Source organism: Actinocorallia aurantiaca (genome assembly GCF_039533685.1).
Lineage (GTDB): Bacteria > Actinomycetota > Actinomycetes > Streptosporangiales > Streptosporangiaceae > Actinocorallia > Actinocorallia aurantiaca.
Genome location: NZ_BAAATZ010000006.1, coordinates 684,017 through 740,802, shown reverse-complemented (window position 1 = coordinate 740,802; position 56,786 = coordinate 684,017). Strand labels below are relative to the sequence as shown.

General features: G+C 68.6%; 50 protein-coding genes, 2 pseudogenes and 1 riboswitch (1 of these 53 cut by a window edge). Of the genes and pseudogenes, 25 read left to right on the top strand and 27 right to left on the bottom strand.

Translation table 11 applies throughout. The features are described 5' to 3' along the window. A protein-coding gene (locus ABD327_RS10395; protein ID WP_344450054.1) for a type I restriction endonuclease subunit R crosses the window boundary here: on the bottom strand, positions 1-1,947 show its 5' portion. 1,173 nt of this gene lie to the left of the window's left edge; only the first 1,947 of its 3,120 coding nucleotides appear in the window; the start codon lies at positions 1,945-1,947; its stop codon lies off the left edge, out of view. Positions 1,948-2,051: 104 nt separating this feature from the next. Further along, positions 2,052-2,729, bottom strand: coding sequence for a hypothetical protein (locus ABD327_RS10390; protein WP_344450053.1), 678 nt, complete (start codon positions 2,727-2,729; stop codon positions 2,052-2,054). Positions 2,730-3,214: 485 nt separating this feature from the next. On the opposite strand from ABD327_RS10390, the gene ABD327_RS10385 reads away from it, so the two are divergent. The 4 genes from ABD327_RS10385 to ABD327_RS10370 all read left to right on the top strand — a co-directional run bounded on the left by ABD327_RS10385 (position 3,215) and on the right by ABD327_RS10370 (position 5,758). Then, on the top strand, positions 3,215-3,469 hold the full coding sequence (locus tag ABD327_RS10385) for a hypothetical protein (RefSeq protein WP_344450052.1): 255 nt from the start codon (positions 3,215-3,217) through the stop codon (positions 3,467-3,469). Beyond that, positions 3,469-3,789: a hypothetical protein gene (locus ABD327_RS10380; RefSeq protein WP_344450051.1), complete on the top strand. Its 321-nt coding sequence runs from the start codon at positions 3,469-3,471 to the stop codon at positions 3,787-3,789. Before ABD327_RS10385 ends, ABD327_RS10380 begins: the two co-directional genes overlap by 1 nt. An 81-nt stretch (positions 3,790-3,870) precedes the next feature. Then, the gene (locus tag ABD327_RS10375) at positions 3,871-5,142 is read left to right on the top strand and encodes an AAA family ATPase (RefSeq protein WP_344450050.1); all 1,272 of its coding nucleotides are present in this window, start codon (positions 3,871-3,873) and stop codon (positions 5,140-5,142) included. Between the two features lie 4 nt (positions 5,143-5,146). After that, the gene (locus ABD327_RS10370; RefSeq protein WP_344450049.1) at positions 5,147-5,758 is read left to right on the top strand and encodes an RloB family protein; all 612 of its coding nucleotides are present in this window, start codon (positions 5,147-5,149) and stop codon (positions 5,756-5,758) included. A 557-nt stretch (positions 5,759-6,315) separates the two neighbouring features. Here the strand turns inward: ABD327_RS10370 and ABD327_RS10365 are convergent. The 3 genes from ABD327_RS10365 to ABD327_RS10355 all read right to left on the bottom strand — a co-directional run bounded on the left by ABD327_RS10365 (position 6,316) and on the right by ABD327_RS10355 (position 11,456). Continuing rightward, positions 6,316-6,855, bottom strand: a complete 540-nt coding sequence (locus ABD327_RS10365) for a hypothetical protein (protein ID WP_344450048.1) — start codon at positions 6,853-6,855, stop codon at positions 6,316-6,318. 46 nt (positions 6,856-6,901) lie between these two features. Continuing rightward, on the bottom strand, positions 6,902-7,570 hold the full coding sequence (locus ABD327_RS10360) for a hypothetical protein (protein WP_344450047.1): 669 nt from the start codon (positions 7,568-7,570) through the stop codon (positions 6,902-6,904). A gap of 487 nt (positions 7,571-8,057) precedes the next feature. Then, complete coding sequence (locus ABD327_RS10355) at positions 8,058-11,456, bottom strand: NACHT domain-containing protein (protein ID WP_344450046.1); 3,399 nt, start codon at positions 11,454-11,456, stop codon at positions 8,058-8,060. A gap of 371 nt (positions 11,457-11,827) precedes the next feature. On the opposite strand from ABD327_RS10355, the gene ABD327_RS10350 reads away from it, so the two are divergent. Next, positions 11,828-12,367: a DUF4352 domain-containing protein gene (locus ABD327_RS10350; RefSeq protein ID WP_344450045.1), complete on the top strand. Its 540-nt coding sequence runs from the start codon at positions 11,828-11,830 to the stop codon at positions 12,365-12,367. Positions 12,368-12,741: 374 nt separating this feature from the next. Here ABD327_RS10350 and ABD327_RS10345 read toward each other — a convergent pair whose 3' ends face one another. The 3 genes and pseudogenes from ABD327_RS10345 to ABD327_RS10335 all read right to left on the bottom strand — a co-directional run. Continuing rightward, entirely contained in the window at positions 12,742-13,938 is a 1,197-nt protein-coding gene (locus tag ABD327_RS10345) for a hypothetical protein (protein WP_344450044.1), read from the bottom strand. 146 nt (positions 13,939-14,084) lie between these two features. After that, positions 14,085-14,345, bottom strand: a complete 261-nt coding sequence (locus ABD327_RS10340) for a hypothetical protein (RefSeq protein ID WP_344450043.1) — start codon at positions 14,343-14,345, stop codon at positions 14,085-14,087. Between the two features lie 126 nt (positions 14,346-14,471). Then, positions 14,472-14,633 (bottom strand): annotated as a pseudogene (locus ABD327_RS10335) (DUF397 domain-containing protein); the annotation flags it as partial. Positions 14,634-15,132: 499 nt separating this feature from the next. On the opposite strand from ABD327_RS10335, the gene ABD327_RS10330 reads away from it, so the two are divergent. After that, positions 15,133-18,672, top strand: a complete 3,540-nt coding sequence (locus ABD327_RS10330; RefSeq protein ID WP_344450042.1) for an nSTAND1 domain-containing NTPase — start codon at positions 15,133-15,135, stop codon at positions 18,670-18,672. Here ABD327_RS10330 and ABD327_RS10325 read toward each other — a convergent pair. Both ABD327_RS10325 and ABD327_RS10320 read right to left on the bottom strand, forming a co-directional pair. Then, positions 18,666-18,965, bottom strand: a complete 300-nt coding sequence (locus ABD327_RS10325; RefSeq protein ID WP_344450041.1) for an NIPSNAP family protein — start codon at positions 18,963-18,965, stop codon at positions 18,666-18,668. The two genes, ABD327_RS10330 and ABD327_RS10325, sit on opposite strands and share 7 nt — an antisense overlap. A 131-nt stretch (positions 18,966-19,096) precedes the next feature. Continuing rightward, entirely contained in the window at positions 19,097-19,942 is an 846-nt protein-coding gene (locus ABD327_RS10320; RefSeq protein WP_344450040.1) for a hypothetical protein, read from the bottom strand. Positions 19,943-20,290: 348 nt separating this feature from the next. Between ABD327_RS10320 and ABD327_RS10315 the strand changes: the two genes are divergently transcribed. Continuing rightward, entirely contained in the window at positions 20,291-21,154 is an 864-nt protein-coding gene (locus tag ABD327_RS10315) for a GW dipeptide domain-containing protein (RefSeq protein WP_344450039.1), read from the top strand. A 142-nt stretch (positions 21,155-21,296) separates the two neighbouring features. Here ABD327_RS10315 and ABD327_RS10310 read toward each other — a convergent pair whose 3' ends face one another. From ABD327_RS10310 to ABD327_RS10290, 5 genes are all read right to left on the bottom strand, one after another. Then, positions 21,297-24,968, bottom strand: coding sequence for a hypothetical protein (locus ABD327_RS10310; protein ID WP_344450038.1), 3,672 nt, complete (start codon positions 24,966-24,968; stop codon positions 21,297-21,299). Between the two features lie 594 nt (positions 24,969-25,562). Then, positions 25,563-25,823, bottom strand: a complete 261-nt coding sequence (locus ABD327_RS10305) for a hypothetical protein (RefSeq protein ID WP_344450037.1) — start codon at positions 25,821-25,823, stop codon at positions 25,563-25,565. Positions 25,824-25,949: 126 nt separating this feature from the next. Further along, positions 25,950-26,156 (bottom strand): DUF397 domain-containing protein, encoded by a 207-nt coding sequence (locus ABD327_RS10300; RefSeq protein ID WP_344450036.1) that lies wholly within the window; start codon positions 26,154-26,156, stop codon positions 25,950-25,952. Positions 26,157-26,267: 111 nt separating this feature from the next. Next, complete coding sequence (locus ABD327_RS10295) at positions 26,268-26,474, bottom strand: DUF397 domain-containing protein (RefSeq protein WP_344450035.1); 207 nt, start codon at positions 26,472-26,474, stop codon at positions 26,268-26,270. Continuing rightward, entirely contained in the window at positions 26,471-27,283 is an 813-nt protein-coding gene (locus ABD327_RS10290) for a helix-turn-helix domain-containing protein (protein WP_344450034.1), read from the bottom strand. The genes ABD327_RS10295 and ABD327_RS10290 overlap by 4 nt, the downstream gene beginning before the upstream one ends. A gap of 153 nt (positions 27,284-27,436) precedes the next feature. On the opposite strand from ABD327_RS10290, the gene ABD327_RS10285 reads away from it, so the two are divergent. After that, positions 27,437-27,655 (top strand): hypothetical protein, encoded by a 219-nt coding sequence (locus tag ABD327_RS10285; protein WP_344450033.1) that lies wholly within the window; start codon positions 27,437-27,439, stop codon positions 27,653-27,655. Between the two features lie 106 nt (positions 27,656-27,761). Here the strand turns inward: ABD327_RS10285 and ABD327_RS10280 are convergent, their stop codons facing one another. From ABD327_RS10280 to ABD327_RS10270, 4 genes and pseudogenes are all read right to left on the bottom strand, one after another. Continuing rightward, positions 27,762-28,265 (bottom strand): restriction endonuclease subunit S domain-containing protein, encoded by a 504-nt coding sequence (locus ABD327_RS10280; RefSeq protein ID WP_344450032.1) that lies wholly within the window; start codon positions 28,263-28,265, stop codon positions 27,762-27,764. Positions 28,266-28,526: 261 nt separating this feature from the next. Next, a pseudogene (locus tag ABD327_RS37455) lies at positions 28,527-28,802 on the bottom strand (restriction endonuclease subunit S); the annotation flags it as partial. A 218-nt stretch (positions 28,803-29,020) separates the two neighbouring features. Further along, positions 29,021-31,051, bottom strand: coding sequence for a type I restriction-modification system subunit M (locus ABD327_RS10275; RefSeq protein ID WP_344450031.1), 2,031 nt, complete (start codon positions 31,049-31,051; stop codon positions 29,021-29,023). A gap of 934 nt (positions 31,052-31,985) precedes the next feature. Further along, positions 31,986-35,039, bottom strand: a complete 3,054-nt coding sequence (locus ABD327_RS10270; RefSeq protein WP_344450030.1) for an NACHT domain-containing protein — start codon at positions 35,037-35,039, stop codon at positions 31,986-31,988. A 230-nt stretch (positions 35,040-35,269) separates the two neighbouring features. On the opposite strand from ABD327_RS10270, the gene ABD327_RS10265 reads away from it, so the two are divergent. After that, positions 35,270-35,695 (top strand): glutaredoxin domain-containing protein, encoded by a 426-nt coding sequence (locus ABD327_RS10265; RefSeq protein ID WP_344450120.1) that lies wholly within the window; start codon positions 35,270-35,272, stop codon positions 35,693-35,695. Between the two features lie 100 nt (positions 35,696-35,795). Here the strand turns inward: ABD327_RS10265 and ABD327_RS10260 are convergent, their stop codons facing one another. Continuing rightward, on the bottom strand, positions 35,796-36,593 hold the full coding sequence (locus tag ABD327_RS10260; RefSeq protein ID WP_344450029.1) for an SAM-dependent methyltransferase: 798 nt from the start codon (positions 36,591-36,593) through the stop codon (positions 35,796-35,798). Between the two features lie 201 nt (positions 36,594-36,794). Between ABD327_RS10260 and ABD327_RS10255 the strand changes: the two genes are divergently transcribed. The 4 genes from ABD327_RS10255 to sigJ all read left to right on the top strand — a co-directional run bounded on the left by ABD327_RS10255 (position 36,795) and on the right by sigJ (position 42,678). Next, on the top strand, positions 36,795-37,376 hold the full coding sequence (locus ABD327_RS10255) for a suppressor of fused domain protein (protein WP_344450028.1): 582 nt from the start codon (positions 36,795-36,797) through the stop codon (positions 37,374-37,376). Positions 37,377-37,510: 134 nt separating this feature from the next. Continuing rightward, a riboswitch (S-adenosyl-L-homocysteine riboswitch) is annotated at positions 37,511-37,587 on the top strand. 18 nt (positions 37,588-37,605) lie between these two features. Then, positions 37,606-41,241 carry a methionine synthase gene (gene metH, locus ABD327_RS10250; protein ID WP_344450027.1) on the top strand — a complete coding sequence of 1,212 codons (3,636 nt, stop codon included), beginning with the start codon at positions 37,606-37,608 and terminating at the stop codon, positions 41,239-41,241. Between the two features lie 163 nt (positions 41,242-41,404). Next, positions 41,405-41,752, top strand: coding sequence for a DoxX family protein (locus ABD327_RS10245; RefSeq protein WP_344450026.1), 348 nt, complete (start codon positions 41,405-41,407; stop codon positions 41,750-41,752). Positions 41,753-41,793: 41 nt separating this feature from the next. Continuing rightward, positions 41,794-42,678 (top strand): RNA polymerase sigma factor SigJ, encoded by an 885-nt coding sequence (sigJ, locus tag ABD327_RS10240; protein ID WP_344450025.1) that lies wholly within the window; start codon positions 41,794-41,796, stop codon positions 42,676-42,678. Between the two features lie 21 nt (positions 42,679-42,699). Here sigJ and ABD327_RS10235 read toward each other — a convergent pair whose 3' ends face one another. Beyond that, entirely contained in the window at positions 42,700-43,551 is an 852-nt protein-coding gene (locus tag ABD327_RS10235; RefSeq protein WP_344450024.1) for a class I SAM-dependent methyltransferase, read from the bottom strand. Between the two features lie 46 nt (positions 43,552-43,597). On the opposite strand from ABD327_RS10235, the gene ABD327_RS10230 reads away from it, so the two are divergent. Next, positions 43,598-44,173 (top strand): helix-turn-helix domain-containing protein, encoded by a 576-nt coding sequence (locus tag ABD327_RS10230; RefSeq protein WP_344450023.1) that lies wholly within the window; start codon positions 43,598-43,600, stop codon positions 44,171-44,173. A gap of 27 nt (positions 44,174-44,200) precedes the next feature. Here the strand turns inward: ABD327_RS10230 and ABD327_RS10225 are convergent, their stop codons facing one another. The 5 genes from ABD327_RS10225 to ABD327_RS10205 all read right to left on the bottom strand — a co-directional run bounded on the left by ABD327_RS10225 (position 44,201) and on the right by ABD327_RS10205 (position 47,988). Next, positions 44,201-45,424 carry a hypothetical protein gene (locus ABD327_RS10225; protein WP_344450022.1) on the bottom strand — a complete coding sequence of 408 codons (1,224 nt, stop codon included), beginning with the start codon at positions 45,422-45,424 and terminating at the stop codon, positions 44,201-44,203. Positions 45,425-45,493: 69 nt separating this feature from the next. Next, complete coding sequence (gene pspAB, locus ABD327_RS10220; protein ID WP_344450021.1) at positions 45,494-46,066, bottom strand: PspA-associated protein PspAB; 573 nt, start codon at positions 46,064-46,066, stop codon at positions 45,494-45,496. Positions 46,067-46,080: 14 nt separating this feature from the next. Beyond that, a complete protein-coding gene (htpX, locus tag ABD327_RS10215; protein WP_344450020.1) occupies positions 46,081-46,983 on the bottom strand; it encodes a zinc metalloprotease HtpX in 903 nt (300 codons plus the stop codon). A gap of 1 nt (position 46,984) precedes the next feature. Further along, positions 46,985-47,263 (bottom strand): PspA-associated protein PspAA, encoded by a 279-nt coding sequence (gene pspAA / locus ABD327_RS10210; RefSeq protein ID WP_344450019.1) that lies wholly within the window; start codon positions 47,261-47,263, stop codon positions 46,985-46,987. Further along, positions 47,260-47,988 (bottom strand): PspA/IM30 family protein, encoded by a 729-nt coding sequence (locus ABD327_RS10205; RefSeq protein ID WP_344450018.1) that lies wholly within the window; start codon positions 47,986-47,988, stop codon positions 47,260-47,262. Before ABD327_RS10205 ends, pspAA begins: the two co-directional genes overlap by 4 nt. Positions 47,989-48,432: 444 nt before the next feature. On the opposite strand from ABD327_RS10205, the gene ABD327_RS10200 reads away from it, so the two are divergent. The 6 genes from ABD327_RS10200 to ABD327_RS10175 all read left to right on the top strand — a co-directional run bounded on the left by ABD327_RS10200 (position 48,433) and on the right by ABD327_RS10175 (position 52,464). Further along, the gene (locus tag ABD327_RS10200) at positions 48,433-48,582 is read left to right on the top strand and encodes a GPGG-motif small membrane protein (RefSeq protein WP_344450017.1); all 150 of its coding nucleotides are present in this window, start codon (positions 48,433-48,435) and stop codon (positions 48,580-48,582) included. Between the two features lie 59 nt (positions 48,583-48,641). Beyond that, a complete protein-coding gene (locus ABD327_RS10195; protein WP_344450016.1) occupies positions 48,642-49,379 on the top strand; it encodes an SRPBCC family protein in 738 nt (245 codons plus the stop codon). A gap of 48 nt (positions 49,380-49,427) precedes the next feature. Next, positions 49,428-49,631, top strand: a complete 204-nt coding sequence (locus ABD327_RS10190; RefSeq protein ID WP_344450015.1) for a hypothetical protein — start codon at positions 49,428-49,430, stop codon at positions 49,629-49,631. A 158-nt stretch (positions 49,632-49,789) separates the two neighbouring features. Beyond that, on the top strand, positions 49,790-50,317 hold the full coding sequence (locus ABD327_RS10185) for a hypothetical protein (protein WP_344450014.1): 528 nt from the start codon (positions 49,790-49,792) through the stop codon (positions 50,315-50,317). A gap of 69 nt (positions 50,318-50,386) precedes the next feature. After that, a complete protein-coding gene (locus tag ABD327_RS10180; protein WP_344450013.1) occupies positions 50,387-51,064 on the top strand; it encodes a response regulator transcription factor in 678 nt (225 codons plus the stop codon). Further along, entirely contained in the window at positions 51,061-52,464 is a 1,404-nt protein-coding gene (locus tag ABD327_RS10175; RefSeq protein ID WP_344450012.1) for a sensor histidine kinase, read from the top strand. Before ABD327_RS10180 ends, ABD327_RS10175 begins: the two co-directional genes overlap by 4 nt. Before the next feature lie 50 nt (positions 52,465-52,514). Here ABD327_RS10175 and ABD327_RS10170 read toward each other — a convergent pair whose 3' ends face one another. After that, positions 52,515-53,462 carry a sporulation protein gene (locus ABD327_RS10170; RefSeq protein ID WP_344450011.1) on the bottom strand — a complete coding sequence of 316 codons (948 nt, stop codon included), beginning with the start codon at positions 53,460-53,462 and terminating at the stop codon, positions 52,515-52,517. 164 nt (positions 53,463-53,626) lie between these two features. Between ABD327_RS10170 and ABD327_RS10165 the strand changes: the two genes are divergently transcribed. From ABD327_RS10165 to ABD327_RS10145, 5 genes are all read left to right on the top strand, one after another. Further along, a complete protein-coding gene (locus ABD327_RS10165) occupies positions 53,627-53,986 on the top strand; it encodes a BlaI/MecI/CopY family transcriptional regulator (protein ID WP_344450010.1) in 360 nt (119 codons plus the stop codon). Continuing rightward, the gene (locus tag ABD327_RS10160) at positions 53,983-54,855 is read left to right on the top strand and encodes a M56 family metallopeptidase (protein WP_344450009.1); all 873 of its coding nucleotides are present in this window, start codon (positions 53,983-53,985) and stop codon (positions 54,853-54,855) included. Before ABD327_RS10165 ends, ABD327_RS10160 begins: the two co-directional genes overlap by 4 nt. Positions 54,856-54,937: 82 nt before the next feature. Next, positions 54,938-55,753 (top strand): ion transporter, encoded by an 816-nt coding sequence (locus ABD327_RS10155; RefSeq protein ID WP_344450008.1) that lies wholly within the window; start codon positions 54,938-54,940, stop codon positions 55,751-55,753. Positions 55,754-55,870: 117 nt separating this feature from the next. Beyond that, on the top strand, positions 55,871-56,236 hold the full coding sequence (locus ABD327_RS10150; protein WP_344450007.1) for an ArsR/SmtB family transcription factor: 366 nt from the start codon (positions 55,871-55,873) through the stop codon (positions 56,234-56,236). Beyond that, positions 56,233-56,718 (top strand): SRPBCC family protein, encoded by a 486-nt coding sequence (locus tag ABD327_RS10145; protein WP_344450006.1) that lies wholly within the window; start codon positions 56,233-56,235, stop codon positions 56,716-56,718. Before ABD327_RS10150 ends, ABD327_RS10145 begins: the two co-directional genes overlap by 4 nt. Positions 56,719-56,786: the final 68 nt, after the last annotated feature.

Below are 56,786 nucleotides of genomic sequence, written 5' to 3'. Positions count from 1 at the left end.
CCGCGTGTAGGCGAACCGGGAGGGAAGCTCCCGCTCGGAGAATCCGTTGAGTTTGCTTTCGGTGTACTCGGGGCCGTCGTCCTCCAGCTTCAGCGCGCCGGAGAACGCCACGAGCGCGCCGCAGTCGGTGAAGCCGCGCTCTTCGACGTAGGTGCGGATCGCCTGGTAGAGCCGCACGGCGTCGGCCCGCAGTGGCGTGACGACCATCGCCTTGGCCCGCCCTCCGAGCCGCGGCGAGGTGTGCGAACGGAAGTGGTCGACGATGATCTTCGCGCGGAGCGCGGTGGACGCTTCCGACCACAGCGCGGCCCGCACCAGCTGCGCTTTGGCCTTGCGCGGGTCGAGCGTCTTCTCGGCCTCGTCGGCGGCGGCGTTGGAGAGCTTGAAGTACGTCGCGTAGGTGATGTAGTTGCGCAGGACGTCGAGGATGAACCCCTCGTCGATGGCCTGCCGCATCGAATAGGTGTGGAACGGCTCTTTCTTGCCGGTCTGAGGGTTGAGGGTGCCGAACAGCTCCAGCGTCTTGCCCTTGGGTGTCGCGGTGAATGCGAACACCGACAGGTTGGGCTGCCTGCCCCGTGCCAGCGCCGCCGAGGTCAGCGGGTCGCCCGACTCGTCCTCCGTGCGGGAGCCGAGGGCGCGCTTGAGGGCGGCGTTGTCCTCGCCGCCCTGGGAGGAGTGCGCCTCATCGATGATGATCGCGTACTTCTTCTCACCGAGCCCCTGCACCTTGTCGAGCACGTAGGGGAACTTCTGCTGCGTGGTGATGACGATCCGCGCCTGCGCGCCCGTCAGCGCTTCGGCGAGCTGCTTGGAGTCCGACTCGATGCGCTCGACGACCCCGCTGACCTGCTCGAACTGGTAGATGGTGTCCTGGAGCTGCTTGTCCAGGACGAGCCGGTCGGTGAGGACGACGACCTTGTCGAAGACCGCCTGGTTGGCGTCGTCGTGCAGGGACGACAGCCGGTGGGCGAGCCACGCGATGGTGTTGGACTTGCCGGACCCGGCGGAGTGCTGGATGAGGTAGTTCTCGCCCGCTCCTCGCTTGCGGGCGTCGGCCAGGAGGGTCTTCACCGCGTGCCACTGGTGAAACCGGGGGAAGATCAGCGGCTGGGTGTGCGCGGCGTACGGCCGGTAGGAGGGGGCCTTGCCGACTTTGGCGTCCGGGTCCTCCACGTGCAGGTACTGCTGGAGGAGCTCGAGGAAGTTGTCCCGCTGGAGTACCTCATCCCACAGGTAGGACGTGCGGTAGCCGTCCTCCCCGACCAGAGGATTCCCTGACCCGCCCGACACACCAGGCCCCGCCGAGCCCTGGTTGAAGGGAAGGAACCGGGTCTTGGTGCCCGCCGGCCGGGTGGTGAGGAAGACGAGGTCGGGGTCGACGGCGAAGTGCACGAGGGTGCGCCGCGCGAAGAACGGCTCCTTGGGGTCGCGCTCGCGGTACTGGCGCCGTGCGTCGGCCACGGTCTGCCCGGTGAAGGGATTCTTGAGCTCCGCCGAGGCGACGGGGATGCCGTTGACGAAGAACGCAAGGTCGACGGACTTGCCGGGCTCCTTGGCCGAGTAGTGCAGCTGCCGCGTGACGGCGAGCCGGTTGGCGTCGTACTCGTCGAGCGCCCCGACGGCCAGGGTGTGCGCGGGCCGGAAGTAGGCGAGCCGGAACCGGATCCCCTTGTCCTTGACGCCTTGCCGGAGGACGTCCAGGGCTCCCCGCGAGTCGATCTCCCTGGCGACGAGCCGCGCGAACGGCCCGGCGGGGTCCTCGCCGTAGGCGGTCCGCAGGCGCTCCCACTGCTTGGGCTGGGTCGCGGCGAGGAAGACTCGCAAATCGGCTGTGTCGAGGCCTAGTTCGGGGTCATAGTTGACGGGTTCGCCCACAGCCCATCCGTGCCGGAGAAGAGCGGCCTCGACCGCGTTCTCGAACATGCCTTCCCCGTGCACCTTCATGAGCCCACCCCGCCAGAAGTTCTGGTTTGCCAGGGACCACAGTACAGAACAGTGAATGTTGGCACAATAAATTCTTTATGTTTACTGAATTAACGCCTCGCCCTTCATGTGGGCCAGTGCTTTCGGCTCCCCTCCAGCCTGGCGGCCTGGTAGAACCGCCGGGCGAGGTGTGTCGCACCCCCATGCATGTAGCGGGAGGCGAGTGCGAACGCGGCCGTTCGGGCGTCCTCCTTCATGGCGCGGCTGGTGATCAGAACACGGGCCTGCTGGTGCTGGGCCAGCGCCGCGATGGTCAGCCACCGTTTGCCCTGCTCTTGGTCCTCCTCGCACAGGGCCAGGACCGCGAGCGCATAGGCGGCTTCGGCGTGATCGGGGTCCTCCTCGTTCTGCGCCAGGACCGTCAGGTCGGTGAGCTCTCCCTCGAGGGCCGTGAGCGGAAGCCACCGCCCCTGGCCGTGGAAGCGGACCTCCCGAGGCGGTGGTTCCGGCGGGGCGGGCGGGGGCTCGAAGAGGTGTTGCTCGTCGAATTCGAGTGCCGAAGGTTCGGGAGCCGGGTCGTTGCCGGCCGCGGCCAGTTGCTGCTTCCAGTGGGCCAGGGTCCCCACGTCGTCGGGGTCCAGTTCGGTCTGGGCCGCGGCGGCGCGCAGAGCGCGGATGACCGCCGAGAGCACCTCCCACCGGGGCAAGGTGAGGTTCTTCCCGGTCATCATGCTCTGCAGCGCGCTCTTGCCCAGCGCCCGGCGATTACTGTCCTCGGCTTGGAGTTCCCTCATGATGGCCACGAGGCGTGGATAGGTCGGAGGGCCCGCCGCTATGAACGCCGCCCGCAGGTTCGCGAAGAACGCCACGACGGCGGGACTTGCACCCGGTCCGCGTTCTCTGCCCATGTCCACCGGTCCCTCGTCATCAGGATGCCCGCTGATCGCCGATCACGTGTCGGCGTGGAGGTCATCGTCCCATCCGGGACCACAAGGGTCTGGGTGAAAACTCACACCTCACTACTCACCGGGGCTCTTCGTTATTAACGTGCATTTCACCCAACGTTGTCGATCTTTCGTCTGGAGACCGGACGGTAAACGATCGCGACCGGACGAGAAACATCCGCCACCGTCCGCGGACGGCTCCCACCGGACGCCGCCGGATGACAAGGCTCCTGAAGGCCGGTCAATGTCCGGTCCCGTCCGGTTTCGGACGGTAAGGGGTGGAAGACGGACGGTTCGGTCCGAAACGCAGAAGCACCTCCTTGCGGCCCGGCAGCCTCTGTCCCGTGATGATGCTCTCTGAACGTCCGCAAGCGGTCGGAATCTGGCGTAGCGAGCCGGTCCAGCCCAATCCCGATGCCTACACCGAAGAGGGGCACCTGCTGCTCCTGCTGGTCGCGCTCTGGGAGCTGCAGACCGGCCGGACGCGCCCCTGCCGGCCTCTGGCAGGTGCAGGAGAGGACGAACTGTTCGCTTTCTGGGCCGACCCCCTCATGGAAGAGCGGGAAGGCGAATCCGTCTACGACAGGAGTGGGTTCTAATGCATGTCGAGTTCTCGACCCGGGGATCTCTGGGCCCCCGGTTCCTGCCGAGGCTGTTCATCCTGGGCTCGGAGGCCGGGACGTCCGCGGCCTCGTGGTTCATCAGCGACGATGCCGGCATGGGCCCGGCGGGCTCCGTCCCGCTCGCCCTGCTGCCCGTCTACGGCCACATGGTGGCCTACCTCGTCAGCACCTTGGCCGACAGGACGGCCCCGCGGCCCGGTGGGGCCTCCGCCGACGCCCTGCCGCTGCCCACTCGCCTGGCGGCCCTGGAGGCGGAGCTCGCCGAGCTGAGATCGCTGTCTGATCCTGCGTCCTGACTGCAAGCAGGGGTTGATTTTCGTTTCCCTATGGCGATATTGGCCCTGTGGCAGCAGTCTGGTGACGGATAGGGTGACCTTGTGTTGATCAGATTTGAGGTCGCGAACTACCGTTCCGTCCGGGAAACAGCGGAACTGTCGATGGTGGCGATCGACCGGGACAGGGAGGAGGCGCGCCACGCGCCGCTTCTCGGCGAGAGCCTCGTGCCGGTGGCCGCGGTGTTCGGGCCCAACGCGTCCGGGAAGTCGAACGTCCTGGCGGCGTTCTCGTGGTTGCGTGACGCGGTGCTGCATTCGCTGCGCTTCTGGGAGGACGAGATCCCGGTCGAGCCGTTCGCCTTCGGATCGGGTCCCGCGAGCCCGAGCGAGTTCGTCCTCGAGCTGACCATCGGGGACGTGAGGTTCGAGTACGTCCTCGAACTCGGCCGGGAGAAGGTCGTCTACGAAGGCCTTTTTCACTATCCGGAGAAGAAACGGCGGCGTATTTTCGAGAGAGAGGAGTCCGAGCTGAAGATCCAGAGGGGGCTCGGTGTCCTCTCCGGGACGCGCGAACTCCTGACCCCGAGGACTCTGGCGATCTCCGTCGCCCACCGGTTCGACGAACCTCTTGTCTCAGATTTTGTTCGTGAAATTCGGCGTATCCAGATCCTCGGCAATGTTTCCGGGTTCTTCGGACGGGGCGGTGCCAGGCGCATGGCGCGTGCGCCGTTCACGCTGACTCCTACGCTCCGTTGGTTCGAGGAGGACGGAGACCAGCTGTCGTTCTTCCCCGACGAAGGGCGTGAGCAGGCACTGGCGCTTCTCCGGCTCGCGGACCTCGGTATCGAGGACGTGATGGTCGACGTCCAGGAGGTCGCCTCTCTCGACTCCTCGGAGGTCCACCGACGGCGCAGGGTGCGTCTGGTGCACAAGACCGACCAGGAGAGCGCGGCGTTCGACTTCAACTCCGAGTCGGAGGGGACGCGCACCTGGTTCCAGCTGATCGGGCCGGTCCTGACCGCGCTCCGGCAAGGTTCGCTCGTGCTCTTCGACGAGTTGGACGCCAGCCTGCATCCGACTCTGTCGGCGGAACTGCTGCGTCTCTTCCACAGCCCCGTCATCAATCCGCGAGGAGCGCAGCTCGTCTTCACCTCGCATGACACCAGCCTGTTGAACCACCTGAACAGAGATGAGGTCTGGCTGACCGAGAAGCGGCCCGACGGCTCCACACGCCTCGGCGCCCTGGCCGACTTCGCCGGCGAGCGGGTGAGGAAGTCGCAGAATCTCGAGAACGCGTACCTGCACGGGAGGTTCGGGGCTCTTCCCCAGGTGGATCAGACGGAGTTCCTGCGTGCCCTCGGATTGATCGGCTGACGGGATGGGACAGCGACCACGAGGGGGAAAACCCCTCAAGAGGACGGCCGCGAAACGGCATGAGCTCAGGACGATCGTCGTCTTCTGCGAGGGCGTGAACTCCGAGCCGGACTATGTGAACGGGCTGAAGCGGCTTCCGCATGTCGCCGAGAACACCGCGCTGAACGTGCGGATCCACCCGCAGCAGGGTGTTCCGCTCACCTTGGTGCAGAAGGCGGTGGAGTGTAAGAGAGACCCCGAGGTCGACGAGTGCTGGTGCCTCTTCGACGTCGAGTGGCCGAGGAACCATCCGAACCTGGCCCAGGCGATCGATCTGGCGAGGGCCCATGGCATCCGGCTCGCCATCTCGAATCCCTGCTTCGAACTCTGGCTGGTCCTGCACCACCGGGATCACGGTTCGTTCGCCGACACGGAGACCATTGAACGCCTCAGCCGTTCGTTGGACAAGCGTTCGGGGAAGAGTATCGATCCCGCTGTCTACATGCCTCTACGAGAGAAGGCCGCACGCCTGGCCGAACGCCTCGCCGCCCGCCACGAGAGAAACGGCACGCGCTTCCCGCACGACAATCCCTCTTCTGGGATGTACGAGTTCCTGAAGGAGATCGAGGGCGAATAATCGGTCGTCAGAGCACGTCGATCACAACGCAGGCGCCTCCGCGTTCCGGGACGAGCAGCTCGGTGCTGCGGAGGAGGGAGCCTCCCGCCCGGTGGGGATCGGAGTTTTCCGTCAGGGTTCGGTGGATCACGTCGGGCGGGAGTGCGCGGCCGATCTCCGGGCCGCACAGCAGGTACCGGTCCAGTGGCCTCGGCTCCCGCTTGTAGAGGTCCGGTGCCGGACCTGCCGAGTTCGTGAATGTGCGGGACGGCCAGGGAAGGGCCTCGGGTATCCGGTCAGATCCTCTCCGAGGGTGCAGAACACGTGGTCGTGGGTGATCTGGAAGAGCGTCCCGTCGCGCAGCAGGTAGGCGCGGGTCAGGCCACCATGGATCACCATGCTCCGGGCGGGGGAGCAGAGGATCGCGGTCAGGCTGGTTCCGGGGCCGGCGGGATCGGGACGGTGGTCTCCGGTGGCCGGGCCCGCTGAAGAGCGAAGCGCGGAGACGAGTTCGCGGGCATGGTCGTGGAGGGGGGCGGGCGATTCCGAAAGGTCGGTGGGGGGAAGGGACGTCCGGCTCAGCAGGCGTTGTTCAGGCAGCCCGGTTGGATCGCATGGGGAACGCTCCAGTCGGCGTTGATCTCGTTGATGTCGTGAGTGTCCAGACTCAACGGCCAGATCTCGTTGCGCATGCAGGAGTTGTCGTCCGAGTCGGTGGACGCGTACCGGTGGTCGAGGTTGCCGCCGTGGCCGAGCTCATGGCAGCCGAGGCTGCGCCAGTTGTTGACGCTCCTGGAATCCATGAGCAGGTTGTTGAAGACGGTGTCGAACTTGTCGCACGCGTTGTAGGTGGTCATGTCGGTGCACTCGGTCCAGCCGAAGTCGTTCTGGTGCACTTGAGAGGCCCAGTCGCGGACGAGAACGTCACCGCTTCCCGAATAGACGTTGAGAGCGCTTCGGGCCAGCTCGCTGCGGCCCCAGTTGTAGGCGGTGACGCCGTTGGCGGTCAGGTAGGCGGAGGCGAAGTACTGGTCGATGCCGTCGGGGGTGACGCCGCCGCCCCCGTGGTCGGCGAAGGCGGGGGAGGGGAGGCCGGTGGCGCCCGTCAGGAGAGCCACGCCGATGAGAGCTGTCAGACGCTGCCACACTCGGGTTCGTTCCTCTCTAGAGGGGTTTCTGGGGTTTGATCTTGCCGTCCTTGGCGGCTTTCGCGGCTTTGGCGATGGCTTCGTCGAGCTCGGGTTCGGTCATCTGCTCGATCCGCTTGTGCAGGGGGTCGCGGTCATCGGCGCTGGACGCGGGTCCGGCGGAGTCGAGCAGGACCCGGCCTTGCGAGCTCACCAGAAGGTAGATGCCGGTATGGGCGTTCAGGGTGAGGAAATAGATGCCGGTGGCACCCTTTTTCGTCCAGGTCACATTGCCGTACTGGATGCCGGCGCCGTCACGGTTGAAGTGGCCCTCGTAGAGCCGTACCGTTGCCGGCGCCTCACCGCCGGACCGGTAGACCCCGGTCACTTCGAGGGTGACGACACGAGCGGTCAGGACCGGTTTTCCGCTCGGATCCCCGGGGTCGTACTCGGGTTCTCCGAGCGCCACATCGGTGACGCGGCCCCGGACGACCAGATCCGCGGTCGCGGTCATCGACGGCACGTCCTCGAAGTAGTGCAGTTGTTTGCCCGAGGCCCGGCCCCGCGGAGTGAAGAGGTCGAACGCGCCGGGCGCGGCCTCGGTCTCCGAGGCCGACGGAGATTCCGCGGTGGGTGAGGACCGTATCGGCCCCGCCTCCTGGGAGGGACCTGCGCACGCGCCGACCGCGACGGCGAGCGCCCCCACGGCGGCGGCCAGCCTGGACGCGAAGCGAGCCGTCATGATCAGCCTCTTCTCCGAGATCACTGCGAAGTGGCCAGAAAGTAGCACGCGGATAAATGAATGCGAAAGTGGGCCCTACATCAAGAAGGCGGAGTGCTGCATTGGAAGCTGGTTAAGATTGGAGTATCTATCGGGAAATAGATTTCCCGTCCACAAGCGGACATAGATTGCCGTTCGCCGACTGATCGGGGCCGGGTGGCGGCCTCAGTGGGGAGCAGCCGGGTTTTCGGCTGAAATCTCGGCCCGGGAGCCTTCCGGCAGCGTCATGGCGGTCTGGAAATGGGCGGCGTCAAAAGTCCGGGGCCGAGGCGGCGGAGGGGGTACGGGTCACCGCAGTGACGAGCCGGCCGGTGACGTGGGCGACGAGGTCGAGGTGGGGGCGGGACAGCCAGGCCGGACGACTGGAAGCGGACGGCGGATGTGGCGGGGAGATTCCGGCTCTTGCGGCGTTTCACTTTCGTACCAGGAATACCAGGCCGTCTGGAGCAGCCTCGTCTCGCTCGCGGGTGTCGGGGGTGAGCGCGATGAGGGCGGCCAGCGCTCCGCACAGAAGCTTGGACAGTTCGGGATCCAAGACTGTCGCGTCGTCGCCGGTCAGGAGGGCCAGCAGGGACGTGACCGCCAGCACCGCGTCGCTTTGCCGGACCGGACGGCTGTGGTCCCACAAGGGCGCCGCCAGCCCCCGTGCCCTCTCGATCGACTCTACGACTGCATGTGCTCCACGCTGGTCCGCCAGATGGGCGGCCTGCCGCAAAGCCGCGTGCGGATCCTCGGCGGGAGGCCGCCCGGAGAACGCTTCCACAGCCAGGGCGAGGAACCGGAGCAACGACGGGCTCTCTCCTCGCTCCGGCGTCTGCTCACTCCGGGACAGGCGGTCCCATACCCGCGGGGTCCAGGCCGCCCGGGCCAAGGCCAGGCAGTCCCTGCCCAAGCCCTCAACGACAACCGTTTCCTGAAAACGCCCTAGATCCTGGGACGCCATTGCCCGAGCGAAAGCCAGGTCGCGGTTGAGGTCAAAACCAAAGGGGTGGGTGCGGTCGAAAGCGTAGGCGAGGGCGAGGTCGAGATCAGGGGCGAGTCCGTGGTTGAGGGTGGGGTCGAGGTTGCGGGCGGGGACGAGGCCGAGGTCGGGGTCGGGGTCGAGGCCGAGGTCGGGGTCGGGGTCGAGGCTGCGGGCGAGGGCGAGGTTGAGGTCAGAGGCGAGGTTGCGGGCGAGGTCGGGGTCGCGGGCGGGGTCGAGGTTGCGGACGAGGGCGAGGGCGCGGGCGAGGGCGAGGTCGAGATCGAGGTCGCGGGCGAGGTCGCGAGCGAGGGCGAGGACGAGGTCGTGGGCGCGTGCGAGGTCGCGGGCGAAGTCGAAGTCGCAGTCGAAGTCGAAATCGAGGAAGCGGGCGAGGTCACGGGCGAGGTCGAGGGCTAGGTCGAGGTTGCGGTCGAGGTCAGGGGCGAGATCGCGGTCGAGGTCGTTGTCGAGATCGCGGTTGAGGGTGAGGGCGAGGTTGCGGTTGAGGTCGAGGACGAGGTCGTGGTCGAAGCGATGGGCGAGGTCGCGGGCAGTTTGGATGGCGTAGATGAGGTCGAGGATGTGCAGGAGCCGTTGGCGGAGGTTGGTGAGATCTCTAGGGCGGCTGTAGGTGAGGAGTTGGGCGAAGGTCAGTTGCGAGCGGGGGAAGAGGAGGCGGAAGAGGAGGTGGGTGTGGTCGAGGATCAGGTCGGGGTAGGCGCTGATCTGCTGGGGGGTGGGGTGATGGAGGCGGGTTTCGGAGGGGATGAGGGTGGCTCGGTCGTCGTCGAAGGCCCACAGGCTGCTGGTCGCGGGACGCAGATCGAGGGCTTGGCGGGCTTCGCGGGGGGTGAGTAGGCGGTAGGTGGTGTCGTCGGGGAACAGGCTGTTGAGCCAGGTGAGGAAGTGGCGGGCGTCGGCGGGCCACAGGCCGGTGGCCGGTTCGGGGGAGGGCGGAGGGGCGTGCAGGCCGGCGCGGGCGGCGTAGCGGTGCCACAGGTCCCAGGTCAGGGGTTGTGCGCACAGGCGGTCGCCGGTGTCCAGGGGGTGGGTGTCGTGCAGGGCGCGGGCTGCGGCCACGCCGTTCAGGAGGCGGGCTTCCTCGGGGCTGGTCGGGGTGGTGGTCAGGAACCGGTCGAGCTGTTCGCGCAGGGTGTGGTCGAGTTCGCCGGGGGGTTCGGCGCAGGCGTAGGCGAGGCTGAGGGCCGGGACGGTGCGGGCGGCCAGGCAGGCTTCGACGACGGGGGTGGCGTCGGCGTTTGCGGTCCACAACAGGGTGGTCTCGCGCCACCAGGGGTCGCTGACTTTGTCGATGAGTTGCTGGCGGCGGGCATGGCGGCCGGGGGCCAGGGCGGAGACGGCGGCGAGGTGTTCTTGCAGGGTGAGGTGCACGAAGCCGTAGTGGCCGTAACGGTGTTCGGTGAGCAGGCCGCTGCGGCGCACGTAGTCCAGGAACATCTCGGGAGTCAGGGTCAGGGCCGGGGTGGTGCGGTGCAGGGCGGTGCGGATGGCGCGGGCGGCGTCGGCGACGGGGATGTCGCGGAGTTTGTGGCGCATCATGTGCCAGGCCAGTTCCTGGACTACGCGTTCCTTCTGGGCTCCGGCCAGGATGTCGTCGATGGGATCGGTGACGCCTTTGACCTCCTGGCGGCGGTGCAGGAGGACCTGGCACATCTCGGTGTACAGGGCGGCGCGGCCGGCAGGGAGCTGGCCTCGGTACCGGTGCACGTTGGCGATCATGGTCAGCAGCAGCGGGTTGGCGGCCAGGTCGTAAAGGGCGGGAAGGGCGTTGATCCGGGTGAACAGGTCCTCGGCGGCCCTTGAGGCGGTCCGGTCGGTCTCGGCCCGGTCGCCTTGGCGGGCACGCCGTTCGATGGCCTGGTACCAGGTGTGCAGGAACGCATGGATCTGGTCGGCGGCGAACCGCTGGACCTGCAGGACGTCGGCGCAGGGCAGCCGGTTGTTGTCATAGCCGTGGGGGCGGGAGGTGACGACGAAGGAGTTGCGGGGGTAGCGGGCGATCTGGGTGTCGACCCAGCGGACCACGCGCCTGCGGTCGCCGCCGTCGGCGACCTCGTCCAGGCCGTCCAGGAGCACCACGCACCGGCCCTTGTCCAGATGGCCCTTCAGCCACGGGGCGGTGATGACGCCCTCCAGCCACGGGGCGGTGACCGCGGCCTGCGCCAGGTCGATCCTGAGTCCGTCCTCGCCGGGTTCGGCGAGGATGTCCTTGGCGTGGTCGCGCAGGTAGAGCAGGATCGGCAGCGGTCGGCGGCGCCAGAACCGCCTCTGCCACGGTCGCCCTTGTCGCTCGGCGAGGTCCAGGGCGGTGTAGCGGGCCAGCGTGGTCTTGCCCGACCCGGCCGCCCCCAGCACCGCCAGCACCTGCCCCCTGCCCAGGAAGGACGCCAGTGGAGCCCGTTCCCCCGCTGGTCGGGTCGCGCCGGGCCGAACAGGGCCGATACCGGTATCGCCGACGGTGGTGGTGACGGTCTGGGGCCGGAGCGCGACGTCGACGTAGACCTGGCGGGTACGCAGCACGTACTCGGCCTGGGTGACCAGGCCGAGGGTCTCCATCTGCTCCACCGAGGCGCGCACTCGCCGCCGGTAGCGGTGCTGCGACATCCTCTCTCGCCCGCCGGTTCCGCTGTCGGGGTTCGGTGCGTGATCCAGGGCCGTAGTCAGCAGCAGTCCCAGCAAGGTGAAGGCGAACGCCGGGTACGCCCAGTTCCAGGTGAACTCGCCGTCGTCGAGGATCTGATTGGCCGCCACGGCCGCGGTCACCATGGCGGACGCCACCGCCGATACCAGGAAGACATGCCGGGCCACTTTCGCCGCATGCCGCACGTTGCCTCCTCCGCGTTATCTGACGAACACCACCCAACCCGTCGTTCTTGGACGAATCAGTGAATGTCGCCGATCCGATACCGACCCCGCCTCTTTGACCAGGAGGGGCGCTCCAGCGTCGGCGCCGTCCAAGCCGCCGGAGGACGGTGCCTGCTCCGCTGAGAGCGCTGCAGTGGCCGGGCCGTCGAGGCTGTGGAATCGCATGAACACCAGCATCCGAGATGGGGTTGTAAACTTAGATCACAAAAACTTATGCTGTGTGGCTATGGCTCTTGCTAAAAAGGCAATATTTCAATCACAGCTGTTCTGTTAGTGGCGCCCGCCCCGCCCCTAGGTTGTCCAAGAGTGGCGGCCACCCTTAAGGAGACCCCGTGCACATCCCCCTCCGCACCCTGCCCATTGCCTTGGCCTGCCTGCTGGCCAGCGCGTGCGCACCGGTCGACACCACCTTGGCGTCCCCCGCCGACGGCGAGAAGAGCGCTTCGGTCCGCGAGGAGAAGAAGACCGCGTCCAAGGTCGCGAGGATCGGGATCCCGGTGAAGGACGGGAAGTTCACTTTCAAGGTCACCCAGGCCAAGAACGGGCCCGCCAAGATCGGCGACTCCTTCTTCAGCCACACCCCGCAGGGCCGCTTCTACCTCGTGCACGTCACGGTGAAGAATCACGGGAACGAGCCTCAGTACTTCTTGGGAGACGCCCAGAAGCTACTCGCCGGCAAGAAGGAGTTCTCCACCGACGGGGAAGCCTCCATCTACCTCAAGGACAGCAAGTCCCTCTTCGAGGAGATCAACCCGGGTAACACCGTCAAGGGCGTCATCGTCTACGACATCCCCAAGAACGTGAGGCCCACCACGATTGAGCTGCACGATTCGTTGTTCTCGGGTGGGGTGCGGGTCTCCCTGACCGAGTAGGCGGACGGGAACGATGACGGCGCACCGAGTCGGTACGCGCCGTCCATCGTCTCGGGTTCGGCCCTCGCTGTGGCGACCCTCCGGGCCCGGCCGCTCTGAACACCCCCTGCGTCAGGCGGTGCCTGCGGAAATCCAACGGAACCGTCCGGCGGCTGACGTCAGTGATGGTGAGGGTCGCAAGGTCCTGGCCGGTGGTCGGCCAAGGCGGGTCGAAGTCGTTGCGCGCGTGGTCGCGGAGGAGAGGGACATGCGGAGCCCAGGGGAGAAGCGAGCCCTGTGCCTGCTTCTCCGGACATCGGACTGCCACGGTCCGATGACGGAATGCTTGCCTCTGGCGTTGGCCATCGTTGAAGGCGACTGCCTTTCGCGGAGTGTCAGGCCCGGGGACTCAGGGCGCGGGCCAGTTCTGAGAGGGGCGGGGGCGCGGAGGAGGGGGTGCGGGTCACCGCGGCGACGAGCCTGCCGGTGATCTGGGTATCGAGGTCGCGACGAGGGTCGCGGGGGCCGCGGGGGCGGGACAGGCGGGCGGCGTCGTCCTCGGTGAAGCCCTCGTCGAGGACGCCGAGGAAGAAGTGGCGGCCGGTCGGGCCGAAGAGGTCCAGCGGGGCCCAGGCGCCGCGTACCTGACGGTCGAGAAGGCGGTCCTGAGTGCTCGGGAGGAGCGGGGACGTGTCGAAGAGCTGGTCTTCGGCGTCGAGGAGCACTTCGCGTGCCCGCTGCCCCAGGCGTCCGCGCCGCGCGGCGGCGGCCCGAGGGCGTCCTGGGCGGCGCGGAGACGGGTCGGTCGGCCGGACGTCAGCGGCGGACGTGTCAGGAGGTTCGGCGTCCAGGAGGCGTCGAAGGGCGTCGGGGAGGTGTTCGTCCGGGGCCTGGGACGGTGGGAAGCCGGGGGGTGTGGGAACCGGGTCGGAAGGGTCGGGGCGGGGGCCTTCGTCGAGCCGGTGGTCGAAGAAGTCGACGACGGTCCCGGTGGGGGAGAGAGACGTCCAGCTCATGAAGAACGGGTGGTCGCGGAGTTCGGCGGACCAGGTCAGCAGCTGGTTCAGCCGCCTGCGCTGGGCCGTTGACGGTTTGCCGGGCGCGGGGGAGGACCGGCCGCGCGCCTCACCGGCGATGTAGGCGTCGTCCAGGAAGTAGAGAAGGTCGGGCCGCACGCCAGTGGTCTTGTAGGCGGCCACAAGGTGGTGGGGGATCACGTCGAGGTTGGCGGCGATGCTCCGCCCGGGCTGCCATTCGTACAGGTGGGAGGCGGTGCCGGTGAGCATGCCCATGCCCACGGTCTCCGAGACGAGCCTGCGGATGTGCCCGGCGCTCGCCTGGAACTCGTCGCCCTTCAGGCGCAGGTGCTCTTCGCGGTCCTCGACCAGGCACAGGAGCAGCCGCAGTTCGTGGTGCCGCGCCCAGAATCCCGTCCTGCCCGGCTTCGACGTCACCCGCGCGTTGGCGACGACCAGTTCGGAGAAATCGACCTCGATCTCTCGCTCGCCGCCCTTCTGGAGATCACCGACCTCGGGTGTTCCGTCGTGGGTGACGGCAGAGAACCGGTAGGGGCGAACCCGAACAAGAGGCATGTAGGCACGATAAGCACACGCGTGTGGTCATGAGCGGTCTTTTCCGTCATCGCCGGGTGCGGACGCGGCTGGGCCGTCCCGTCCGTACGCGCCTCTCGTCGGGCGTCGGACGATCCTGTGGGCGGGACGGCTCCGGCCGGGGCGGATCAGGCGGTCGGCCGGTGGGTGAGGCGGGCGGAGGCGACGTGCGCGAAGTTGACGACGCCGGGTGAGGGTGTGCCCTGGGGGTAGCCGGTGCCGCTGAGGTTGGGGGCGCTCACCTGGTTGAAGGCTTTTACGGTGCCGTCGCGCATCCAGTCCACGAGGATCTCCTGCGTGACCGCGGTCTCCTCGGAGGGGACGATCACGATCACCTCGGCTCCGCCGACGAGTGTCAGGGCGAGCATCTGTTCCTGCGACGGGCTCATGACGGACTCCCTCCGGCCGGTGGCCGCTTCTGTTCTTTGGGAGAGGAGGAGAGCGTTTCCCCGGGAACGGGACGGGCCCGTCCGGGTCCGGCCGCGCGGGCTGGAGGCCGCTGGGCGGGCGGGACGTCAGAGGTCATGACGGCCGGTCCGGAGGCGACGGGCGAAGGAGGCGAAGACGGGACGGGCGAAGGCGAGGCGGGGGCCCTCGGGGTGCTTGGAATCCCGGACGGCGATCGTGCCGGGGAGAGCGGCGACTTCGATGCAGTTGTCGCTGGAGGAGCCGCTGTGGGTGCTCTGGCGTCAGGGGACGGTGGCCGGGCGGGCGTGTTCATGTTTCCTCCGAGGGGGCGGGGCGGGTGTTCTGCCGGTGAGGGTTCCCCGGAAGGACGGCCGGTGAACGGCCTCCGGCCGGGTGGTTCGGAGGCCGTCCGCCGGACGGGACGTCAGGAATCGTGACGGCCGGTGCGGAGGTGGTGGGTGAAGGTGGTGAAAGCGGAGCGGGAGAAGGCCGGGCCCTCGTTCTCCAGAGGATGTCTTGACCGCATCGCGCCGATCGAGGGGATGATCACGGTAGTGGTCAGAGCGGTGAGCATGACGATGTCATCGGGCCGGCGGTTTGAATTCCGGGATCCGTCTTCTCGTGGAGGTGGCCGAGAGCGGTCATATGCGCGGACCTCGCTTCTCGTTCCGCGTGTCGGCACGGCGCATCGGCGATCATCGGACCGATGGTCCGGAGGCGTGGTCGAGGAGGCGGGATGGGGCGCGCACGCCTCGGGTGGTGTGTGCGATGAGGCGTCAGCGTTTGAACGTGGCGCTCAACGTCCTTCTCGTCGTGGTGGTGGCGCTGCTCGGCATCGTCACGAACTATGCGACCGGGGAAGGGGAGACGCCGTTCTTGCTGCAGCTCCTGCAGCGGGTGGCGGTTCCGGCCGTCGGGGTACTGCTCCTCGTCCTGATCGTCCTCACGGTGGCCGCGGCCCGTTTGGACGGTTCTCCGCCTCCCGCGCGTATCTGGGATCCGGACCGGACGCCTTATCCCGGTCTTGAGGCGTTCGCCGAGGACGAGGCCGCGGTGTTCTTCGGTCGAGACGACCAGGTCAACGATCTGGTGCGTGAGCTTCACGAGGAAGCGCGGAGCAGGTTCGTCGTAGTCGCGGGTGCGTCCGGCAGCGGTAAGTCCTCGCTCGTCCAGGCCGGACTGATCCCGCGGCTCAAGGGACGCCGTTGGCTGGTTCCACCGGTGTTCACACCGGGCGGTGATCCGCTCGCCTCACTCGCGCGGGCTCTCGGGGAATCTGGAGATCCGCGGCGGTTTCATGGCGACGCGGTCGACCTCACCTCGATGATCTACGACTTCCGTCATCGGCTGGGACGGCGGACGAGCCGCGTCCTGCTCGCCGTGGACCAGTTCGAGGAACTGCTCACCTTGTCCGGCCCGGAGCAACGGGAGATGTTCCTCGGCGCGCTGAACGAGGCTCTGCGTGCGGACAGCCGGTTGTGGGTGGTCGCGACGGCGAGGATCGAATTCCTCCGAGACTTCCTCGACGGCGACAGGGCCGCACTGTTCAGTCGACCCGTTGCGATCGGCGCGCTGACCCGCGCCGATCTGGCCACGGTCGTCGAAGCGCCCGGAGTGCTCGCGGGGTTGAGGTTCGCGCCTGGACTGGTCACCCGGATCGTCGAGGACACAGGGACGTCCGACGCCCTGCCGCTGCTGGCCTACCTCCTTCAAGAGCTGTACTTCGCCGCCGGTGCTGGGAAAGTGGCCACTTTCGAGGACTATGCCCGTCTCGGCGGTGTCGAGGGGGCGCTGGCCAGGCAGGCGGACCGGGTCGTGTCCTCGCTGCGCGCTGAAGAGGGCATCGAACCGATTCTCGCGGTCCTCTTCCGGTTCGTCACCACGGAGGGAACCGAAGCCACACGCCGTCGCGTCCCGCTCGCCGGACTTTCGGAGAACGAACGTGCCATCGTCGATGCCTTCGTGGACGCACGGCTTCTGGTGACCGGTGTGTCGGGTGGGCAGGCCATCGCGCAGGTCGCGCACGAGGCTCTCTTCCGGCAGTGGGCGCCGCTCCGCCAGGAGGTGGAGGCGCGCGCGGAGCAACTGCGGCAACGTGCCGAACTGGAGCGCTGGGCGGCCGATTGGGAGCAGGCCGGGGAGAAGAACGACTACCTCCTGACCGGGGAGCGGCTTCAGCTCGCCCTGCAGTGGCTCGAGAGCCTCGAGTCCGCAGGGCACGCCACCGAGTCCATCCGGACTTTCGTGGAGGCGTCGAAGCGGCGTGACCTGGTGTTCCTCCGGCGCGTGTCGGAAGGGATCGGCGGTTATGTCCTCAACAACGTCGAACGTTATCCCGAGCTCGCGGTGCTGCTGTCGCTGGCGGCCCTGTCGGAGTGCCCGCCGACGCCGTCGGCCGCCAGAGCGCTGATGACCGCGCTCGCGCACAGCCACCTTTCCCAGGTTTTCCATGAGCACGAAGACGCCGTGCGCAATCTTGCGTGGTCGCCGGACGGACGGTTCATAGCCACCGCGTCCAGAGACGGCACATGCCGTATCTGGGATGTCGAGAGCGGCTCTTGCACGACGGTTCTTTCCGGACATGACGGCATGGTGGAGATGGTCGCCTGGTCACCTGACTCGACACGTGTGGCGACCGCTTCTCGCGACCGGACCGTCCGGGTGTGGGAGGCCGGTTCGGGGAGGAGCTTGGCGGAACTTCGTGGAGCCGCTGACGTCGTCCGCGCTGTCGCCTGGTCCCCTGACGGGACGCGGATCGCCGCCGGTTCCCGCGACCTGGTCGTTCGGCTCTGGGACGCCGCTTCTCACGAGCCGGTCCTGGAACTCCACGGCCACATGGACAACATCCTCGGCATCGCCTTCTCCCCGGACGGCCGCTCTCTGGCCACCGGTTCGCATGATCGGACCGTCCGGATCTGGGACATCGCGCAAGGCTCGGCCGTGGTTCTCGAAGGGCATCGGGATTTCGTCGAAGGAGTCTCCTGGTCGCCTGACGGCACCCGTGTGGCCTCGGCCGGCGGAGACGGGACGGCGCGGATCTGGGACGTCGTCTCGGGGAGGCAGGCCCAGCTCATCCGCTGCCATGAGAACAGGGTCTGGAACGTGGCCTGGTCACCTGACGGAAAGTACCTGGCCACCTGCGGCGGGGACTACACCGCCAGGGTCTGGGACCCCTCGAACGTCGAGGAAGTCTTGGCTCTTCGCGGTCACACCAGTGACGTCTGGGGCGTCGTCTGGGCCCCGGACGGGTCCCGCCTGGCCACCGGCTCGGCCGACATGGCGACACACGTCTGGGAAGTGTCGCCTGCGGGCGCCGAGCAGGTGCTGTTCATCGGACATGAAGGGCCGATACGGGATGTGATGCTCGGCCAAGGAGGTTCCGTGGTCGTCTCCTGCGGTGATGATGCCACCGTCCGGATCTGGCAGGCCGCCACGGGGGAGCAGACGGAACTCCTTCACGGAGCCGAGGACGCGCTCCTGTCCCTCGCTTCGATCTCGGACGAGGGAGGAGAAGGAGTGGTCGCCTGCTCCGCGGACAAGACGCTTCGCCGCTGGACCCGTACGGACGCCCGGTCCGGCTGGAACGTCGAAGCCCGGAGATTCGACGAGATCCCCGAGGCCGTGGCCCGGTATCCCGACCCGTCGGTTCCTCTTCTGGCGATCGGCGGCCACGATCGTTCGATTCGCATAGGAGACTTCTCCTCGGATTCCATGTCCGCTTTCACAGCCCATCTGGATTGGGTGACGGGACTCAGCTGGTCACCCAGCGGCAGATCGCTGGCGTCCACGTCTGACGACCGCACCGCGCGGATCTGGGACACGAACATCTCGGGAGCCAGAGAGGGGACAGTTCTGATCGGGCATCAGAACTGGGTCGACGACGTCTCCTGGTCTCCTGACGAGAGGAAGGTGGTGACCGGATCGGCGGACGGCACCGCGCGGGTCTGGAATGCCGAGACGGGTGAGCAGCTTGCCGTCCTCGACGGGCATGGGGGCCGGGTCTCGTCGGTGGCGTGGTCCCCGGACGGGACGCTCATCGCCACGGCCTCCTACGACCGGACGGTACGCGTCTGGAACGCCCGCACCCACGCCGAGATCGGCGTCGTGGGCGTCCACCGGGACCGGCTCACCCGTGTGGTCTGGACGCCGGACTCCTCACGCCTGGTCACCGGATCGTTCGACGGCACCATCCGAGTCTGGCAGGCCGACATGGACCTCGAAGAACTCAAGGACAGGGCTCGGAACAGGGTGTTCAGGGCGCTCTCCGAGCAGGAGCGGCTCGCGCACCTGCTCCCCGCCGGTCAGTAGACGTTCTCGACCACCCGCACATCCCGATCGACCAGGTAGGCGAAGGGGTCGAGGCCCATCGCTTCACGTTCCGGAGAGGCCCAGTAGCGCTCGTTGGCCTCTTCGAAGGAGTCCTCGCCCTCATAGGAGATCACCCAGATGAACCGGCTGCGCTCGTGGTCCAGCCACGCGCCAGGCAGCTCGAAGCCGAGCTTCAGCCGGAGAGGAACGATCAACTCGCGCCACTTCTCCGCCCACTCCTCCAGCAGCCCCTCACGGATGGTGTAGGTCCTCAGCTGCGTGGTTTTCGGCATGGCCCCTCACTCATGTCATCGGCGGGATCTCCGATGGCCTTTCCGATCACGAGAATACGTCCGGCCACGCGTTTTAGGACGTCCTCGCCGCAGAGGGGTTCGGGGCGCGGGTAGGACGGTATTCACCGCGCTCAGCAGTGGGGACGCCAGTAACGGCTGTCGGAGAGGATCCAGCCCTGCTTGTCGTCGGCGACTATGTACCACAGACGAGTGCGGCCGTTCGGAGTGCCGCGGCGCTTCACAATGGCGATTTCGCCCTGCTGGAGGAACTCCTTGGTGCGGACGTTGTCTTGTGTCCGCAGACTCATGTCGTCGGCGGTGACCAGGTAGCGGTCACAGGGTTCAGAGGCGGGTGCCGAGCTCGGTTCGGGGGGAGTCGCGGCGAGGCTGAGCGGGGGCGGGGAGGGCGTGCCGTCAGGCCGTGTGAAGTGGAAAGCCGCGGCAGCAGCCATCGCGAGGGGGATGCCGATCGCCGACCATTGGAGAGTCGTACGGCTTCGTGGTGCTGAAGGCGTATTGGGGGGCGTTGACGAAGAGTTCGCCGCTGTTGCCGCATCGGGAGCAGGGACGAGGAGCTTCACCGCCCCTTCCTCTCTATCCGGGTCCTGCTCGGCAAGCTGAGGGGGAAGGGGGATGGGCGTGGGTTGTTCTTGACGGGTGGCCGAGTCTGGCGGGCCGGGTGGCTCGGGCAGCGTGAAAGACGGATGATCGCTGGCGGCTTTCCAGGCCTGCCAGTACGGCTTCTTTTCGTCAGGAGTGAGTTGGGCCTTCTGGAGAATTTCCCCAAATTTCTTCTCTTTGGGAAGGGCTCCGTTGAGCCAACGGCTCCATGAGCTGCTTGGAACTCCTAGAGCCGCACCTTGCTCGTTTTGGGTGTTTTTGCCCGTTCGCTGACCAAGTGTCGTGAGTAGTGCGATCAGATGGTGCTGATGAGAGGACAAGAGTTGTTTCGGATTTTCTTTCCGCTGTCCCGTCACGCCTGTCCCGTCCCGTCTCGTTTATATGAACCCGCAGCTCAGGGCTCCCTGTATCCCGCCGGGACTCCTTGTCCCGAAGGGGCTTGGCCCGTGTGGCCGACAGGGGTTCAATCCTTCCTGATCGACGGCCTCTCCGGAGGCTGAAGCCCGAATCGGAAAAAGGGATGTCGAATGTCGTTTTTGGAAAAATTGGGTCTCAGTGGGCTCGTATCTGCCGTGTCGGTGGCCGTGCTATCAGCTTCGCTGGTGAGCGGCGCAGTTGCTGACCCGCTTCCTGCAGATGCCAGTCCGGCCGCGACCGAGCAGAATGCTGACCGCCGGGCCGTCGGCAAGCCGGAGACCCGCAGGGTGCTGCAGCTGCGATACAAGATCACCAAGCCTTGCTTGATCTACTACAACCACCCGGGCCGTACCGTCGGAAGCAACCCGTCCTGGACGTTCCGGCCCGGCAAGGGGAAGAAGCCCACGACGATCAAGTGGCGTTACAACGCCGACACCCGGTGGGCAGTGGTCTCTGTGGGAGGCAAGGGCTACCCCCACTGGGGTTACACCGACCGCAGGCCCGGCCACACCTGCCTGGGGGCCTCGATCCGCCAGCCCGCGACGGTCACCAGGAATGCCGCGACCGGCAAGTGGACCGTCCCGTTCACCTACTATCCGGCCGGCAGGCCGGTTCTCAAGCGGATCGGGGAGGGACGCTCCAACCGCGCGTCCTCAGGTTGGCTTCGGGTCGATCAACGTCCCGCCTCGACGAGGATCGCTCGCCGGGGCGTGGTGACCGATGAGAACGCCACCCTGCGTGACCGCGTCAACTTCGTCATCGGCAATGTGCCGGCTGGCACCGCGGTCGATGTCAGCAGCGAGAAGCGCAGCGGCGGCCACTGGACGAAGGTGCGCTTCCCCGCGATCAAGGGGTGGGGCTACATCGAGACCCGGGCGCTTCCCGCGAAGGCGTCGTCGGCCGCTGTCGTTGTTCCTCCCGTGGCGCCCGCTCCCGTCCAGGCCTGCCATTGGAAGGTGGTCTGGCCCACCGCGGGTGTCTACCCCGCGCCCGCTCGCACGACTCCGGTCAAGACGAAGCACAGCGGTGACGTCGTCGGACAGTCCTGCGCCACCAGTCACAACGCCGCTGAGAGCGAGGTCTACGTCCAGGTGCACCTCGCGGAGGGCGGCACCGGTTGGATGCGGCGCAAAGCCCTGCGTCCCGTCTGACGGTCACCACCTGCAGGCCGCTCCGTCATCGGGCGGCCTGTTCTGGTTCTCCGCCGTCTGGATCGGAGCCTGCAGACGGTCAGGCGGGGAGCGGGTTACCGGGTTGGGGAGACCGTGGTGCGGGGACCTCGGCTTCTTGACATCAAGGAAGGAGGGTGGTCAGTGCTGCGATGATCTCGGCGGAGGGGACAGCGATCCCGGCAGCCCGGGACAGGATCTCCTGCAGCCTTCCCAGATGGTTCCGTCCCGTCTTCCGGGCCGCGGGCTCGGAGGACTCGAGGTCGCGGACGAGCGCGTGGACCTCGTTCACGGCGGCCTGCCGGTCCTGCTCGGTGAGGTCGGGACTCTGCTGGATCAGGTCGAGCAGCTGGTCGAGCTTCTCCCGACCCGCGGTGCCGATGTTGGTGATCTTGTCGGCGTGCTGGTTCTGGGAGTCCCGAATGACGGTGCCGGTCGACTGGCTGACGAGGACCGCAGGCCCGTGGAAGGTGAAGTTCGCGTTCAAAGAGTCTCCTGGGGAGAAAGACAGGGGCACCGGCGGCGGTGCTGTTCCCGAGTGAGACGTGTGGTGTCCAGGGGCGGTTCCCGGGGGCGGGACGAGGTCGTCCCACTGCCAAGGGGGTGAGGGGCGGCCGTCGGGTTCCCGGCCGAAGCGGAAGTCCGTCGCGGTGGAGGACTCTTCGAGGAAGAGGGGGAACATGGCCAGCGCGGGCAGTTGCGGGACCAGCCGGTCCGCCTGTTCGTGGGCGCCCGCCTTCCTCAGGCCGTCGAGGAGGTCCGCGAGGGAATTGGGCTCTTCCAGGGAGAAGTGCTCGACGGCGCGCTCGGCGAGGATGTCGATCGCGGTGTGGGCTCCTGCTTCTTGGAGGGCCTCCAGGAGCAGGACGAGGTCCCGCTGGTCGGGGGAGACATGCCGGGCGGCGCGTTCGGCGAGGTGACCGGCCTGGGTGTCCTCGCCCGAGTCCCGGAGAGCTCTCAGCAGCAAGGCTATGGCGGCGGGGTCGTCGAGTGAGACGTGGGAGGCGGGGTCGCGTCCGAGGAGCAGCGCCTCCTCTTCGGGGTCGGCTGCCTCGCGGAAGAGTTCCAGAAGCCAGGCCACGGCTTCCGGGTAGTGGAGTGAGACGTGTGCGGCCGGAGTGCGTTCGAGGAGCAGGCCGAGTTCGTCGCGGGCGCCTGCGTCCAGCAGGGCGCGCATCAGGTGGGCCACGGCCAGCGCGTCTTCGAGAGGAAGACGCCGGACCGCCCGTCGGGCGATCGTGAAGACCCGAGGCCGGGCCGCCATACCGACGGGGCTGCCGCCGAGGCTCTGGAGGAGCTGTGCGAGGACCGCGGGGTCGTTCGGGAAGGCGTCGGTGGCGGCGCGTTCGGCCAGCTTGACGGCCTTGGCCGACGCGTCGGTTCTTCGCAGGCCGTCCAGAAGCACGGTCAGGGACTTCGGATCATCGAGGGGGAAGGACGACGCCGTGCGTTCGGCCAGCGCGGTGATCTGGGAGCCGTCGCCTATTTTCTGGAAGTTGTCCAGCAGCCTGGCCACGGCATGCGGGCTGTCGAGCGCGACGCTCGCGGCGGGGCGGCGTTTCAGGAGCGCGTCGATCTGGCCCACGGCTCCGGCCTCTTCGAAGACGTCCAGCAGCCTGGCGACGGCCTGCGGGTCTTCAAGGGAGACGTGCGCGGCGGGTTCGCGTTCCAGAAGCTCGGCGACCAGTTGGGCGAGGAACTGGCTCCTGGGGTTGGTCTTCCGCATTTCCGTGAAGGCGTCCAGGAGTCTGGCCACCTGGTTCGGGTCTTCGAGGTGCATCTGCGTCACGGCGAGTCCGGCGAATGATCTGAACCTGGACGCGGGGCCTGTCGCCTTCAGGGTGGTCAGCAGCGCGGTGACGGTGACGGAGTCGTCGAAGGACGCGTGGTCGGCGGCGCGTCGAGCGAGGGCGGCGATCTGGGAGGAGGCCCCCGTCTCCTTGAAGGCCTCCAAAACCAGCGCCGCGGCCTTGAGGTCGCCGAGGGGCATGCGTGCGGCGCGTTCGGCGAGGGCGATCGTCTGGGGGCCGGCTTCGGCGTTCTTGAGGGCGTGCAGGAGCCGCGGGAGGGCTTTCGGGTCGTCCAGGGAGACTTCGGCGCTGATGCGCTCGGCCAGGATGCCGCTCTGGAGGCGGGCGCCGGTCTCGTGCAGGGCGTCCAGCAGCTTCGCCGCCGCGGCGTACGGGGGTTTCAGGGGGATGTCGTGGACGGCGCGTTCGGCCAGCGTGGCGATCTGGGAGTGAGCGTCTGTGTCCCGGAAGCAGCGAAGGAGCCGTGCGAGGGCCTCGGGGTCTCGCAGGGGCGTATGGTGTGCGGCGCGTTCGGCGAACGCGAGGGCCTGGGAGTGGGCTCCTGCTTCCCGGAGGGCGTGGAGGAGGGCGGCCGTGGCGTCCGGGTCTTCGAGGGAGGCGTGGTCGGAGGCCCAGTCCGCGGGGCGCGGGTCGTCGGGGTGGAGGGGGCTGAGGAGGGCGACGAGTTCGCGTGCCGCCTGCGTGTTGCCGTGGGCGGCGGCGTTCTTCCAGAGCCGGGCGGCGGTGCGGAGGAGTCCCCGCTGCTGGGCGGCCCGGGCGAGGGAGGGCAGCGCGTCGGGTACGGCGTGGTCGGCGACCGCGGTCCAGAAGTCCTCGGGAGGGATCTCTCCGTACCGTTTGCGGAGGCCCATCTGGTCGAGGTAGTCGGCGAGCCGGTAGGACTGGCCGCCGGGAGGGACGGTGGTCCCGCCACCGGGCCGGGGGCGGACGGGGGAGAAGGCGCTTGCGGTGCCGTCGCGGCATTCGGTGAGGAAGGCGAGGGCGGTTTCCAGCCAGTCATCGGAGAGCTCGTCCCATTCGTGGTCGGTGAGGTATCCGGGGGCGGCCCGGCCCAGGAGGGCGAAAGGAAGGTGGGGGCCGTACCCCAGGCGGCGGGCGTCCATCGCCGCGTGGATCAGGGCCCGTTCTGCGGGCGGTGCCGTCTGGTAGCGGGCGAGCAGGGATGGCGCTCCAGACAGGTACTGGGTGATCTGCCTGCCCCGGGCGAGTTTCACGGCCTCGGCCAGCCGCGGGTCCCGGGAGGCTGCTTCTCTGAGGGCGTCTAGGGTGGATTTGGGGAACGACGAGGGCACGATGATGCAGCGTCCGGGCAGCAGTTCGCGCGCTTGGGCGTGGGGGTCGGGGTCGGCGCGGTCAGTGAGCGTCTTGCGGTGCTGGGGCCACAGGGTGCCCAGGACGAGGACGGGTGCCCGGACGGGGTCGAAAAGCAGGGTGCGCAAGGCGGCCGCGATGCGTTCGCCCGCTTCGGGGTCCGTCAGGTAGGCCTGGCTTTCGTTCAGCCAGATCACGGTGCGGGGCCCGACTCTGCGCAGCGAGGAGAGGGCCGCTTCGGGACGGGTCGGGTCGTAGGGGTGCCACAGCCGCCAGCCGTCCTGTTCCCGCAGCGGGACGAGAGCCTCCCAGCAGGCGCGGGTCTTTCCCGTGGAAGAGTCGCCCACCAGCATGGCCAGTCTGCTGTGCCCTTCCAGGACGGCCTGTACGACTGCGGCGAGCTCGTTGTCGTGCTCGCGCCAGACGTAAGGGGGAAGCCTGGTCTCCTCGGGCTGCTCCCCGTCGAGGGGGACGGGGAGGTGGACCTCCAGCTCGTAGGGGTTCTTCACCTGGGAGAGCGGGCGTCCGACGGGGGCGACGTCCTCCGCCGCGTCGGCGTGGGGCAGGCCGAGGTAGAGGTCTCCGGCCACATTGGCGATCTGGTTCACGTTTTGCGCGGTGCTGCCGGTCACCGACTGGCCGGGGGAGGAAGCCGAAGGCCGCAGCGGGCTCACCGGTGGGGCTCCCGTGTCCGGCCGTGCAGGGGGGAGGGGCCCGCACCGGCCTCAGCCGCCGCGAACGCCCGCGGTGCCCTCTTCCGGCTCGACAGCCCCACGTTCATGAACACATCACCAGAGCAAAGCAGTTCTTCTGCCGCCAAGACGGCCAAATCTGGATGTTCGCTCGGAGCCCGTCACTCCGTGCGGGACCTTCCGGGGCGCCGTGTCCCGGGCGGTCTCCGGTTCTCCTCGGGAAGGAGAAGGAGACCGGTATGCGTTGACCTGGACGTTCGGTCTGTTCGGGACACCGACGACGAAGGTGCTCCTGCCGTGCGGCCGGGTCGAGGCCGGTGTTCGCAGCCGGTGGGCGTCCTCAACGAGGTCTTGCTCCTTGAGAGATCGGCATGGCCGGAATGAGAACAGGCGCGGTGAGCGGCCGCGCTCTTCGAGGGCGGGGCTCGGAGCGGTCTCGCGTGCCCGCCGCGCTCCCGTTGGACGCAGGGAGGCGGCGGGAGTGCGGCCGAAGCGGGGGGTCGTAGAGCCGGGACGTCCGGTGCGAAAAGTGGGAGCGGTCGCCGGGCGAGTGGTCCGGTTTTCGGCCGGGGCCGGTCAGATCGCCGGGCGGTGGGTGAGTCGGGCGGAGGCGACGTGCGCGAAGTTGACGACGCCGGGTGAGGGTGTGCCCTGGGGGTAGCCGGTGCCGCTGAGGTTGGGGGCGCTCACCTGGTTGAAGGCCTGTACGGTGCCGTCGCGCATCCAGTCCACGAGGATCTCCTGCGTGACCGCGGTCTCCCCGGAGGGGACGACCACGATCACCTCGGCGCCGCCGACGAGCGTCAGGGCGAGTACCTGCTCCTGCGACGGGCTCATGACGGATTCTCCCCGGTCTGCGGCTGCTGCTGTTCTTCGGGCGAGGAGGAGAACGTTTCCCTGGGAACAGGACGGACCCGGTCGGGTCCGGCCATGTCGGCCGGGGGCTCCTGGACGGGCGGGACGTCAGAGGTCATGACGGCCGGTCCGGAGGCGACGGGTGAAGGAGGCGAAGGCGGGGCGGGTGAAGGCCAGGCGGGGGCTGTCGGGGTGCTTGGAGTCACGGACGGCGACCGTGCCGGGGAAAGCGGCGACCTCGACGCAGTTGTCACCTTCAGAGCCGCTATGGGTGTTCTTGCGCCAGGGGACGGGCGGCCGGGCGGGCGTGTTCACGTTTCCTTCGAGGGGGCGGGGCGGGTGTTCCGCCGGTGAGGGTTCCCCGGAAGGACGGCCGGTGAACGGCCTCCGTCCGGGTGGTTCGGAGGCCGTCCGCCGGACGGGACGTCAGGAATCGTGTCGGCCGGTACGGAGATGGTGGGTGAAGGTGGTGAAGGCGGCGCGGGAGAAGGCCAGTTTGGGGCCGTCGGGGTCCTTGGAGTCCCGTACCGCGATCACCTCGGGGAGACCGGCGACCTCGACGCAGTCTCCCCCGGAGGCGTCGCTATGAGTGCTCTTGCGCCAGTGCGCGGATGACATGTCTACTGTGCTCACGTGCCCTCCATGATCGTACAGATCAGATTCTTTGATTCTCCCGCCGACAATGCGGAAGATCTGATCATGTTGAAGAGTACGGTAAGGTCCCGCACCTCGGACGGTTCGGTGAGCATGTGGCCATGGCTACCCGCGCCGTCTACGTAGGCAAGGTCGGCGCTCTTGTCGAAAGAAAGAACCTGAAAACCGCTACCTTGGTAGATCTGAGTCTCCACGGGAACGACCTGCATCGAAATATTTGGGTCTCCAAGGAGATCGAGTAGCCGTTTGCACTGCCCTTCACGGACTCCTTGAGGAATATTTCTGAGTACGGATTCTCCGATGACAAGGAAAAGCCAGGGCGGTTCATTACTTGCGAAGATCGACTGCCTTTCCAGGCGGACAGCAAGTAGTTCCTCGGCCTTTTCTGGGCGCTGGACTGAGTTCAGGACCAGGCGACCGTACTCTTCTGTTTGAAGTATTCCGGGCACCAGTAGCGGAGCATAAATACTGAACTGGACTGCATCTCTTTCGGCTTCGGCCAGCGGACGGAACCCGCTGGGAATCAAGGCGCGCTTCCGCGCGTCCATGATTTCTTCCCACAGTCGGTGGAAGGATCCGTCGGTCGTGAAATAGGTGTTCAGGTCGTCGGCAAGTCCCTCTGAAGGAAGCTTGTCGTATGTCTCGACCTTCGCAAGCCACTGTGGTGTACAGCCGAGAGCTTCAGCCAGTTTGTTGCGTGAAAGCCCTGTTTTGTTGCGTCGGGCGCGCATCTCGATGACGAACATCTTCTGAGGCCAGATCGGGTCGCCCTTGCGTTCGGGTGCCATCGAGTTCCTCCCGGGGTGTGGAGTCGCCGAGTATGGGGTGTGAACGGCGAAGCGGGGGGTGCGGCTGGGGAGTGCGCGGTTCGTAGCTGAGGGTAACAGCTTCCTGTGAGGGTGGTCATGAGAACGCACCCGAAGCCCCAAGGAATCTCATCCATGAACGAGCAGGAATGCACTCTCCTCCAGAAGGAACACCCCGACTGGAACATCCGCGCCTTCAGCGACAAGACATGCTATATCGCCACCCGCCTTGGCTGTCCCTTCCTCACCGATGAGGAGCTCGTGGCCGGCCTCTACATGACCCTCGTGGAAGACACCCTCGAAGAACTCAAAGAAGCCCTCGCCACCCAAACCAAAATCGAGGACGCCCTGTGACCTTGGGAACCGTAGGCGCCCTCCTCTTGGGCGCCTACGTCCTAACCCTGTCCGTCACCTTCACGGCCATGGTCATCCGAGACCTCTGGTACTCCGGTCGTCACCGCTAAATCCCATGTGCCGTCGTCACGTCGAGCTGTCCTGTCACCGCAGCAGTAATCAAAGCCTGCCGTCGCTCCGTCAGCAGCTCAAGCTGCTGCGTCAGTGCGGACTGGGCCGCCGCTACTGAGGCGGCATGTTCATTAAATGCGGAAACAAGGATGTCTTGCTCTGCCAAGGGAACATTGGGTAGGCGGCAATCTCGAACAACTGCGGTAGGCAGATTATTTGCCATGCCCTCGGCGCCAGAAATTCCTAGCTTGATGTGCTCGCGCACCTGCCTGGTTCGGAGCATGATGGCAATAAATTGCTCGCGCATGCGAAGTCGATTGATGTGGAGTCGATAAACCTTGTCGCACAACAAGAGGTTCTGATTTATTTCGGGAACGATTCCGACACTCCCGATGAGGTCGGGTGATCCGCTTGCTCGAGACATTAGCAAATCTCCCCCCTTGAGCTGGTATGCTTTTCTGGGGGTAACGCCTGCGGGTAGGGCTTTGTGCTGATCCATTCGAAATGATCCGCCGTTAATGCATCCTGCTCTGACCACGCCCCATTCTCCGGGTTCCGCTAGCCTATCCTCGCACTGGGGAGACCATCCTTGTTCGATTGATAGGAGGACATGTCTGAGTCTGACTTCGCCGTGAGTGGAAATTAGGGAAGATGACTTCGAAGACAAATATGCTTCTTGCCTCTCTTTGATTAGGCTAGCCTGAGCGTTGCGCATTCGGACGAGTCGATCAATGCGGGATGTCTCGCCATTTAGGAAGCCAGCGATCCGCTGCTGCTCCTCTAGGGGCGGAAGAGGAACGGGGAAGTCGAGAATCTTGCTCCTGTTTGTGGAAGCGAGATTGGTGGTCTTGGTTCCGGTGCTTTCGAAGTAGTGCCGAGCGTATAGGGACTGTGTCACCAGGGCGAGGTACTGTGGGTCCAGCCGATCCCGAAACGTGCGGAGCGCGAAGACGTGATTCTGGTGAAGGCAGCCTTCCAGTTCGTTGCGCCAAACTGTGCCCCGTCCAAGTTTGTCGAGGTCGCCGCCTTCGGTCATTAGGACGTCACCGTATCGGAGGGTGCTACGGGCTGCGATGGGCCGGGGAACGGTTATCTCTGTGACTGATTCTGTTTCGATATAGCCTGCTTGGACGTTCGCTACCCGGAGGTAGGGTCGGGTGACGACATCACCAGTGAGATCACGGGAGGAATCAACTGTCAGGCCAGACTGAAGCCGACACAGATATCCCAACCTCACCAAGGGCCAAGTGCCGCTCACTGGATCACCTCGCTGAGGAGCGCCTGGATCTGGGATTCGAGTTCTTTGAGCTCAGCGTCGATTTCGGCTAGAGGTCGGGGCGGAGTGTAGGTGTAGAAGTGCCGGGTGAAGGGGATCTCGTAGCCGATTTTGGTCCGTCCGACTTCTTTGGTCTTTGGGTCTTTGAAGTCGGCGATCCAGGCGTCGGGGACGTGAGGGAAGACCTCGCGGGCGAAGTATTTGTCGATGTTCTCGGTGAGGGGCACGTTTTCGGCGTCGCGGAGGTCAGGGTCATGGATGGGTTTGCCCTTGACCGTCTGGACTTCGCCTTCCGGGTCGGAGACAGCGACGGCGGTGAGGATCGTCTTGTCGACGATGTTAGGCGGGAACGTCACATCGCTCTGGATGTAGCCGTCGTAGAGCTTCTTGCGGAACGTCTCGCGCTTGGTCTCGGAGAGGCCGAGGAGGGTGCGCAGGCCGGTCAGTAGTTCATCGCGGAGGTCGTACTTCTGCACGGCCGACAGTTCAGAGATGGCCGCGAGGGTCTCCTCCGTCAGTTCGAAGCGCTGACGGAGTGGCCGGTCAATGGTGATGCGCTGATAGCCGAAGTCCTCGTTGCGGAACACCTTCACCTTGGCGTGGTCGGGGTGGTCCGGGTCGGCGGCGATGTCGAGGGCGTCGCGGTAGACCTTCTTGATGTGCTCGCGCTGGGTCTCGCTGATCTGCTTGCGCTTCTCGCCGAGGGACTTGCGCATCTTCGTCCACTGGTCGCGGGCGTCCAGGAGGACGACCTTTCCCCGGTTCGCGGGTGCTTTGTTGTTCGTGACGATCCAGAAGTACGTCGAGATGCCGGTGTTGTAGAACAGCTGGTCCGGGAGGGCGACGATCGCCTCCAGGTAGTCGTTCTCCAGGATCCAGCGGCGGATCTCCGACTCGCCCGAACCGGCCGCGCCGGTGAACAGGGGCGAGCCGTTGAAGACGACGGCGATGCGGGAGCCCTTCAGGCCGTCGTCGTCCACATCCGAGGTGACAGGACGCATCTTGGCCATCATGTGCTGCAGGAACAGGAACGAGCCGTCGTTGATGCGGGGCAGGCCCGCGCCGAAACGGCCGGCGTGGCCCTTGTCTTTGTGCTCGTCGGTGACGACCTTCTGCACTCTCTTCCAGTCGACGCCGAACGGAGGGTTGGCGAGCATGTAGCGGAACGTCCGGCCGTCGTGGCCGTCCACGCTGAAGGAGTTCCCGAACGCGATCGAGGAGTTCTTCTCGTCGTAGCCCTTCATCAGAAGGTCCGACTTGCAGATCGCGTACGACTCGGCGTTGAGCTCCTGGCCCGACAGGTTCACGCGGGCGTACGGGTTGAGCCTGCGGATGTGCTCCTCGGCGGCGGCGAGCATCCCGCCCGTCCCGCACGCCGGGTCGAGGATGTCGATGACCTTCCCCTCCCCGGTGAGGGCCTCGTCGTCGGGGGCGATCAGGAGCTCCACCATCAGCTCGATGACCTCGCGCGGGGTGAAGTGCTCGCCGGCCGTCTCGTTCGACAGCTCCGAGAACCTGCGGATCAGCTCCTCGAACAGGTAGCCCATGTCGTGGTTGCTGACCCGCGACGGGCTCAGGTCGAGCTTCGGGTCGGCGAACTTCTGCACCACCTGGTAGAGCAGGCCCGACGCGTCCAGGCGCTCGATCTGGTTGAAGAAGTCGTACCGCTCGATGATCTCGGTGACCTCCTGGGAGAAGCCGTTGATGTAGTCGACGAGGTTCTTGCGGACGTTCGCGGGGTCGGCGCCGATCGTCCGGAAGTCCTGCGTGGACAGGTTGTAGAACGGAAGCTTCGCCGCGACCTTCAACATGTTCGGCGGGGGAGCCGAACCCGGGTAGGAGGCGGCGCGCTTTCGGACGGCCTCACGTGTCGGCTCCATGACGGAGTCGAAACGGCGCAGCACCGTGAAAGGCAGAATGACCTTGCCGTACTCCGACTGCTTGTAGTCGCCGCGCAGCAGATCGGCCACCGACCACAGAAAACCGGCCAGTTCCTGGTTAACGCTCACTCGTCGCCCTCTCGCTTCATGCTCCCGGCCGTCCCCTCGGGTGCGACGCACCCGAGGCGAAACCGTCGCGGACCGGCTGTGCGGCCCGCCGTCCCATCTTTGCGGCCTCTCCCGGCCGCCGTACGAAACTTTCGAGTACTCGAAGAACCGGCCCGTGGACGCGCCGACCCCCACGCCTCCAGCCGAGGGACACGCGCACCGCACGGACCAGCCCGGACCCCGGCGTGCTCCACCGCGCTCCGCAGAAAAGCCGGTCGGGGAATCCGGGCCGATCCCGTCAGCGAGGGATGCCGCCCTACCGCCCTCGACCTGGACAAATCCGCTCAGAGTCAGCCCATTCACGGTAATGGATGCCACCGACACCCCGACCCCGTCTAGGAGGCGGGGCAGAGGCCCGGATCACGCGGCGGTCCCACGAAACCGACCGGGCACCGTCGTGGGAGAGCGCCTGACAGGGGCCTCGCCGCCACCCGACGGGATGGCACGAGATCCACCTCGCCGTCGCGCAACGCCACCGCAGGTACGGAGACCGCCCGCCGTCCGGGACGGACCGCCGTCCGGCGGATCGACGACCCACACCCCGGCACCCTGGACCGGCACCCCGCGACGAGCGCTTCGGCACCCCCGGGCGAACCGACGTGGAACGTCCCGCCGCGTACCGCCCGGAAGAACGGTCGGTGAACGGCCTCCAGCGGGGTGGTTCGGAGGCCGTCCGGATCAAGTTCCCCGAGTGATCTCAGTGAATTCCCGGTCGGCGGCCGTGTTCGAAGTGGGCGAGGGAGCAGGCGGGGGCGGACGGCGGTGAGGTCGTGGACCGGGCCTGGACGTTGCCGGCGTGGGTGTGGGCTTGCCGGAGAAGTACTTGTAGGGAAATCCGGCGGGCCGAATTGTTCCGCTGAGATCACCTCACCGCCCTGAGATGAGAGGACGGGACTCACCCATCTGCGGAAATGCGGACGTCGAGGTGGGCGAAGGCCTCTACATCAGTCACCCGAGTACCTGTCAGATCAAGGTACTGAAGGTTGGTGAGGCGGGTGAGGGGGCTGATGTCGCTCACCTGGGTCCCCGCAAGGCTGAGGCGCTGGAGGTCGGTGAGGTGGGCGAGGGGGCCGATGTCGCTCACCCGGGTTCTCTCCAGGCTGAGGCGCTGGAGGTTGGTGAGGTGGGCGAGGGGGGTGATGTCGCTCACCCGGGTCCCCGCAAGGAAGAGATCTCGAAGATCGGTGAGGTGGGCGAGAGGGCTGATGTCGCTCACCCGGGTCCTTGCCAGGCCGAGGTCTTGGAGGTTGGTGAGGTGGGCGAGGGGGGTGATGTCGCTCACCCGGGTCCCTGTGAGGAAGAGGTCTTGGAGGTTGGTGAGGTGGGCGAGGGGGGTGATGTCGCTCACCCGGGTCCCTGTGAGGAAGAGGTCTTGGAGGTTGGTGAGGTGGGCGAGAGGGCTGATGTCGCTCACCCGGGGCTGTATGAGGCCGAGGGACCGAAGGTTGGTAAAGCCGATCAGAAAAGACAGGTCACCAGACTCGGCTTCAGTGAGGGAAAGGGTTTCCAAGTTGGTGAGCAGAGAGAGCATGCGCAAGCGCTCCGAGTCGCGAACAGGAAATTCCACGAAGGTCTGCCGCTGGGAGAGGACTTCCCTGGCGTACTCCTCGGGGAAACGCGAGTCGAACCATCCGCGCGAGAGAACTCTTTGCACCTTGAACGCCTGAACACGTGAGAGGAACCGGAGCAGGGAGATCGACGCGTCGACGCCGGTCAGGAGAACCACTTCGGCGATGGCGGCGGCCTCGTCCTCGGTGAGGGCGCGGGTGCGGGCATGGTCGGCCAGCAGATCAACGACGAAGGGGCCGGCTTTGGCGAGCTGCTCGGCTTCCTCCTGGGTCTTCGGTGGGATGAGCTGCTCGGTGCGGGCGGTGATGGTCCGTGAGAGCTCATGGGAGACGACCTGGGCTTCGGTGATACAGGCTGCGGCGAGGAGCCAGAGGGCTCGGGCGGTGCCCTCGGAGAGGGCGGTCCCGGCTCGGGCGATGAGGTCGCGGAGAAGCCGGTCCTGCCGGGCAGGGTCGCGTTGACTCTGGCCGACGGCCATGATCAGGACGTCGTGATAGAGCGGGTCCTGGGCGTGGTTGATGAGATGGTCGAGGTGGTGCTCCTGGAAGATCTCGGCGGCGGCCAGGTAGTCCTGAAAACTCGGATGGCGGAACTCGAGGCTGTCGATCGTCGGTTCCTGAAGGAGGCCGGAGCGCTCCCGGAGGAACCCCAGCACCGCCTCGGGAGTGGTCTCGATCTTGTGGAGCCGGGAGAGCCGCTTTTCGATCTTGTCCAGGGCCGTTGCGTGATCGATCGTGCGGCGCCCGTTGAGAGTCATCCACATCGCGATGCCGGACAGGAAGGGTTCGGCCTGGAGCCGGGAGAGGGAGAGCTCTCCGGTGGGGATGCGGCGCTCCTGGTCGCGCGACTCCAGCAGCATGGTCAGCGCCCGGTCGTAGAGGGCGGTGCGGCTTTCGGGGAGCACGTTGTTGTGGATCCGGCTGAGCGAGCACAACATCGCGCACAACAGCGGGTTCGTGGCGAGCCGGGACAGGTCCCTGCGGATGGTCAGGGAATCGATGAGTTCCTCGGCCTGCTCCCCGGACGGGTCCTCGCGGCCCTCGGCCCGATTGGTGCGGTACCAGCGGCGGATGAAGTCGTTGACCTGGCCGGCGTTCATCGGCTCCAGGCGGCAGGAGGCGAAACCCCACGCGGACAGCTGCTCCCGCTGGAAGGAGGAGAGCGCGCCGGGACGGGACGTCACGACGAACCGGGCCTCGGGGTGGAGGGCGAGACGGCTTTCCAGCCACTCCATCACCTGCGGGCGGAACTCCTGGGGGACCTCGTCCAACCCGTCGACGAAGACGACGGCGCGGCCCGCGTCGAGAAGGCCGGTCACCCAGGCGGCCGGCTTGTCGTCCGAGGCGGCGTCCTGCTCCACGAACCGTTCGACGGCGGGCAGGTGCAGTCCGTCGGACTTCATGTGATCGCGCAGACGGAGCAGGAAGGGGACCACGCCCAGTTCCTTCCAGCCGTCGAGCTGCGCGGGGAGGCTCTGCTTGCAGACCAGCAGGGTGAGGTGCTGGAGCAGCGTGGTCTTCCCCGCCCCGGCCGGGCCTTCCAGGAGCAGGCGGGAACGGGTGGCGAGGAGGTCCTCGAAACGGTTGTCGAACTCCCGGGAGGGGGTGAGGCCCGAGGGCTCCGATATGCCCGCGCGGCGCGGGGCGTCGGAGCGGACCGAGAGGTTCACATACGCCGTGGCCAACTCGTAGGTCTGCTCGCGGAAGGGGAGGCCCAGGCCGTAGAGGCGGACCTTGCCGTAAAGCGCGGCGACGCCCGCCCGGTAGCGCTCCTCGTAGGCGCGGGTCTTGTCGTCCAGGTCGGGGAGGCGGCGATCGAGGTCGCCGAGCCTGCGGATGGTCTCGACGTCCACGCGGGGGCCGAACTCGCCGAGGCGGGTGAAGTGCTCGACCAGGCGGAGACAGGCGCCGTCCAGGAGTTCTGTGAAGAGGGCCAGGGCGCGAGCGTCCGTCAGCGAGACGGCCGCGTCCGGGGCGGCCCCGCGCATGAGCTCCGACAAACGTTCCGGGTCGAGGTCCGCCCGTAGCGCCAGATCGATGTCGATGGCGTCCAGGGAGAGCAGCGTGGTGACGACCGCGTTCTCGGCGCGTTCGCCCTCGGCCGGGTCGATGGAGCGCCACTCCGGCTTCTCGTCGGTTGCCATGAGGGCGAGCCGGTGGACGAGGGAGCGTAGGTCGCGTTCGACGAGTTCCTTCTTGTCGCCTCTGCGCCAGGCGAGGCGTTCCCTCCAGCCTGCCGGTTCGGCCAGGCCCGCGCCGGGGGCGGGAGCCCGGGGGATCATGCGGGAGACCAGCTCTCCCCAGACCGGGGAGGTGATCCACGTGGTGAAGAACTCCGGCACGGTGCGACCCATCGGCTCGGCGGCGGTTCGGATCTCCATCGTGCTGAACGGCATCCGCCTTTGTGGGAAATCTCGGAAATGTGGGTCGATGGGATTCCTGCCGTCGGGCTGCCGACGCCCGGCCGTGCGCTGCGAGCGCCACGCCCTCCAGCCGCAGCCTTCCTCCCCGGGTGGTCTTGGTTCGACCAAGGAGCTTCTGATCTGCGGAGCAAGGCATGTCCTGGGCTCTTTGGGCTATTCGATCGAGAGCGGATAGCGTGCGCTTCGTGATGCGTAGATGGACGCTGCCCCTGCTGCTCGCGGTCCTCGGCCTGGTCATCGCCGTCCGGGAGGCGGACACAGGGTCGCCAGGGGTCGCCGCCGTCTGGCTGGTGGTGTTCCTCGTGTTCGCCGTGGGGCTGTCGCCGTTGGCCTTCCCCCGATCGATCAGCGCGGCGGAGGCCCGGCGCCGCAGCGCGGACGACGGGCGGCCGATCGTCTACTGGCGGCCGGGCTGCCAGTACTGCCTGCGGCTTCGGCTCCGGCTGGGCCCGGCCGCCCGCCGGGCGCACTGGGTGGACATCTGGCGTGACCCGGAGGGAGCGGCCGACGTCCGGGCCGTCACCGGAGGCGACGAGACGGTGCCGACCGTCGTCGTGGCAGGACAGTCACGGGTCAACCCGGACCCCGCCTGGCTGCGCCGTCAGCTCCGGTGAGCGGGCCGGCGAGTCGGCGGGCTCGGCGGGCTCGGCGGGCTCGGCGGGCTCGGCGGGGGAGCGTAGACGAACCCTCCCGGGCCAGGCGGTCAGCGCCGGGTCAGGGCTTGCGCGCCAGGCCGCCGTAGCAGGAGACCTCGGGCTGCGGGTCCCAGGGGCCGGGCTCGGGTCGCCACTGCGACACCGAGACCACGCCGGGCTCCAGGAGGTGCAGGCCGTCGAAGAAACGGGCGATCTGCTCGGGGCTGCGCGGGGTGTAGGGGGCGGCCGGTCTGTTCGCGTTGTGGCGCCGGATGGACTCCACGTACGCGGGGTCGGTGTCGGAGCCGTCGTAGAGGGCCACGTAACTGCCCGGCGGCAGCTCCGCCACCAGCCGCTTCATGACGACCGGGGCCTGCTCGTCGTCGACCAGGCCGAGGACGCCCATGAGCATGAGCGCGACCGGGCGGGAGAAGGCCAGGGTTCGGGCGGCCTCCCGCAGGACCTTCTCCGGATCGCGCACGTCGGCGTCGATGTAGTCGGTGGCGCCCTCGGGGGTGCTGGTCAGGAGCGCGCGGGCGTGCACCAGCACCAGCGGGTCGTTGTCGACGTAGACGATCCGCGCGTCCGGGGCCACCCGCTGGGCGACCTCGTGGGTGTTGTCGGCGGTCGGGAGGCCGGTGCCGATGTCCAGGAACTGCCGGATCCCTTCCGCTCCGGCCAGGTGCCGCACCACCCGCGCGAGCATGTAGCGCGACTGGCGGGTCATGTCCCTCATCCCGGGGAAGGCCTCGCAGACGCGCTCGGCGGCCTCCTGGTCGACGGCGTAGTGGTCCTTGCCTCCCAGCAGGTAGTTCCAGATCCGTGCCGAATGCGGCTTGGAGGTGTCGATCCCGGGGCCGGGCTGGTCGTCGCTCATGTCTCACCCATCAGACCGGTTACTGGTTGATGATCACATTCTGGTCTTTCAGGTCAGAAATTTCCATAAAAGTCGATGGTCGGTAGTTATCTGACATATTTCGGTGCGCGGGCACCCGGGACGGAACCCGCGCGTGACGGGTTTCCCGGCTCGCGACGTGGCGGCGGAGGCCACGGCTCGAAGCCTGGAATCATCGGGCCCATGACCGGAATCGAGTGCGACGACGAGGCGATCTCCGCTGTGGCGGACCACGTGGGCGGATTCTTCACTGGACACGAGATCACCTCCACCGTCTACGACCTGGGGCGGAGCCGGCGCGGGGCCGTCCCCGGGCTCCGCATCCTGACCGTCGCGCCCGGCCCTCAAGCCGACGGCTGGACGTACGTCACCGCGGGCTGCTGGGGGGCGGCGAACAAGGAGGGGGACGGACTGGAGCTCGTCCTGTCGGCCCCCGAGCACGACGAGAGCTTCGTGGAACTGCTGGCGATGGTCGCCTACTACCACGCGACCCGCTGGCTGGAACTCCGGCACAGCGTCCCCATCGGAAAGCCCTGGGCGCCCGGCTCCTCCTGCGACCACCTCCTGGTCTCCCACCCCCTCCACGGGCCCGCCTTCGAACACTGCTCCCTTCCCGGAGGCCGGGCCCGGCTCCTGTGGATCCTCCCCGTCACCGCCGCCGAACTCGACTTCCGCCGCGAGCACGGGCACGAAGCCCTGGAACGGCTCTTCGACGAAACCGGGGCCGTCCCCACGGACCCGCACCGGCCTTCCGTCGTCGCATAACGGCAGCTCCTCGGGCCGCCGGACGCTTGCGGGGGCGAACGCATCCGCAGCGGGCCTTGCCGATGATCTCCGCTTCCCCGCAACGGGGGAGGAGGAATTCGGGGCGAGGGGAGGAGATGGGTAGGATCTGAGACCAGGTCGAGAGGCGCTGCAACGGGCCGGCCGCCCGCCACGCTCGGCCTTTTTCAGTGAAAAAGGGCGCCTCCCGAGACGCATGGGAGGAGTCGGGATGCCGGAATCAGCACAGGTCGCCCAGAACCGCGAGGAGCGGACGCGGCGGCTGAAGGAGATCCTCGAGCAGCGGATCGCGGTGCTGGACGGGGCCTGGGGCACGATGCTCCAGGGGGCGAAACTCCAGCCCGAGGACTACCGGAACGAGCGGTTCGCCGACCACCCGATGGACGTCACCGGCGACCCGGACCTGCTGAACATCACCCGGCCCGACGTCATCCTCGACGTGCACCGGCAGTACCTGGCGGCCGGGGCGGACATCACGACCACCAACACGTTCACCGCGACGAGCATCGCGCAGGCCGACTACGGGCTGCAGGAGTACGTGCGCGAGATGAACGTGGCGGGGGCGCGGCTGGCGCGGCAGGCCGCCGACGAGGCCGGCGGGAAGTTCGTCGCCGGGTCGGTGGGGCCGCTGAACGTCACGCTCTCGCTCTCCCCGAAGGTCGACGACCCGGCCTACCGGGCGGTGAGCTTCGACGAGGTCGAGGCGACGTACGCCGAGCAGATCGAGGCGCTCGTCGAGGGCGGCGTCGACCTCCTGCTCATCGAGACGATCTTCGACACGCTCAACGTGAAGGCGGCGATCTCCGCCGCCCAGCGGGTCGCGCCGGACCTGCCGCTGTGGATCTCCGTGACGATCGTCGACCTGTCGGGGCGCACCCTGTCGGGGCAGACCGTCGAGGCGTTCTGGAACTCCGTCAAGCACGCCAAGCCGCTCGTCGTCGGCGTGAACTGCTCGCTGGGCGCGGTCGAGATGCGGCCGCACGTGGAGGATCTCGCCCGGATGGCCGGGACGTACACCGCCTCCCACCCCAACGCGGGGCTGCCCAACGCGTTCGGCGGGTACGACGAGACGCCGGAGGAGACCGGGCGGCTCGTCGGGGAGTTCGCCGCCGAAGGACTCATCAACATCGCGGGCGGCTGCTGCGGCACGTCCCCCGCGCACATCGCGAAGATCGCCGAGGCCGTCAAGGGCAGGACCCCGCGCAGGGTCGCCGAGCCGCCGAAGCGCAGCCGGTTCTCCGGCCTGGAGACCTTCGAGATCGGGCCCGACACCGGCTTCGTCATGATCGGCGAGCGCACCAACGTCACCGGCTCCGCGCGGTTCCGGCGGCTCATCGAGGCCGACGACTTCCAGGCCGCCGCCGACGTGGCGCTGGAGCAGGTGCGCGGCGGGGCCAACCTCCTCGACGTCAACATGGACGCCGACCTGCTCGACAGCGAGCAGGCCATGACCACCTTCCTCAAGCTCATCGCGACCGAGCCGGAGATCGCCAGGATCCCCGTCATGATCGACAGCTCGCGGTGGAGCGTGCTGGAGGCCGGGCTCAAGTGCGTCCAGGGCAACGGGGTCGTCAACTCCATCAGCCTCAAGGAGGGCGAGGAGCAGTTCCTCGCCCAGGCCCGGAAGATCAAGAGCTTCGGCGCGGGCGCCGTCGTCATGGCCTTCGACGAGCAGGGGCAGGCCGACACCGCCGACCGCAAGGTCGAGATCTGCGGACGCGCCTACGACCTCCTCGTCCACGAGGTCGGGTTCGCGCCCGAGGACATCATCTTCGACCCGAACGTGCTGGCCGTCGCGACCGGCATGAGCGAGCACAACGGCTACGCCAAGGAGTTCATCGAGGCGCTGCCGCGGATCAAGGAGCGCTGCCCCGGCGCGCTCACGTCCGGCGGCATCTCCAACCTGTCGTTCTCCTTCCGGGGCAACGACGTGGTCCGCGAGGCCATGCACTCGGCGTTCCTGCTGCACGCCGTCCGCGCCGGGCTCGACATGGGCATCGTCAACGCCGGGCAGCTCGCCGTCTACGCCGACATCCCCGCCGACCTCCTCGAGCACGTCGAGGACGTCCTGTTCGACCGGCGTCCCGACGCCACCGACCGGCTCATCGAGCTGGCGCGGACGGTGTCCGGCAGCGGCACCAAGCGCGAGATCGACCTGTCGTGGCGGGAGCAGCCCGTCAACGCGCGCCTCTCCCACGCGCTGGTCCACGGCATCACCGACTTCATCGAGGAGGACACCGAGGAGGCCCGCCAGGGCTTCGCCCGGCCCCTCGAGGTGATCGAGGGCCCGCTCATGGACGGCATGAAGGTCGTCGGCGACCTGTTCGGCTCCGGGAAGATGTTCCTGCCGCAGGTCGTCAAGAGCGCGCGGGCCATGAAGCGGTCCGTCGCCTACCTCGAGCCGTTCATGGAGGCCGAGAAGGCCAAGGCCCTCGCCGAGGGGCGCGTCGCGGCGCGCCGCGGGCAGGGCAAGGTCGTGCTCGCCACGGTCAAGGGCGACGTCCACGACATCGGCAAGAACATCGTCGGGGTCGTCCTCGGCTGCAACAACTACGAGGTCGTCGACCTGGGCGTCATGGTGCCCGCCGCGAAGATCCTCGACACGGCGATCGCCGAGGGAGCCGACGTCATCGGCCTGTCCGGGCTGATCACCCCGTCGCTGGACGAGATGGTCGCGGTCGCGGCCGAGATGGAGCGGCGCGGGATGAAGCTGCCGCTGCTCATCGGCGGCGCGACCACGTCCCGCCAGCACACGGCCGTGCGGATCGCGCCCGTCTACAGCGGGCCGGTCGTGCACGTCCTGGACGCGTCGCGGGTCGTCGGCGTGGTGTCGGACCTGCTGGACGCCGACCGGGCCGAGGCGCTCGACACCGCCAACCGCAAGGAGCAGCAGGCGCTGCGCGAGGCGCACGAGAACCGGCGGCAGCAGCCGATGCTCACTCTGGCGCAGGCCCGCGGGAACGCCGAGCGGGTGGAGTTCGGCGAGCTGCCCGTGCCGGAGTTCACCGGGCTGAGGACCGTCACGCCGAGCCTCGCCGAGCTGCGCGACATGATCGACTGGCAGTTCTTCTTCCTCGCCTGGGAGCTGAAGGGCAAGTACCCGGCGATCCTGGAGCAGCCCGCCGCCCGCGAGCTGTTCGACGAGGGGCAGGCGCTGCTCGACCAGATCATCGCCGACGGGTCGCTGCGCGCCGAGGGCGTGCTCGGGTTCTGGCCCGCGCACTCCGAGGGCGACGACATCGTCCTGGAGAACGGCGTGCGGTTCCCGATGCTGCGGCAGCAGACGGCCAAGCCCGAAGGCCGCCCCAACCGCAGCCTCGCCGACTACGTGGCGCCGTCCGGCGACCACCTCGGCGCGTTCGCGGTCACCGTCCACGGCGCGGAGCAGCTCGCCGCCCGGTACGAGGCCGAGCAGGACGACTACAAGGCGCTCATGGTCAAGGCGCTCGCCGACCGCCTGGCCGAGGCGTTCGCCGAACTGATCCACCTCCAGGCCCGCCGCGCCTGGTTCGAGCCGGACGTCCAGCCCGTCCTGGAGGAGCTGCACGCCGAGAAGTACCGCGGCATCCGCCCCGCCCTGGGCTACCCGGCCTGCCCGGACCACAGCCGCAAGAGCACCCTCTTCGAACTGCTCGACGCGGGCGCGCACGGCATGGCCCTCACCGAGTCGTTCGCCATGACCCCGGCGTCGAGCGTCAGCGGCCTGATCTTCGCCAGCCCGGAGGCCCGTTACTTCACCGTCGGGCGCCTGGGCCGCGACCAGATCGAGGACTACGCCGCCCGGGCCGGCCTGAGCGTGGCGGAGGCCGAGCGCTGGCTGAGCCCGAACCTGGCCTACGAGCCCTGATCACGAAGGCTCGTCCGGCTCTGACCAGGCCCGCTCCGAGAAATTCGGAGCGGGCCGACTTTTTTCACCGGATCTGTCACGTTCACGCGTCGTGCGGGTTCGACACGGTGACGCGCTCGAGACGCCGGCCGGTTCCGGCGTCCTCATCCGAGGAGTACCGCTGATGTCCACCGCTTACGTCGTCGTGACCGTTCTGGGTGCCGTGATGGCCGGGTTCTCGGCCGGTTCCGTCTTCTTCCGTGCTCCGTGGGTGGTGCAGCCGATGGCCGAGTACGGGGTGCCGCGCCGGTGGTGGAACCCGCTCGGCGCGGCCAAGGCCGCCGGGGCGGCGGGGCTTCTGGCCGGGTTGGCCGTGCCGGCCGTCGGGGTCGCCGCCGGGATCGGGCTGGTGCTGTACTTCACCGGGGCCGTCGTCACCGTCCTGCGGGCCCGCCGGGTCTCGCACGTCCCGTTCCCGCTGATGTACATGGCGCCGGTGGTCGCCTCCCTGGTGCTGGGCGCCGCCGCCTGACAGGGGCCGGAACCACCATGATCGTGAGGGAAGGGTGCGGGATGGACGAGCGGGAGTGGCTGACCGGGCACTTCGAGCGGCAGCGGCCTCGGCTGAGGTCGGTGGCCTACCGGATGCTCGGTTCGGTGAGCGAAGCCGAGGACGCGGTGCAGGAGGCGTGGCTGCGGCTCGACGGCGCGGACACCGGCGAGGTCGAGAACCTCGACGCGTGGCTGACCACCGTGGTGGCGCGGACCTGCCTGAACACGCTGCGCACCCGCCGGAACCGGCGTGAGGACCCGGCCGGCGCGCGCATCCCCGACCCGCTCGTCGGCCCCGAGGACTCGGGCCACCCCGAGCGGGAGGCGGTGCTGGCCGACTCCGTCGGGCTCGCGCTGCTGGTGGTGCTCGACACGCTCACCCCGGCGGAGCGGCTGGCCTTCGTGCTGCACGACATGTTCGCCGTCCCCTTCGACGAGATCGGCCCGGTGATCGAGCGGTCCCCGGCCGCGGCCAGGCAGCTGGCCAGCCGGGCCCGCCGCCGCGTGCGCGGCCGGGCCCCCGCGCCCGACCCCGACGTCGGACGCCAGCGCGCCGTCGTCGACGCCTTCTTCGCCGCGGCCCGGGACGGCGACTTCGACGGCCTCGTCGCCGTGCTCCACCCCGACGTCGTGCTCCGCTCCGACGGCGGCACCGCCCGCGCTCGCCACACGACCGTGCTCACCGGGGCCCGGACGGTGGCCTCCCAGGCCATCACGTTCGGCGGCCTCTCCCCGTTCGCCCGCCCGGCCCTCGTCAACGGCGCGGCCGGCGTCGTCGTCGCGGCCCAGGGCCGCCCCCTGTCCGTCATGGGCTTCACCGTCGTCGACGGCGGGATCGCCGCCATCGACGTCATCGCCGATCCCGCCCGTCTCGCCCGCCTCGACCTGGCCTTCCTCGACGGCTGACGGCCCGGCCGGACGCCCGGTTCACGGGCGTTCGGCCACCCACGCCTTCCTGGTGGTGCGGACGGTCAGGTCGGAGCGGCGCAGGACGTGGTGGGGGCCTCCCTCTTCGAGGAGGGCGTCGAGCACGGCCTGGTCGTCGGGGTCCAGCCGGTCGTAGAGATGGGCACGGCCACGCCGCAGGGTCGCCTCGGCGTAACGTCCGGCCGCGGGGGGCAGAGGAGGCGCCAGCTCGAAGTCGAAGACCCGCTCGACCTTGACGGCGAAACCGGCCCGGGACAGGTGCGGGCCCCAGTCGGCGCCCAGGTGCGGGACGTCGTGCCCGGTCCGCTCGGCCAGGACCGCGCGGCAGCGCTCCTCGAACCCGGGACGCCCGAAACCGAGGTCGTAGGGCAGGAAGCCGGGGAGGGAGTCCAGCTCCAGCACGGCCAGGAGCCCGCCGGGGCGGAGTACGGAGAAGACCTCGCCCAGGCCCCGGTCGGGATCCGTCAGGTGGTGCAGGGACGCGGACGCCCACACCAGGTCGAAGGTTCCGAGGGGCGGCCACTCTCCGTCCAGATCGGCCTGGACGGTGTGGGCCCTGTCGGCCGGCCCGAGCTCGTGGGCCTTCTCCTGGAGGCGGTGCAGCATGGTCGCGGAGGCGTCCACGGCGACGGACTCGGCCTCCGGGAAACGCTGGAGCAGCGCGAAGGTGCCGGCCCCGGTGCCGCTGCCCAGGTCGAGTATCCGGCGCGGGGGCCGGTCTCCGGCCAGTTCTTCCAGCAGGGCCGTCGTCTCCGTCAGGAGCGGGCGCAGGACCTCGGCGTCGAGATCGAGCATCTCCGCCAGACCCGCCTCGTCATCGGGACCGTGCTGGTGGTGTGCGTGATGTTCCATGTCTCGAGCTTACGAGACCTTGCGCCGATGGCATACCATCTTGCGTATGACGCAAGACTCGCCGGTCGAAGCCCTCGTCCGCAACCGCATCAGGGGGATGCGCACGGCCCTGGGCTGGTCGCTGGACGACCTGGCCGCCCGCTGCCACATGAGCCCCTCCACGCTCAGCCGCATAGAGACGGGCCCCCGCCGGATCGCCCTGGACCAGCTGACGTCGCTCGCCCGCGCCCTGGGCACCACCCTCGACCAGCTGGTGGAGCCCGCGGACGATGAGGACGTGGTGATCCGGCCGCGGCACGACCCGGAGCGGGGCCGCACCGCGTGGATGCTGAGCCGCGACCCTGGCCCGCACGGGCTCGCCGTCGCCAAGATCCGTCTCACGAAGCCGGTGCGCCGCGACGCCGGCGAGCTGAAGGTCCACCCGGGCCGGGACTGGTTCACGGTCCTGTCGGGAACCGTGGTGCTCGCCCTGGGAGAACGGACCATCCAGGTCGAGACCGGTCAGGCCGCCGAGTTCTCGACCATGATCCCCCACGCGTTCGGAGCCCACGACGGCCCCGCCGAGATCCTGGGCATCTTCGACCCCGAAGGCCGCCGCACCCACCTCCGCGGCTCCTGGTGAGCCCCGGAGGCGCTCCGGGAGCCGGGCTCAGGGCCTGCCCAGGGACCAGACGGCGACGTTGAGGGTTCCGGCGGTCTCGCGGGTGCCGGCGGCCCACAGGGAGCGGGTGCCGGGGACGTGGACGAGGTGCTGGATCCTGCGCTGCTCGGGGAGGATGCGGCGGGTCCAGACGCCCTTGGACGTGCGGTGGAAGAAGGCGCGGTCGAGCTCCCACTCGTCGCCGGAGGCCGAACCCCAGGCCTGGGCGTAGAGGCCGCCCGCGCCGTCGGGGACGTGGTCGCTCAGGAGGAAGCCGTCGGTGAGGGAGGGGGACTCGCCCTTCCAGGCGCGGCCGTTCCAGCGGAGCTGGACGGAGCCGTTGGTGTTCGGGCCGCACAGGGTGCCTTCGGAGGTGGCCGCCGAGACCCACACCCGGCCCGGGCCGAAGGCGTTGACGTCGAGGACAGTGGCCGTGCGGCCGGGGGTGGTCTTGGTGGGGGCGGGGCCGGTGCGCAGGCCGTCGGGGCGCACCCGGGTCCAGCGGGTGCCGTCGAAGCGGGCGACGATGCCGCTGTGGCCGTTGTGCAGGGAGCGGTCGTGGGCGAGCGCCCAGATCTCCTTGCCGGAGACGGCCTCGGCCTTCTGGATCAGGAACTTCGTGGTGTGGCGCTTCCAGGTCCTCCCGTTGAAGTGCCAGGAGGCGGGGCCCTTCCGGTCGAGCCCGTACGCCCAGACGTTCTTCGGGCCGATCGCCGCGACGGCGTTGACGTAGGCGTTCTTGAACGTGCGGGCGACCGTCCAGTTCCTGCCGTTCCAGCGCAGGACCTTCGACGGCGTCGAGCCCGCGCGGGGCGTCGCCGGAAGCGCGCGCTGCCCGAGAGCCCTCCGCTCGGCGACGCAGCCGTCCTCGGGCAGGTTGTTCAGGTACTTCTCGGCCAGCCCGTCGTTGCCCGTCACGGACATCCAGACGTTCTTCGCCGACGACGAGTCCGCCTGCCCGGGAATGCCCTGCAGGCCGGCGGGAAGCGGGCTGCGGCTCCAGGCCTTCCCGTTCCACCTGAACGCCAGCGGCTCCAGCCCGGCGCTGCGCTCCCGCATCGCGAACACGAAGGCGCTTCTGCGCGAGGGCGCGATCGCCGCGGTCACCGTCTCGTCTCCCGCGAGCCGGAAGGTCTTCACCAGCTCGAAGGCCCGGAGCTTCGCGTTCGCCGCTCCCGCGAGCAGGGACGACGACAACGATCCGACGATAACGGCGGCGAACAGACGCTTCATAGACATTCCTGACAAGGGGGGAGCCTGTGGTCCGACGAACCTATCTGTTCCGCCGCCGGAAGACCGGGATCACAGGCCGGGAGCGCCCCAGACGGGGAACCAGCGGGTGAGGTCCGGTTCGATGGGGAGGTCCTCGGCCAGGAGGCCCCTGACCTGGAACTCGAGGTGGTTGTTGCGCCTCTCGTGGGGAAGCGGGGCGAAGGGGTAGAAGGTGCCGCGCTTGTAGAGGTAGATCAGGGCCAGGGGCCGGGCGGAGGGATTGCGGAAGGCGACCAGGGAGCAGAGCAGCTGAGGGCCGAAACCGCCGTCCTGAAGGGTCGTGTTGACGGCGTGCAGGTTGTTGACCAGGTCCGGCAGGTCGTCGGGGGAGTGGTGGCAGACGAGCCAGGTGTAGCCGTAGTCGTCCTGCGAGAGCTCCACGGGATGGACGTCTCCTGCGGCGTTGAGGAGATCCCGCAGGTCCTGCATGAGCTGGGTGGAGACGGTGCCCTCGACCGTGGCGAAGCAGACGGAGCCGGTGCCCGCGGGGGCGTAGCCGGTGGAGGTCTGCAGGGTGATCGCGGCCGAGGGGAGGGCGAACAGCCGGTCCAGGTCGGGCCTGACGGGCTTGGTGCGGCCGAGCAGGGTGTCCAGGAAACCCATGGGGCTTGCTCCTTTCAGGCGGGACCGCCCAGCCGGGCGGAGATGTCGGCGAGCTGCTCCAACCGGCGCTCCAGGCTCGGATGGGTGGAGAACAGGGCGGACAGGGTGGTGCCGGGGCCGAGAGCCGGGGTGAAGAAGAAGGCGTTGAAGGCCTGGGCGGTGCGCAGGTCCCGGGTCGGGATGCGGGCGATGTCGCCGCTGACCTTCGTCAGCGCCGAGGCCAGCGAGCCCGGACGCCCGGTGATGACGGCGGCGGCCCGGTCGGCGGCCAGCTCCCGGTAGCGGGACAGGGCGCGGATCAGCAGGAAGCTGACGGAGTACACCAGCGCGGAGACGGCCATGACGGCGAAGAGCACGAGCGTGGTGTTCTGGTCGCGCCTCCCGCCGAACATCTGCGAGTAGAACGCGAACCGCACGATGAGGCCCGCGAGGACGCCCAGGAACGACGCGATCGTGATGACCGCGACGTCGCGGTGGGCCACATGGGAGAGCTCGTGGGCCAGCACGCCCTCCAGTTCGTCGGGCTCCAGCCGCCGCAGCAGGCCCGTCGTGACGCAGACGACGGCGTGGTCGGCGTTCCGGCCGGTGGCGAAGGCGTTCGGCAGGTCCATGTCGGCGACGGCGACGCGCGGCTTGGGCATGTCCGCCAACGCGCACAGGCGGTCCACGACCCCGTGGAGCTGAGGCTGCTCCTGCGGCGTGACGGTGCGGGCGTTCATGCCGTACAGGGCGACCCGGTCGGAGAACCAGTACTGGGCGCCGAGCATGAGCGCGCCGATGGCGACGCCCGCGACCCACGACTTGAGCAGCGCGAACAGCGCCGCGACGAACAGCACGTACAGCAGGCCCAGCAGGAAGAGGGTCAGCAGCATGCGCGCGCTGAGCCGGCGGTCCGGCGGGAAGCGGCTGCGCATCACGTCATCCCGGGATCAGGCCCTCGGAGGACAGGATCTCCTTCACCTCGTCCAGGGTGGTGTCGTCGTCGGGCAGGACGAGCTCGGAAGGCGCGAGCAGGTCCGACGGCAACGGCGAGCCGAGGCGGCGGACGGTCTCCAGCAGCTCGCGCAGGGACAGGGTGAAACCCTCCTGGTCCCCCTCGTCGACGGCTTTCTGGAGCGCGGAGTCCAGCACGTTGAGCTCCTCCAGGTGCTCGTCGGTGACTTGGTACTGGCCCTCGCCGAAAATCCTGATGATCATGACTTTCCCCCCTCCGGGAGCTGGGCGCGCTCGGTCCGCAGCCGGTCCAGCTCGACGTCCACGTCCCGGCCCCGGGTGATGGCGTCGAGTTCGGCCTGGATGTCGTCGCGCCCGGGCGGGAGGGTGGCGTCCTCCAGCGCGCCGGAGGCGAGCAGCTCGTCCAGGGCGCCCGCGCGGGCCTGCATCTGGTCGGTCCTGTCCTGGACCCGCTGCATGGCCATGCCGACCTCGCCCATCTCCTCCCCGATGCCGCCGACGGCCTCGGAGACGCGGGTCTGCGCCTCGGCCGCGCTGTAGGTGGCCTTGAGCGTCTCCTTGCGGGTGCGGAACGCCTCGACCTTCGCCTGCAGCCGCTCGGAGGCCAGGGTGAGCTTCTCCTCCTCCGACTGGAGCGAGGCCTCCTGGGCCCGCAGGTCGGTGAGCTGCGCGACGATCCCCGACCGCCGCGCGAGGGCCTCCCGCGCCAGGTCCTCCCGGCCCGCGTCGAGCGACCGCCGGGCCTGCTCCTCCAGCTTCCCGCCGGCCTGCTCCAGCCGGGCCGCCTGCAACTCGACCCTCTTGCGGCTGGTCGCCACGTCGGCCACCCCCCGCCGGACCTTCTGCAACATCTCCGACTGCTGCTGGTACGAGTAGTCCAGCACCTCACGCGGATCTTCCGCCTGGTCGAGAGCCTTGTTGGCCTTGGTTCGCCACAGGGTGGCGATCCGTTGCGCGATACCGCCCATGGTGGCCGTCTCCCCTTTCCCGAGGGCGCTACAGGAACACCGTCAGCTACCCACGGTAACGAGCCGACCGTCATCCAGCCGCTATGTCGGAGTATCGGAGTCTTTAGGCGGAGATAGCGCCCGGCGAGGAGGACAGGGGACGCGCCCGGCGGCCCGGCGCGCCGTCCGTGCGCGGGATCACTCTCGGCGGCCTGAAATGAAGGTTTGCGCCGACCGGGAGGGCGAATCATAGCGGCCGGAACGTTATCTGACTCACAAGAATCGTGTGAGGTGGGTCTCAGTGTGGTCGCGCGTGATCGGGGAAAAGCCGCGGCGTTGATCGGAAAAATCTACTGCTTACCAGGGGGAACGCTGTTCCGAGCGGATTCTCACCGATTCCGGCGGGAGTGTCGGGCGCAGAATAGCCGGTGTTTGGTCCCGGTGGGCCAAGGGCAATAAAAATGCATGGCAACTCTACTTTGGATCATCGCAGTCATCTTCGTCATCGCCGGTCTCTACACCCTCCTCGCCCGCCGCGACCTGCTGTGGGGCCTGATCCTCATCGTGGTCGGCTTCCTCATCGGCCCGGGTGGCGTGAGCATCTTCAACGTCTGACGCTCGCCGTAGCGAGCGCACCGTAAATCAGACCGAGAAACCAAAAGAAAGGTCGCAAAATGAGCACCATAGAGCAGACCGTCGACGTGGCCGTTCCTGTTCGGGTCGCTTATGACCAGTGGACGCAGTTCGAGGACTTCCCGAAATTCATGGAAGGCGTCGACCGCATCGAGCAGGTCACCCCGACCCGCACCCACTGGGAGACCAGCATCGCCGGGGTCCGGCGCGAGTTCGACGCCGAGATCACCGAGCAGCGGCCCGACGAGTGCATCGTCTGGCACACCGTCGGCACGCCGCGGCAGGCCGGGGTCGTCTCCTTCCAGCCGCTCGACCCGATGAACACCCGCGTGGTGCTGCAGATGCAGTTCATCCCCGAGGGCGTCGTCGAGCAGGTCGGCGACAAGCTGAACCTCGTCGAGAGCCGGGTCAAGGGCGACCTGCAGCGCTTCAAGGACTTCATCGAGGACCACGGCCACCCGACCGGCGGCTGGCGCGGCAGCGTCGGCACCGACCCGACGCCGGCCTCCGCCGCCGCCACCCCTCCGGCCCGTGAGCCGGTCCCCGACCACGACCTGACCCGCCCCGACTACACGCCGGGCCTCAGCCCCGACCCCGTGCCGGCCCAGCCCGTCCCGGCCGAGCCCGCCCCGGTCGCCCAGCCGTTCCCCGGCCAGACCACTCCGGGCGCTCAGCAGCCGACCCCCGGCGCTCAGCAGCCGACCCCCGGTACCCAGCAGCCCGCCCCGGGCCCCTACCCGAGCCAGGACCCCCGCACCAACCCCGGTCCCGGACTCTGACGGACCCGACCGTCCAAGGCGTTCACGCCCTGAAGGAAGGACCCCCGCATGAACCTCACCACCGAACTGCGCAGGCTCACCCGCGGTAACGCCCGAAGTGCCGCCCGCGGCCGCTCGCGCGGAGTCTTCAACCTCAACCACCGGGGCGCGCGGCCGGCGGCCGCGAGCCGCACCCGCAGGGGCCGCACCACCGGAGGCCCCCTCGCCCAGGTGAAGGGAGTGTTCAGGCGCTTCCGCCGGACGCTCCGGTGACATCAGACAAGAAGGCCGCGGTCATCCATCGGGGGAGGCCGCGGCCTTCGCCATGCCCGCGGGAGGCGGTAGGCGAAGAATCTGATGAGTTCTCAGGGTTTTGCCAACTTGCGTCTCTATAGTCGCCCTCGTCAATCGACTCCAACGAGAGGTGCCTCATGCAGAGCCGTATCGTCATCTCCGCGATCATGGGAGTCGCGGCCGGGGCCACCGCCCTGGTCGCGGGCGCGGGAGCGGCTTCCGCGACGTCGACCCCGTCCTGCGACACCCGGGTCTGGGACGGCAACCTGCAGGGCAGGCCCGCGGAACTCACCAAGCACTCCAAGGGCGGGGTGTACCTGTGGCACGCGCGTGACGGCTTCCACCTGCGGGTGACGCACAAGAAGAGCGACAAGCGCGTGTACGCCGGGTCGATCGTCTCGCCGGTGCGGATCCACGCGGTGAAGCGGGTCCGCAAGGAGTGGCGCGACAAGGTCTGGGTGTCCAAGGACCGCAAGACGCTGCACTTCCGGTTCGTCAACCGCGGCAAGATCGACGGAGTGAACTTCCGGACGGCGTGCGCGAGCAGCCTGACGATCACCGCGGCGAAGGGCGGAGGCCGGACCCTGCCGCCCAAGCGGGTCTACCTCGGCGTGAACGGCGTCAACCCGCCGTCCGTCCCGTTCACGGTCCACCGCCAGGGCTGACCGTCCCCAGGGGGTGAGAACGCGCCGCGCCGGGCCCGTACCGTGTGACGGGTGGCGAGGAGGTCCGGGATGAGCCGGTGTCGGATACTCGCGGTGGACGACGACCCCGCGATCCTGCGGGCCCTGCGGCGCGGTCTCACCCTGGAGGGGTTCGCGGTGGAGACCGCGGACGGCGGCCGGGCCGCGCTGGCGGGCGCCGCGGGCGCGGACGCGATCGTGCTGGACGTCTCCATGGCGGGCCTGTCCGGCATCGAGGTGTGCCGGACACTGCGCGAGCGGGGCTCGGACGTGCCCGTCCTCATGCTGTCGGCCCTGGACGAGGTGGCCGACAGGGTCGCGGGGCTGGAGGCGGGCGCCGACGACTACCTGGTCAAGCCGTTCGACTTCACCGAGCTCGTCCTGCGGCTGCGCGCGCTGCTGCGCAGGGCCGGCGCCGCGCCCGGCGACTCGGTGCGGGCGGGTCCCGTGGCGCTCGACCCGGCCACCCGGCAGGCCTGGCGAGGGGAGCGGGAGCTGAACCTGACCCGCCGCGAGTTCGACCTGCTGGAGGTCTTCGTCCGCAACACCGGGACGGTGCTGTCCCGGGGGGTGCTGCTGGAGCAGGTCTGGGGATACGACTTCGCGGTCACCGACAACGCGGTCGAGACGTTCGTCGGCTACCTGCGCTGCAAGCTGGAGGCCGGAGAGGAGCCCCGGATCCTGCACACCGTCCGGGGAGTCGGTTATGTCCTGCGGGGGCGGACATGAGGCTCTCCACCCGTTTCACCCTGTGCGTCGTCCTGCTGGTGTCGGCCTCGGTGGCGCTGTCGGGGCTCCTGATGCTGCGGACGGCCGTCGACGGTCTGGAGAAAGAGCGCGACCGCCGTATCGCGGTCCGGCTCCAGTCACTGGATCCCATGGCCGCCATCTACGCGCGACGCGTCGTCAGACGAGGCGCGGGGGAGGCCGCCGGGCAGCGTGTCAGCACGGCGGCGGCGGCGGGTTCCGGCGGTATCGTCATCGCCCCGGCGGGAGCCGTTCCGCTGGTCGTGGGCGCCGTTCCGGGAGAGCTGCCCGTCCTGTCGGAAGCCCCGGCCACCACCGACGACGGCCGGTGGCGCTACGCGGGCACCGGGCTGGGCCGGGACGGCGTGCTCGGCACGCTGTGGGTCTTCGAGCAGGAGGCCGAGCTGTCCGGGCAGGTCTCCCGGCTGCGGACCCGGCTGCTGCTCGCGACGCTGCTGGCGGTGCTGCTGTCCGCGGCCGCCGGGTACGGGATCGGCCGCGTCGCGGTCCGCCCCCTGTCCCGGCTGGGCCGCGCGGTCTCCCGGACCGATCTGGGGCCCGGCGGCGGAAGGCTGCCGACCTCCTCCGGCGTCACCGAGGTCGACGACGTCGCGGCGCTCGTCAACGACCTGCTGGAACGCCGCGACGGGGCCGTCGCCCGCACCGGCGAGGCGCTGGAGGCGGCCCGCGCCTTCGCGGCCACCGCGGCCCACGAACTGCGCACCCCGCTGACCAGCATGAGCGCCAACATCGGCCTGCTGTCCCACCCGGACCTGCCGGAGGATGACCGGGAGGAGGTCCTCGAGGACCTCGCCGGCGAGCAGGCCAGGATGCAGCGCCTCATCACCATGCTGCGGCAGCTCGCCCGGGGCGAGCTGCTGGATCCGGCCTCCTTCACCGAGGTCGACCTGTCGGCCCTGGCCGACCTCGCAGTGGAGGACGCCCGCCGGCGGCATCCCCGCGCGGCGATCGTCGCCGATCTCCCCGGCCAGGTGACGGTCCGCGGCTGGCCCGAGGGCCTCCGCCTCCTGCTGGACAACCTGCTCGACAACGCCGCCCTCCACGGCGCCGACCCGTCGGGCCGGGTCCGCGTCGACCTCACCCTGCACCCCGCCGGGACGACGGCTCTCCTGCGCGTCCGCGACCGGGGCCCCGGCGTCCCCCCGGAACGCGCCGCCGAGGTCTTCGACCGGTTCCGCCGCCGCCCCGACAGCCCGGGCTCGGGCCTCGGCCTCACCCTCGTCCGCCAGCAGGCCGTCCTCCACGGGGGGACGGCCGCCCTGGGCCCCGCCCCTGCGGGCGGCGGCGCCCTCGTCGTCGTCGAAATCCCGCTCCAGGAGCACGCCACGACCCCTCGCCCCGCCACGTCCTGGCTGTCATGACCCTGGAGGGGGGAGTCCCTGACGGAGTCCCGGCGCCGGGGCGTTCCGCGTCAGTCCTCGTCGCCTCCGTCGTCCTCGTCGCCTTCGTCGTCCTCGAAAAGTTCCTCGATGACCTCCCCGGCGACCATGCCGCCGACGAAGCCGACGGCCGCGCCCGCCACGACGCCGCCCATGCCGGGCCCGCCGTGGTGGCCGTGGGAGTCGTGATGTCCGTGAGCGTCGTGGTGTGAGGCGAAGCCGCCGTGGTGCCGGGTCAGGGATTCCAGCCAGGTGAGGACCTGGGAGGTCCAGTCGGTGGCGAGGGCCTCGTCGTGGGAGACGGTGAAGCGGCCTACGGCGTCGCCGCCGCGCTTGTCGGCCTCCAGGATGACGGTGAGGTTCCACGGGTCGGTGTGGAAGGTCAGCTCGACCTCGTTGACGAGGCCCCCGTACTGGGCGGGCGGGTAGAACTCGATCTCCTGGTAGAAGGGCAGCCGCTGGTGGACGCCCGCCAGGTGGCCGTGCTCCACGTCGGCGCTCCTGAACTGGAAGCCGAGCCGGGAGAACGCCGACAGGACGCTCTGCTGCGACGGCAGGGGCTCGACGGTGACGAGGTCGAGGTCGCCCTTGTCGACGGCCTTGGCGATGGCGAGCTCGGTGCGGACGCCCAGGGACATGCCGTGCAGGCGGGTGCCGAACACCGAGGTCAGCGGGGTCTCCCAGGGGACCTCGAACTGGAACGGGATGCTCTGGTCCTGACCGGGCGCCAGCCGGAAGGCTCCCGCCGCGTCCACGCGGTGGAACTCGACGACGGCGTTCGCCTCCTCCTCGCCGTGCTCCGATTCCATGCGGGTGACGAGGCCGAGAGTGATCCGCTGGATCTCGACCTCGTAGTCCGCCGCCTTGATGTGCACCTGTCCGCTCAGCGTGCCGCCGGGCCGGCAGGCGGGCGTGGACAGGACGGTGTCGACCGAGGGGCCGCCCATGCCGAGACTGCCCAGGATGCGTTTGAAGACCACGGGTTCCTCCTCCGCGCCCGCCTCCGGCGAGCGCTGACGGGGGTGACTGACCGAGATACTATTACAGCTGTAGTTTATTAACGCCAGTCGCGCGCGGGACGGTCCCGCGACGGTTACCCTCGAGGCGGTCCATGCTCACCACCTACGCGGAGGGGGTCCATCCCGTGTCCAGACGTCCGCTCGGGCAGCTCGAAGCCGAAGTCCTCGCCGCCGTCTCGGCGGGCGGATCGATCGCCACGGCCGAACTCCTCTCGCGGATCCCCGGGGACCCCGCCTACACGACGATCAACACCATCCTGTTCCGGCTCCACGACAAGGGGCTCGTGACGCGGGAACGCGACGGCCGCCAGTACCGCTACCGGCTGGCGGTCGACGAGGCGCGCCTGGTCGCCGACAGGATGCACGACCACCTCCGCTACGCCAGCGACTCCTCCAGCGTGCTCAGCCAGTTCGTGGAGGTGCTCACCTCCGAGGAAGTGGCCGAGCTGCGGCAGATCCTCGAGCATCGGGGGAAGCCGACATGAACTGGCTCACCTTCCTCCCGGCGGGGATCACGCTCGCGCTGAGCGTCGCGCTGGGCCTCCTCGCCCTGCCCCTGCACCCCATGTGGTGCGGGCGCCTGCTGTGCACGGTCGCGGGGACGACGGGCCTGGCGACGGTCGGCACGTTCGTGTTCGTCGCGGTCAACTACTGGGCGACCCTCCACCCCCGCGCCGCGAACCGGCTGCCCGAGTGGACGCTCGTCGGCGACGACGACCCCGTCCCGGTCTGGCTCGGCGTTCCCGCGACCGTCCTCACCGCCGTCAGCCTTATGATCATCTTGTGGCGGTCCGTCCGGTGGTTCACCGAGGTGAGAGCGGCGCAGCGGATGGCCGAGGGCCTGCTGCGGACCGACGTTCCCATCGCCGTCGCGGTGCCCGGACGCCGCGGCGGGGTGCTGGTCTCGCGCGGCCTGCTCCAGGCGCTCGAACCGGCGGAGCTGGAGGTCGTCTTCCGGCACGAGAGCTCCCACCTGAGGCACCGGCACCACCGCTACCTGGCGGTCGGCGCGCTCGCCGCCGGCACCCTGCCCCCGCTGCGGTGGCTGAACGAGCGCATGCGCTTCGCCCTGGAGCGCTGGGCCGACGAGGACGCCGCCGACGCCACCGGCGACCGGGAACTCGTCGCCCGCACCATCGCCCGGGTCGCGATCCTGCGCTCGGAGCCGATCCCGGGCACCGCGGGATTCTCCGACTCCGGGGTCATCCAGCGGGTAAGAGCACTCCTGGACGAAGCCCCTGGACGAAACCCCGTCACCGGCCCGGTCTCGCTCATCTGCACCGGGCTGGCGACCGGAACACTGGCGCTGGTCGCCCTGCAGCTCGACCGCGCCTTCAACCTCAGCTTCATGTGACCCCGCACGCGCCGGAACGTTCCCCCGTTCCCGGTGCCTGTCCAGACCTGGAGCCTCAGTGCCCGGACGTGCCCGTGTCCGTATGTTCGTCGATTCTCGAGGTTTCCAGCGGTTCATCACCGCGGTCATCCTCATCAACGCCGTCACCCTCGGCTGCGAGACCTCGCCCTTCCTGCTCGCGGAGTACGGAGGCCTGCTCCACGCGATCGACCGGCTGGCGCTGGCCGTCTTCGTCGTGGAACTGCTGCTGCGGTTCCACGCCTACCGGAAGGAGTTCTTCTCCGACGCCTGGAGCTGGTTCGACCTGATCATCGTCGGGGTGGCGGTGCTCCCGGTCGGGGGCAACCTGTCGGTGCTCAGGGCGCTGCGGGTCCTGCGCGCGCTCCGGCTGATCTCGGTGATCCCCAGCATGCGGCGGGTGGTCTCGGCACTGCTGTCGGCGATGCCGGGGATGGCGTCGATCACCGGGCTGCTGGCGCTCATCCTCTATGTCGCCGCCGTCATGGCCACCAGGCTCTTCGCCGCGGTCGACCCGGAGAACTTCGGGGACCTGGGGGAGTCGGCGTTCACCCTCTTCCAGATCATGACGGCGGACGGCTGGTCGGAGATCGCCCGCGGGGTCATGGTGGAGCAGCCCTACGCCTGGGTGTTCTTCGCCGTATACATCCTCGTCTCGACTTTTGTGGTGCTGAACCTCTTCATCGCCATCACCGTCAGCGCGATGGAGCCGGAGGTCGTCGGGGAGATCCACGAGGACCTGGAGCGGCTGGACGAGCGCGAGCAGCGCACGGACGCGCTCGTCCTCACCGAGCTGCGCGCCCTCCGCGCCGAGGTGGAGGCGCTGCGGGCGCGGCTTCCCGACGTGTCCGTGCCGCGTCCGGCCGGCGCCCCCGAGTAGGAGGGCGAAGCGGACGCGCTGCCCGCTGACCCTTCTTTGTCAACCGGATGGTTGAAAAAGGGGCCCGCGCGGCCTAAGCTGTATTCAACCGATCGGTTGAATAGCGTGGGAGGCAAGGTGGCGGAGCTCTCGACGGAGCGGCTCTCCCGGGTGTTCGCGGCGCTGGCCGATCCGACCCGGCGCGACATCGTGGCGCGGCTCTCGGAGGGCGACGCGACGGTGGGTCAGCTCGCCGAGCCCTACGGAGTGTCCGTCCAGGCGGTCTCCAAGCACATCAAGGTGCTGGAGGAGGCCGGCCTGGTCAGCCGTTCCCGGGACGCCCAACGACGCCCCTGCCATCTCGAAGCCGAGGTGTTCGACCTGATGACCGGATGGATCGAGCGCTACCGCCGCCGGGCCGAGGAGCGCTTCCAGCGCCTCGACGCAGTGCTCGCGGCCATGGACGACCTGCAGGACAACGACCAGCGAGGAGTCGCATCATGACCACGAAGACCCGTGAGACGACCATCGAAGCCGACCCGAACCTGCCGACGATCCTCATCGTCCGCGAGTTCGACGCGCCGCGTGACCGCGTCTTCCGCGCCTGGACCGACCGGGAGCTCGTCGCCCGGTGGCTGGGTCCGCGGGGCCTCGAGATGAGGATCGACGACTGGGAGATGGGCACCGGCGGCCGCTACCGCTACGCGTCCGTCCAGGACGGTCAGGAGGTCGCCTCCTTCTACGGCTCCTTCCACGAGGTCCGCCCGAACGAGCGCCTCGTCCAGACCTTCACCTGGGAGGGCGCCCCCGACGGAGTCTCCCTGGAGACCGCCACCTTCGAGGACCTGGACGGCGGCCGTACCCGCGTCTCCATCCTGTCGGTGGTGGAGAGCATGGAGATCCGCGACCAGATCCTCGCCAGCGGCATGGAGGTCGGCGTCAACGAGGGCTACGAGAAGCTCGACGAGATCCTCGCCGAAGCGTGATCGACGCCCCCGCCAGGGCAGGAACCACTGCATGACCATGCCCGGGCCCCGGCACGTCCGGATCGAGA

Coding starts and splice junctions, on each gene's coding strand:
- ABD327_RS10270 (WP_344450030.1), bottom strand. CDS start 35,039: ATGGAGATCCGAACCGCCGCCGAGCCGATGGGTCGCACCGTGCCGGAG.
- ABD327_RS10260 (WP_344450029.1), bottom strand. CDS start 36,593: ATGAGCGACGACCAGCCCGGCCCCGGGATCGACACCTCCAAGCCGCAT.
- ABD327_RS10195 (WP_344450016.1), top strand. CDS start 48,642: ATGAGCACCATAGAGCAGACCGTCGACGTGGCCGTTCCTGTTCGGGTC.
- ABD327_RS10265 (WP_344450120.1), top strand. CDS start 35,270: ATGCGTAGATGGACGCTGCCCCTGCTGCTCGCGGTCCTCGGCCTGGTC.
- ABD327_RS10330 (WP_344450042.1), top strand. CDS start 15,133: ATGAGGCGTCAGCGTTTGAACGTGGCGCTCAACGTCCTTCTCGTCGTG.
- ABD327_RS10370 (WP_344450049.1), top strand. CDS start 5,147: ATGGGACAGCGACCACGAGGGGGAAAACCCCTCAAGAGGACGGCCGCG.
- ABD327_RS10230 (WP_344450023.1), top strand. CDS start 43,598: ATGACGCAAGACTCGCCGGTCGAAGCCCTCGTCCGCAACCGCATCAGG.
- ABD327_RS10180 (WP_344450013.1), top strand. CDS start 50,387: ATGAGCCGGTGTCGGATACTCGCGGTGGACGACGACCCCGCGATCCTG.
- ABD327_RS10340 (WP_344450043.1), bottom strand. CDS start 14,345: ATGAGCCCGTCGCAGGAACAGATGCTCGCCCTGACACTCGTCGGCGGA.
- pspAA (WP_344450019.1), bottom strand. CDS start 47,263: ATGATCATCAGGATTTTCGGCGAGGGCCAGTACCAAGTCACCGACGAG.
- ABD327_RS10145 (WP_344450006.1), top strand. CDS start 56,233: ATGACCACGAAGACCCGTGAGACGACCATCGAAGCCGACCCGAACCTG.
- ABD327_RS10200 (WP_344450017.1), top strand. CDS start 48,433: ATGGCAACTCTACTTTGGATCATCGCAGTCATCTTCGTCATCGCCGGT.
- ABD327_RS10380 (WP_344450051.1), top strand. CDS start 3,469: ATGCATGTCGAGTTCTCGACCCGGGGATCTCTGGGCCCCCGGTTCCTG.
- ABD327_RS10245 (WP_344450026.1), top strand. CDS start 41,405: ATGTCCACCGCTTACGTCGTCGTGACCGTTCTGGGTGCCGTGATGGCC.
- ABD327_RS10225 (WP_344450022.1), bottom strand. CDS start 45,424: ATGAAGCGTCTGTTCGCCGCCGTTATCGTCGGATCGTTGTCGTCGTCC.
- ABD327_RS10325 (WP_344450041.1), bottom strand. CDS start 18,965: ATGCCGAAAACCACGCAGCTGAGGACCTACACCATCCGTGAGGGGCTG.
- ABD327_RS10205 (WP_344450018.1), bottom strand. CDS start 47,988: ATGGGCGGTATCGCGCAACGGATCGCCACCCTGTGGCGAACCAAGGCC.
- pspAB (WP_344450021.1), bottom strand. CDS start 46,066: ATGGGTTTCCTGGACACCCTGCTCGGCCGCACCAAGCCCGTCAGGCCC.
- ABD327_RS10190 (WP_344450015.1), top strand. CDS start 49,428: ATGAACCTCACCACCGAACTGCGCAGGCTCACCCGCGGTAACGCCCGA.
- ABD327_RS10285 (WP_344450033.1), top strand. CDS start 27,437: ATGAACGAGCAGGAATGCACTCTCCTCCAGAAGGAACACCCCGACTGG.
- ABD327_RS10155 (WP_344450008.1), top strand. CDS start 54,938: ATGTTCGTCGATTCTCGAGGTTTCCAGCGGTTCATCACCGCGGTCATC.
- ABD327_RS10305 (WP_344450037.1), bottom strand. CDS start 25,823: ATGAGCCCGTCGCAGGAGCAGGTACTCGCCCTGACGCTCGTCGGCGGC.
- sigJ (WP_344450025.1), top strand. CDS start 41,794: ATGGACGAGCGGGAGTGGCTGACCGGGCACTTCGAGCGGCAGCGGCCT.
- ABD327_RS10290 (WP_344450034.1), bottom strand. CDS start 27,283: ATGGCACCCGAACGCAAGGGCGACCCGATCTGGCCTCAGAAGATGTTC.
- ABD327_RS10185 (WP_344450014.1), top strand. CDS start 49,790: ATGCAGAGCCGTATCGTCATCTCCGCGATCATGGGAGTCGCGGCCGGG.
- ABD327_RS10175 (WP_344450012.1), top strand. CDS start 51,061: ATGAGGCTCTCCACCCGTTTCACCCTGTGCGTCGTCCTGCTGGTGTCG.
- ABD327_RS10345 (WP_344450044.1), bottom strand. CDS start 13,938: ATGCCTCTTGTTCGGGTTCGCCCCTACCGGTTCTCTGCCGTCACCCAC.
- ABD327_RS10255 (WP_344450028.1), top strand. CDS start 36,795: ATGACCGGAATCGAGTGCGACGACGAGGCGATCTCCGCTGTGGCGGAC.
- ABD327_RS10280 (WP_344450032.1), bottom strand. CDS start 28,265: ATGGATCAGCACAAAGCCCTACCCGCAGGCGTTACCCCCAGAAAAGCA.
- metH (WP_344450027.1), top strand. CDS start 37,606: ATGCCGGAATCAGCACAGGTCGCCCAGAACCGCGAGGAGCGGACGCGG.
- ABD327_RS10235 (WP_344450024.1), bottom strand. CDS start 43,551: ATGGAACATCACGCACACCACCAGCACGGTCCCGATGACGAGGCGGGT.
- ABD327_RS10160 (WP_344450009.1), top strand. CDS start 53,983: ATGAACTGGCTCACCTTCCTCCCGGCGGGGATCACGCTCGCGCTGAGC.